The 56,120-nt window shown below is 70.1% G+C and carries 50 protein-coding genes and 1 pseudogene (2 of these 51 only partly in view); 30 read left to right on the forward strand and 21 right to left on the reverse strand.

The window, feature by feature from the left end:
- The 7 genes from C5C17_RS06795 to C5C17_RS06825 all read left to right on the forward strand — a co-directional run.
- A protein-coding gene (locus tag C5C17_RS06795) for an ABC transporter permease (RefSeq protein ID WP_104252624.1) crosses the window boundary here: on the forward strand, window positions 1-450 show its 3' end. The gene continues 825 nt to the left of window position 1, outside the view; 450 of the gene's 1,275 nt are visible here — the last part of the coding sequence; the start codon falls outside the window, past its left edge; its stop codon occupies window positions 448-450.
- Complete coding sequence (locus C5C17_RS06800; protein ID WP_104252625.1) at window positions 447-1,133, forward strand: ABC transporter ATP-binding protein; 687 nt, start codon at window positions 447-449, stop codon at window positions 1,131-1,133. The genes C5C17_RS06795 and C5C17_RS06800 overlap by 4 nt, the downstream gene beginning before the upstream one ends.
- A gap of 136 nt (window positions 1,134-1,269) precedes the next feature.
- On the forward strand, window positions 1,270-2,514 hold the full coding sequence (locus tag C5C17_RS06805) for an NAD(P)/FAD-dependent oxidoreductase (protein WP_104252626.1): 1,245 nt from the start codon (window positions 1,270-1,272) through the stop codon (window positions 2,512-2,514).
- Between the two features lie 74 nt (window positions 2,515-2,588).
- A complete protein-coding gene (locus C5C17_RS06810) occupies window positions 2,589-2,984 on the forward strand; it encodes a DUF2809 domain-containing protein (protein ID WP_258066041.1) in 396 nt (131 codons plus the stop codon).
- A 195-nt stretch (window positions 2,985-3,179) separates the two neighbouring features.
- Window positions 3,180-4,868: an ABC-F family ATP-binding cassette domain-containing protein gene (locus tag C5C17_RS06815; RefSeq protein WP_104252628.1), complete on the forward strand. Its 1,689-nt coding sequence runs from the start codon at window positions 3,180-3,182 to the stop codon at window positions 4,866-4,868.
- Entirely contained in the window at window positions 4,865-5,785 is a 921-nt protein-coding gene (locus C5C17_RS06820; RefSeq protein ID WP_104252629.1) for a hypothetical protein, read from the forward strand. The genes C5C17_RS06815 and C5C17_RS06820 overlap by 4 nt, the downstream gene beginning before the upstream one ends.
- Window positions 5,786-5,880: 95 nt before the next feature.
- Complete coding sequence (locus C5C17_RS06825) at window positions 5,881-6,288, forward strand: DUF5684 domain-containing protein (RefSeq protein ID WP_104252630.1); 408 nt, start codon at window positions 5,881-5,883, stop codon at window positions 6,286-6,288.
- 224 nt (window positions 6,289-6,512) lie between these two features.
- Here the strand turns inward: C5C17_RS06825 and C5C17_RS06830 are convergent, their stop codons facing one another.
- On the reverse strand, window positions 6,513-7,412 hold the full coding sequence (locus C5C17_RS06830; protein WP_104252631.1) for an alpha/beta fold hydrolase: 900 nt from the start codon (window positions 7,410-7,412) through the stop codon (window positions 6,513-6,515).
- Window positions 7,413-7,544: 132 nt separating this feature from the next.
- On the opposite strand from C5C17_RS06830, the gene C5C17_RS06835 reads away from it, so the two are divergent.
- Window positions 7,545-9,695 (forward strand): cell wall-binding repeat-containing protein, encoded by a 2,151-nt coding sequence (locus tag C5C17_RS06835; protein ID WP_104252632.1) that lies wholly within the window; start codon window positions 7,545-7,547, stop codon window positions 9,693-9,695.
- 32 nt (window positions 9,696-9,727) lie between these two features.
- Here the strand turns inward: C5C17_RS06835 and C5C17_RS06840 are convergent, their stop codons facing one another.
- The gene (locus C5C17_RS06840) at window positions 9,728-10,510 is read right to left on the reverse strand and encodes a response regulator (RefSeq protein WP_104252633.1); all 783 of its coding nucleotides are present in this window, start codon (window positions 10,508-10,510) and stop codon (window positions 9,728-9,730) included.
- Window positions 10,511-10,550: 40 nt separating this feature from the next.
- Window positions 10,551-11,837, reverse strand: coding sequence for an ATP-binding protein (locus C5C17_RS06845; protein WP_104252945.1), 1,287 nt, complete (start codon window positions 11,835-11,837; stop codon window positions 10,551-10,553).
- Between the two features lie 189 nt (window positions 11,838-12,026).
- Between C5C17_RS06845 and C5C17_RS06850 the strand changes: the two genes are divergently transcribed.
- Genes C5C17_RS06850 through C5C17_RS06860 form a run of 3 tightly spaced genes read left to right on the forward strand, consistent with a single transcriptional unit; the run spans window position 12,027 to window position 15,239 of the window.
- Window positions 12,027-13,070, forward strand: a complete 1,044-nt coding sequence (locus tag C5C17_RS06850; protein WP_104252634.1) for a tripartite tricarboxylate transporter substrate binding protein — start codon at window positions 12,027-12,029, stop codon at window positions 13,068-13,070.
- Window positions 13,067-13,696, forward strand: coding sequence for a tripartite tricarboxylate transporter TctB family protein (locus C5C17_RS06855; RefSeq protein WP_104252635.1), 630 nt, complete (start codon window positions 13,067-13,069; stop codon window positions 13,694-13,696). The genes C5C17_RS06850 and C5C17_RS06855 overlap by 4 nt, the downstream gene beginning before the upstream one ends.
- Window position 13,697: 1 nt before the next feature.
- The gene (locus C5C17_RS06860) at window positions 13,698-15,239 is read left to right on the forward strand and encodes a tripartite tricarboxylate transporter permease (RefSeq protein WP_104252636.1); all 1,542 of its coding nucleotides are present in this window, start codon (window positions 13,698-13,700) and stop codon (window positions 15,237-15,239) included.
- 19 nt (window positions 15,240-15,258) lie between these two features.
- Here the strand turns inward: C5C17_RS06860 and C5C17_RS06865 are convergent, their stop codons facing one another.
- The gene (locus tag C5C17_RS06865) at window positions 15,259-16,191 is read right to left on the reverse strand and encodes a LysR family transcriptional regulator (RefSeq protein WP_104252637.1); all 933 of its coding nucleotides are present in this window, start codon (window positions 16,189-16,191) and stop codon (window positions 15,259-15,261) included.
- Between the two features lie 71 nt (window positions 16,192-16,262).
- On the opposite strand from C5C17_RS06865, the gene C5C17_RS06870 reads away from it, so the two are divergent.
- Together C5C17_RS06870 and C5C17_RS06875 are read left to right on the forward strand one after the other, a co-directional pair.
- Entirely contained in the window at window positions 16,263-18,002 is a 1,740-nt protein-coding gene (locus C5C17_RS06870) for an L-aspartate oxidase (RefSeq protein WP_104252638.1), read from the forward strand.
- A 211-nt stretch (window positions 18,003-18,213) separates the two neighbouring features.
- Entirely contained in the window at window positions 18,214-18,705 is a 492-nt protein-coding gene (locus C5C17_RS06875; protein WP_104252639.1) for an SRPBCC domain-containing protein, read from the forward strand.
- Window positions 18,706-18,794: 89 nt separating this feature from the next.
- On the opposite strand, the gene C5C17_RS06880 is transcribed toward C5C17_RS06875, so the two are convergent.
- Together C5C17_RS06880 and C5C17_RS06885 are read right to left on the reverse strand one after the other, a co-directional pair.
- Window positions 18,795-20,564: a BCCT family transporter gene (locus C5C17_RS06880; RefSeq protein WP_104252640.1), complete on the reverse strand. Its 1,770-nt coding sequence runs from the start codon at window positions 20,562-20,564 to the stop codon at window positions 18,795-18,797.
- Window positions 20,565-20,640: 76 nt separating this feature from the next.
- Window positions 20,641-21,585: a flavin reductase gene (locus C5C17_RS06885; RefSeq protein ID WP_104252641.1), complete on the reverse strand. Its 945-nt coding sequence runs from the start codon at window positions 21,583-21,585 to the stop codon at window positions 20,641-20,643.
- Between the two features lie 117 nt (window positions 21,586-21,702).
- Here C5C17_RS06885 and C5C17_RS06890 point away from each other — a divergent pair, with 117 nt between their 5' ends.
- From C5C17_RS06890 to C5C17_RS18565, 8 genes are all read left to right on the forward strand, one after another.
- On the forward strand, window positions 21,703-22,410 hold the full coding sequence (locus tag C5C17_RS06890) for a GntR family transcriptional regulator (RefSeq protein WP_104252642.1): 708 nt from the start codon (window positions 21,703-21,705) through the stop codon (window positions 22,408-22,410).
- 54 nt (window positions 22,411-22,464) lie between these two features.
- Window positions 22,465-23,121 carry an amino acid synthesis family protein gene (locus C5C17_RS06895; RefSeq protein WP_104252643.1) on the forward strand — a complete coding sequence of 219 codons (657 nt, stop codon included), beginning with the start codon at window positions 22,465-22,467 and terminating at the stop codon, window positions 23,119-23,121.
- Window positions 23,118-23,669 carry an amino acid synthesis family protein gene (locus C5C17_RS06900; protein WP_104252644.1) on the forward strand — a complete coding sequence of 184 codons (552 nt, stop codon included), beginning with the start codon at window positions 23,118-23,120 and terminating at the stop codon, window positions 23,667-23,669. Before C5C17_RS06895 ends, C5C17_RS06900 begins: the two co-directional genes overlap by 4 nt.
- 13 nt (window positions 23,670-23,682) lie before the next feature.
- Entirely contained in the window at window positions 23,683-24,459 is a 777-nt protein-coding gene (locus tag C5C17_RS06905; protein ID WP_258066043.1) for an alpha/beta fold hydrolase, read from the forward strand.
- Window positions 24,452-25,933, forward strand: coding sequence for an aldehyde dehydrogenase (locus tag C5C17_RS06910; protein WP_104252645.1), 1,482 nt, complete (start codon window positions 24,452-24,454; stop codon window positions 25,931-25,933). The genes C5C17_RS06905 and C5C17_RS06910 overlap by 8 nt, the downstream gene beginning before the upstream one ends.
- Window positions 25,934-25,938: 5 nt before the next feature.
- The gene (locus tag C5C17_RS06915; protein WP_104252646.1) at window positions 25,939-26,136 is read left to right on the forward strand and encodes a 4-oxalocrotonate tautomerase family protein; all 198 of its coding nucleotides are present in this window, start codon (window positions 25,939-25,941) and stop codon (window positions 26,134-26,136) included.
- Between the two features lie 35 nt (window positions 26,137-26,171).
- Window positions 26,172-27,215 carry an LLM class flavin-dependent oxidoreductase gene (locus C5C17_RS06920; RefSeq protein WP_104252647.1) on the forward strand — a complete coding sequence of 348 codons (1,044 nt, stop codon included), beginning with the start codon at window positions 26,172-26,174 and terminating at the stop codon, window positions 27,213-27,215.
- Window positions 27,216-27,402: 187 nt separating this feature from the next.
- Window positions 27,403-27,663 carry a hypothetical protein gene (locus C5C17_RS18565; RefSeq protein ID WP_151423234.1) on the forward strand — a complete coding sequence of 87 codons (261 nt, stop codon included), beginning with the start codon at window positions 27,403-27,405 and terminating at the stop codon, window positions 27,661-27,663.
- Here the strand turns inward: C5C17_RS18565 and C5C17_RS06925 are convergent.
- The 4 genes from C5C17_RS06925 to C5C17_RS06940 all read right to left on the reverse strand — a co-directional run bounded on the left by C5C17_RS06925 (window position 27,644) and on the right by C5C17_RS06940 (window position 32,071).
- Window positions 27,644-28,567, reverse strand: a complete 924-nt coding sequence (locus C5C17_RS06925) for a DUF1295 domain-containing protein (RefSeq protein ID WP_104252648.1) — start codon at window positions 28,565-28,567, stop codon at window positions 27,644-27,646. The two genes, C5C17_RS18565 and C5C17_RS06925, sit on opposite strands and share 20 nt — an antisense overlap.
- A 66-nt stretch (window positions 28,568-28,633) precedes the next feature.
- Complete coding sequence (locus C5C17_RS06930; protein WP_104252649.1) at window positions 28,634-30,496, reverse strand: long-chain fatty acid--CoA ligase; 1,863 nt, start codon at window positions 30,494-30,496, stop codon at window positions 28,634-28,636.
- A 137-nt stretch (window positions 30,497-30,633) separates the two neighbouring features.
- On the reverse strand, window positions 30,634-31,086 hold the full coding sequence (locus C5C17_RS06935; protein WP_104252650.1) for a DoxX family protein: 453 nt from the start codon (window positions 31,084-31,086) through the stop codon (window positions 30,634-30,636).
- Between the two features lie 352 nt (window positions 31,087-31,438).
- Window positions 31,439-32,071 carry a pentapeptide repeat-containing protein gene (locus C5C17_RS06940; RefSeq protein WP_104252651.1) on the reverse strand — a complete coding sequence of 211 codons (633 nt, stop codon included), beginning with the start codon at window positions 32,069-32,071 and terminating at the stop codon, window positions 31,439-31,441.
- 53 nt (window positions 32,072-32,124) lie between these two features.
- On the opposite strand from C5C17_RS06940, the gene C5C17_RS06945 reads away from it, so the two are divergent.
- Window positions 32,125-32,595 carry a hemerythrin domain-containing protein gene (locus C5C17_RS06945; RefSeq protein ID WP_104252652.1) on the forward strand — a complete coding sequence of 157 codons (471 nt, stop codon included), beginning with the start codon at window positions 32,125-32,127 and terminating at the stop codon, window positions 32,593-32,595.
- A gap of 46 nt (window positions 32,596-32,641) precedes the next feature.
- Here C5C17_RS06945 and C5C17_RS06950 read toward each other — a convergent pair whose 3' ends face one another.
- The 6 genes from C5C17_RS06950 to C5C17_RS06975 form a co-directional block, all read right to left on the reverse strand.
- Window positions 32,642-34,522: an ABC transporter ATP-binding protein gene (locus tag C5C17_RS06950; RefSeq protein WP_104252653.1), complete on the reverse strand. Its 1,881-nt coding sequence runs from the start codon at window positions 34,520-34,522 to the stop codon at window positions 32,642-32,644.
- Window positions 34,519-36,237, reverse strand: coding sequence for an ABC transporter ATP-binding protein (locus tag C5C17_RS06955; protein WP_104252654.1), 1,719 nt, complete (start codon window positions 36,235-36,237; stop codon window positions 34,519-34,521). Before C5C17_RS06955 ends, C5C17_RS06950 begins: the two co-directional genes overlap by 4 nt.
- A gap of 164 nt (window positions 36,238-36,401) precedes the next feature.
- Complete coding sequence (locus C5C17_RS06960; RefSeq protein ID WP_104252947.1) at window positions 36,402-37,769, reverse strand: glycosyltransferase family 2 protein; 1,368 nt, start codon at window positions 37,767-37,769, stop codon at window positions 36,402-36,404.
- Entirely contained in the window at window positions 37,766-38,743 is a 978-nt protein-coding gene (locus tag C5C17_RS06965) for a hypothetical protein (RefSeq protein ID WP_104252655.1), read from the reverse strand. Before C5C17_RS06965 ends, C5C17_RS06960 begins: the two co-directional genes overlap by 4 nt.
- Complete coding sequence (locus tag C5C17_RS06970) at window positions 38,740-39,657, reverse strand: WcbI family polysaccharide biosynthesis putative acetyltransferase (protein WP_104252656.1); 918 nt, start codon at window positions 39,655-39,657, stop codon at window positions 38,740-38,742. The genes C5C17_RS06965 and C5C17_RS06970 overlap by 4 nt, the downstream gene beginning before the upstream one ends.
- A 44-nt stretch (window positions 39,658-39,701) precedes the next feature.
- Window positions 39,702-40,718 carry an epimerase gene (locus tag C5C17_RS06975; protein WP_104252657.1) on the reverse strand — a complete coding sequence of 339 codons (1,017 nt, stop codon included), beginning with the start codon at window positions 40,716-40,718 and terminating at the stop codon, window positions 39,702-39,704.
- 26 nt (window positions 40,719-40,744) lie between these two features.
- Between C5C17_RS06975 and C5C17_RS06980 the strand changes: the two genes are divergently transcribed.
- The 3 genes from C5C17_RS06980 to C5C17_RS06990 are packed head-to-tail and all read left to right on the forward strand — an operon-like array spanning window position 40,745 to window position 43,779.
- On the forward strand, window positions 40,745-41,488 hold the full coding sequence (locus C5C17_RS06980) for a TetR/AcrR family transcriptional regulator (protein WP_104252658.1): 744 nt from the start codon (window positions 40,745-40,747) through the stop codon (window positions 41,486-41,488).
- Window positions 41,488-42,408, forward strand: coding sequence for a DUF4166 domain-containing protein (locus C5C17_RS06985; RefSeq protein WP_104252659.1), 921 nt, complete (start codon window positions 41,488-41,490; stop codon window positions 42,406-42,408). The genes C5C17_RS06980 and C5C17_RS06985 overlap by 1 nt, the downstream gene beginning before the upstream one ends.
- A gap of 48 nt (window positions 42,409-42,456) precedes the next feature.
- On the forward strand, window positions 42,457-43,779 hold the full coding sequence (locus tag C5C17_RS06990) for a glucose-6-phosphate dehydrogenase (protein WP_104252660.1): 1,323 nt from the start codon (window positions 42,457-42,459) through the stop codon (window positions 43,777-43,779).
- Window positions 43,780-43,929: 150 nt separating this feature from the next.
- On the opposite strand, the pseudogene aqpZ reads toward C5C17_RS06990, so the two are convergent.
- Window positions 43,930-44,676 (reverse strand): annotated as a pseudogene (aqpZ, locus tag C5C17_RS06995) (aquaporin Z).
- A gap of 404 nt (window positions 44,677-45,080) precedes the next feature.
- Between aqpZ and C5C17_RS07000 the strand changes: the two are divergent.
- Complete coding sequence (locus tag C5C17_RS07000) at window positions 45,081-46,661, forward strand: aldehyde dehydrogenase (NADP(+)) (RefSeq protein WP_104252661.1); 1,581 nt, start codon at window positions 45,081-45,083, stop codon at window positions 46,659-46,661.
- 194 nt (window positions 46,662-46,855) lie between these two features.
- Here C5C17_RS07000 and C5C17_RS07005 read toward each other — a convergent pair whose 3' ends face one another.
- Complete coding sequence (locus C5C17_RS07005; protein ID WP_104252662.1) at window positions 46,856-47,884, reverse strand: 2-hydroxyacid dehydrogenase; 1,029 nt, start codon at window positions 47,882-47,884, stop codon at window positions 46,856-46,858.
- A gap of 276 nt (window positions 47,885-48,160) precedes the next feature.
- Here C5C17_RS07005 and C5C17_RS07010 point away from each other — a divergent pair, with 276 nt between their 5' ends.
- From C5C17_RS07010 to C5C17_RS07025, 4 genes are all read left to right on the forward strand, one after another.
- Complete coding sequence (locus tag C5C17_RS07010) at window positions 48,161-49,777, forward strand: ABC transporter substrate-binding protein (protein ID WP_104252663.1); 1,617 nt, start codon at window positions 48,161-48,163, stop codon at window positions 49,775-49,777.
- A 34-nt stretch (window positions 49,778-49,811) separates the two neighbouring features.
- Entirely contained in the window at window positions 49,812-50,858 is a 1,047-nt protein-coding gene (locus C5C17_RS07015; RefSeq protein ID WP_104252664.1) for an ABC transporter permease, read from the forward strand.
- Window positions 50,851-51,891: an ABC transporter permease gene (locus C5C17_RS07020; protein WP_104252665.1), complete on the forward strand. Its 1,041-nt coding sequence runs from the start codon at window positions 50,851-50,853 to the stop codon at window positions 51,889-51,891. Before C5C17_RS07015 ends, C5C17_RS07020 begins: the two co-directional genes overlap by 8 nt.
- A 70-nt stretch (window positions 51,892-51,961) precedes the next feature.
- Entirely contained in the window at window positions 51,962-52,690 is a 729-nt protein-coding gene (locus C5C17_RS07025; protein WP_104252666.1) for a sulfite exporter TauE/SafE family protein, read from the forward strand.
- A gap of 235 nt (window positions 52,691-52,925) precedes the next feature.
- Here C5C17_RS07025 and C5C17_RS07030 read toward each other — a convergent pair whose 3' ends face one another.
- From C5C17_RS07030 to C5C17_RS07040, 3 genes are all read right to left on the reverse strand, one after another.
- On the reverse strand, window positions 52,926-53,900 hold the full coding sequence (locus C5C17_RS07030) for a 2-hydroxyacid dehydrogenase (RefSeq protein WP_104252667.1): 975 nt from the start codon (window positions 53,898-53,900) through the stop codon (window positions 52,926-52,928).
- Between the two features lie 35 nt (window positions 53,901-53,935).
- Window positions 53,936-55,288, reverse strand: a complete 1,353-nt coding sequence (locus tag C5C17_RS07035) for an enolase C-terminal domain-like protein (protein WP_104252668.1) — start codon at window positions 55,286-55,288, stop codon at window positions 53,936-53,938.
- A gap of 178 nt (window positions 55,289-55,466) precedes the next feature.
- On the reverse strand, window positions 55,467-56,120 hold the 3' portion of the coding sequence (locus C5C17_RS07040; protein WP_104252669.1) for a 5-dehydro-4-deoxyglucarate dehydratase. The gene runs 306 nt beyond the window's last position; 654 of the gene's 960 nt are visible here — the last part of the coding sequence; its start codon lies beyond the right edge, outside the window; the stop codon is at window positions 55,467-55,469.

Consider the following 56,120-nt stretch of genomic DNA (forward strand, 5'->3'; position numbering starts at 1 on the left):
GATGCGGAGGCCGGCGTCGTCTCGGAGACCCTGGTCGGATCGCTCACCGCTCTCTCCGCGTTCCGCTCCGAAGTGGGGTCTCTGCTGCTCATGGTGGCCATGCTCTTCGGCATCTCCGGCCTCGTGATCGGCGCGTTCTTCACCGTCTGGACGATGCAGCGCCAGGGTGACGTCGCGGTCCTCAAGGCGCTCGGCGCGAGCACACGGTCCCTGGCTCGGGATGCGCTCGGGCAGGCGCTCCTCGTGCTGCTCGTCGGCATCGGCACCGGCATCGGGCTCGTCGCGATCCTCGGCGCCCTCGCGGGCCAGACGCTCCCGTTCCTGATCAGCCCCCTCACGACCCTCGTTCCCGGCGCGATCATGATCGCGCTCGGCCTCGCGGGCGCAGCGTTCGCGCTGCGATCCGTCACCTCAGCAGACCCGCTCACCGCCCTCGGAGGCAACCGATGATCGCCCTGGACAACGTCACACTCACCTTCCCGGACGGCGCAGGCCGCCTCACCGCGCTCGACCGCGTCAGCCTCACTGCCGCCCCAGGCACCGTCACTGGCATCACGGGGCCCAGCGGCTCGGGAAAGTCGAGCCTGCTCGCTGTCGCGGCCACGCTCATCCGCCCGGACTCAGGTGGCGTGCGCATCGGCGACGTCGACGCGAGCACGCTGAGCCGCTCCGAGTCGGCCGCCCTGCGTCGGTCTTCCATCGGCATCGTCTTCCAGCAGCCGAACCTCCTTCCCTCGCTGACGGCACGCGAGCAGCTCCTCGTCATGAACGAGCTCGGTGAGCCGGGCAGTCGCGGGCGCCGGCGGGATGTATCCGACCGCGCCGACGAGCTGCTCGACGCGGTCGGCCTCGCCGAGCACCGGGCGAAGCGCCCGCACCAGCTCTCCGGCGGCCAGCGGCAGCGCGTCAACATCGCGCGAGCCCTCCTGAACGGTCCGAGCGCCCTGCTCGTCGACGAGCCGACCAGCGCCCTCGACCAGGAGCGGGGAGCGGCCATCATCGAGCTCGTCCTGCGCCTCAGCAGGGAACTCGACACCGCCACCCTGCTCGTCACGCACGACCTCACGCACCTCCCCAGCCTGCATTCGTCGGTGCAGCTCGTCGACGGGCGCCTCGCGCAGCTCCAAAGCTGACGGACGCGACTTCTCCAGACAGGCTCGGCCCAGCCAGGCGGGCTCGGTTCCGCCAAGCGGGCACAGACGCGGCTGAGCTGCGCGAGAATCGGGAGGCGACCGAACTGCGGCCGCTGAGAAGGGCGGCCGGAAACGCATGCGCATCATCGTCGTCGGAGCGGGCCTCGCCGGCCTCACCTCCGCCTGGGACCTGCACAAGCTCGGCCACGAGGTCACGGTGCTCGAGGCGCGGGACCGCGTCGGCGGCCGCACCTGGTCGCAGCGGCTCGGCAACGGGCAGCTCACCGAGCGCGGCGGCGAGTACGTGTTCCCCACCGAGTTCGCGATCCGCCGCCTCGCCGCAGAGGTCGAGGTGCCCATCCTCAGCCACAACGTCCGCTACGCCAGGCGCACCCTCGACGGCAGGCACGTGTCGTTCGCCGAGCTCGAGGCCACGACAGCGCACGTCACCGAGACACTGCGACGGATGCTCGCCGACGGGGCCACGCGAGTCTCCGTCGACGAGGCGCACAGGGAGGCGCTCGGCGCCGACTACCACCGCGATCCGGTGTACCGGCGCGTGGTCACATCACTCGCGAACGACCCGACCCTCGTCAGCGCCGAATCGGCCTTCCTCCACGACCCAGACGCCGGCCAGCCGTTCATCGACGACGGCGGGCGGTTCGTCGCCGGCAACCAATCGCTGTCGATCGAACTCGCGCACCGGCTCGGGGCGGCCGTGCGGCTCGAGCATCCCATCACGGCCGTCGACCAGTCCGCAGCCGGGGTCGAGGTGACGCTGGCCGACGGCTCCGCACTGCACGGCGACGCGGCCGTCATCGCCGTGCCGCTCCCGATCCTGCGCGGACTGCGGCTCGGGTTCGAGCTGCCGGATGCGCAACGAGCGGCACTCGGCCACCGCCTCATGGGCACCGCCGCCAAGCTCGGCGTGCCCCTGACAGCCGTCGACGACGACGTTGCGCTGCAGAGCGCGAACCTGACCTGGTGGTCGTGGCGGTCGCTGTCTGCGGATGGGGAGCACCGCATCCCAGCCCTCTCGTGCTTCGCGGGCAGCAGCGCAACGCTCGACGCGTTGCGCACGGCTGACGGGCCGGACACTTGGGTCGGCCAGCTGCGCGCCCTGCGCCCCGAGCTGGTCATCGACGGCGACGTGCTGCTCACCGACTGGACCGCCGACCCGTGGACGCTCGGCTCGTACTCGGCGGCGTCACTCGACTGGACCCCCGCCGACCTCCGCGCGTTCGACGCGCCAGCCGGACGCGTCGCGTTCGCCGGCGAGCACACGGGCCTCGAGCAGACCCTCAACGGTGCCGTCGTCTCCGGGCTGCGCGCGGCTCGAGCGCTTGGGCCCGTAGGCGCACCTGCGCGCGGTGCGCGATGATGCCCCGCGCCCAACTGCCAGACAGCGCCGGACGGGAGAGGCCGGCCGGCCGTCGTCGTCGCGGTACCGCAGCTGTGCTCCTCGCCGCGACGGGCGCCCTCGGCCTCGCGACCCACTTCCTGCTTCCGGACGGCGCCATCTCGGATATCGCGGGCGACGCCCTTTACACCGGCGCGGTCTACCTCGGCGTGATGCTGCTCGCGCCCCGGGCTCGACCATGGTTGCTGGCGACGATCGCGGTCGGATGGTCCTTCGCGGTCGAGCTCCTCCAGCTCACAGAGCTGCCGCACCGCGCCGCCGAGGTGTTCACGCCAGCCCGCCTGGTGCTCGGGGCGGGGTTCAACCCGCGCGACCTTCTCGTCTACGCGCTCACCGGCGTGCTCGCCTGCGCGGCTGACCTCGCTGTCCAGCGCATCCCTTCCCGACGCGCTGAGGACTCTCGACGAGCCGCGACCCCGCTGATACGGTGAACGCGTGTTCCTTTTGCTTTTCTCCTAACGGCTGAGCAGGCCCTCCGCGCTCGTTGAGCTCGGTCTCCTCGAGACCCTCCGAGCAGTCGGCGGCCGAAAGCTCTGACCCTCCCGGGTCGCCGTTCCGCGCACCCTGCCGCAGGCCAGTTTTCGCCTGGCCTGGCAGCGCTGTGTGCGCCTGCTCGAAGGAACCCCATGCACGCCACCCCCATCGCTCTTCCAGCGCGCCATCGCGCGCAACTCACCCTCTCGGACGTCTCGCTGATGCGGGGCGCGACACCCGTCCTCACCTCCGTCGACCTCACGGTCACGCCGACATCGCGGACCGGGATCGTCGGCGAGAACGGGCGAGGCAAGTCGTCGCTCCTCCACGTACTCGCCGCCACTCTCGCCCCAGACAGCGGCACGGTGCACCGGGTCGGGACGCTCGGCATCGCCGAACAGGAGATGAGCGCCGACGACGGCCGCACTGTGGGGCGGGCCATCGCAGACGCCATCGCCGAGCCGGTCGCGGCGCTCGCCGCACTCGACCTGGCCGGAGCCGCCCTCGCCGAAGGCGGACCCGGTGCGGACGACCGCTACGCGGCCGCCCTCGAAGCAGCTGAGGCGCTCGACGCGTGGGACGCCGAACGCAGGGTGCTGATCGCCCTGGAAGCCCTCGACGCCGAGACCGATCAGACGCGACTGCTCGCGGAGCTCTCGGTCGGCCAGCGGTACCGAGTTCGCCTTGCCTGCCTGCTGGGCGCCGACCACGACTTCCTGCTCCTCGACGAGCCCACCAACCACCTCGATCGCTCCGGCCTCGACTTCCTCACCGCGCAGCTCCGCTCCCGAAAGGGCGGGGTGGTCTTCGTCAGCCACGACCGTGCCCTGCTCGCAGACATCGCCGAGACGATCGTCGATTTGGACCCGACACCGGATGGGCTTCCCCGCGTGTACGGGAACGGGTTGGACGGCTACCGCGAGGGGTGGCTCGGCGAACGCGAACGCTGGGAGCACGCGTACGAACGGCAGAAGCTCGAGCACGCGAGGCTGCAGGACAGCTTGAGCGCAGCACAGAACCGGCTCGTCACAAGCTGGCGACCGGAGAAAGGGGCGAACAAGCACGGGCGGGCGACCCGAGCCGCCGGCCTGACGCAGAGCGTGCATCGCAGGCAGGAGGCGCTCGAGGCGCACGCCGTGACGGTGCCCGTGCCGCCGCAGCGCTTCCGGTTCCCGGACCTCCAAGCGAGGGCGGGCGCCGAGCTGCTGACGGCGGTGGGCGTCTCCGTCGCCGGCCGTCTCGCCGAGCCCGTCTCGCTGGCGCTCTCACGGGAGGGGCGGCTGGCGATCACGGGGCCAAACGGCGCGGGCAAGTCGACACTGCTGAGCCTGCTGGCCGGCAGCCTGCCCCCGGACTCCGGGGTCGTGCGGGTCCAGCCCGGCACCAGGGTCGGGGTTCTGCCACAGGAATCGTCGCTGCCCGCCGACCGCCGCGCGGCCGAGCTGTTCGAGGCGCATCTCGGAAGACTCGAGGCATCTGGCGTGCTTGCTGCGAGCGACTGCGTCGGCCTCTCGCGCCTCGGGCTCCTGCGCCCGAGAGAGGCCGGGAAGCGAGTCGGGGACCTGTCGATGGGTCAGCGGCGGCGCCTGGATCTCGCATTGGTCCTCGCTTCGCGGCCACACGTGCTGTTGCTTGACGAGCCGACCAACCACCTCTCGATCGCGCTCGTCGACGAGCTCACGGAGGCACTCGGCGCGACGCAGGCCGCCGTCGTGCTGTCGACGCACGACCGTCAGCTGCTGCGCGACGTCGAGCACTGGCCCCAGCTGCGGCTGCAGGGACGGGTCACCGGTCGAGAGTCCGCGCCCGTGTCGGTGGCTGGTGCGAGGATGACGGGATGAGAAGTCCCGCTATCGGAAGCATCATCGGCGCCGTCGCCGGGGCCTTCGGGCTGGCGCCCTGGTTCGCCACGGGTGCGAACCTGCCCGGGCAGAACCTGTGGTCGGCCGAGACGCTGCCAGGCGACATGCCGATCGCGTTCCTGCCCATCCACCAGTACTTCGTCCTCGACCTCGTCGCCCTGCTGGTGCTCGGCGGGACCCTGGCAGGCTTCGCCGTCCGCCTCCTCCGGGAGCGCGCCACCGAGGTGCGCCGGGCCGCCGCCATCGGGCTGGCCGGCGTCCAGCTCCTCGCCGTCTTCGAGAGCTTCGTCGCGCTCGCGGGAGGCCTCGCCATGAGCGGGAGCCTGCGGGCGCTCCTCTTCTTCGCCGGGATGCTCGTCGGCACGCTCGCCGTCGTCGGCGCATCTCAAGCGGTGTACTGGCTGACGAGCTCGCGCTCAGCGCCGATCTCGGCCCTCGGCCTGTGCCTCGGCGTCATCCCCATCGGCACGTGGCTCGGCCTCTGGTACATGCTCTCTGTCGGCCCGGCCGGGGGTGGGCTGGCCTCGCACGAGCTCGTCCGGTGGACGCCCGGTCTCGCGGTCGGCGTCGTCCTCGGGATGCTCGGCGTCTCGTCGCTCGCACGCATCGCCGTCTGGGCGGGATCGCTCGCCGCGGTCTGGCTGCTGCCCGTCGTCCTCGGTTCGGTCCAGTACGCGCTCGGCACTCGGAACGCCTTCGGGGACGTGTACCTCATGGCCGATCTGGCGAGGACGCTGCTCGTTCCGCTCGCGGGGGAGCTCGCACCCCCTGCGCTCGCCGCCGCCGCCATCGCCGGTCTCCTCGCGTTCGCCGTGCACGTCGGCCGCGCCCACGGACGACTCTCGCCTCCACCCCGACAGCAGAGCGAGGGGCTCACAGCGCCCGGCGTTCATTGAAAGCTCACAGGAACCGGCCGACTCGCGGTAGCGTGTGTGCGCTCCCCGAACCCTCCACGGGACCCGACAGCTCCACGCACCCCAAGGACAACACAATGCTCACGCTCGAAAACTCCACCCAGATGGACTCCTGGCAGTGGGAGGCGCTCTCACCCGGCGGCACCGCAGGCGGCTTCATCGGCTGGATCCTGCTCATCGCAGCCCTCTGGCCCGTCTTCCGGAAAGCTGGCTACCCGGGCTGGGGCGCCATCATCCCGATCTACAACATCTACATCCTCGTCAAGATCGCCGGCTACCACGGCGCTACCGTGCTGCTGTACCTCATCCCGCTCGTCAACATCGTGTTCTCGATCTTCGTCGCGATGCGCATCGGCAAGGCCTTCGGGCGAGGCGGCGTCTTCAGCTTCTTCCTGCTGTGGCTGTTCTCCCTCATCGGCTACTTCATCGTCGGCTACGGCTCATCGCAGTACCGCGGCCCCGGCGGGCGCGCCATCACGGCGTAGCCACCGCCTGCCGTCGGCCACTGACCTGCACGTGCTGGTGCAGGTTGCGGTGCCGGCGCGGGTGGCGCTGGTGCTGGTGCCGGCGCCGTGCAGCTGCTCGCGCGTCTTCCGCCGCGGCGGTCGCTCACCGAAGTCCGGTCGAGCGGCCTCCGCTGCGTCCTGTCGATGGGACGGTGGCTGAGATCGCTCCCGCCGCGTTGTGAGAGCATCCCCTCGGCGTCCCCTCAGCGGAGGAAGGCCACCAGGGCGTCGGCGGTCTCGTCCGGCGCATCCAGCGTCACCACGTGCCCCGCGCCGGGAACCACCACCTCAGTGAGCTGCTCTGCGGCGGCCCACGCTGGCATAGCGCGCGCGATGTTGCCGGTCGTGTCGCGTTCACCCCGCACCAGCAGGGTCGGCACCGGGGTGCGGTAGTTGTCATCGGGGTGCACGAACTCGGTCGTCGCGCGCCAGACGTCGATGAACTCGCGCTTCGAGATGGCGCCGAACGTTCGAGCCAGCGCCGCTCGTGCGCGCTCCGACGTCGCCGAGGCGTCCGCCATGAGCTTCGGGAGCCGGGCGGACGGGATGAGCTGCAGCATCGGCTCCGCGAGCCGGAGCGCGACGCGTTCGCCGACGGTCAGCGGGCTCGCGTTCCAAGTCGCATCGAGCACCGCGATGCTCCCATAGCGCTCGGGTGCACGGCGGACGAGCTCCTGGGCGAGGTTGCCCCCAAGCGAGTGCCCGACGAGCGACACCTCCCCGAGGTCGAGATGGTCGATGAGGCGTTCGATGTCACTCGCGAGCAGCTCGGGGGCGAGCGGGATCGCAGAGGGCCGCGACAGCCCATGCGCCCGCAGATCGACGAGCACGACCCGAAGGCCGGCACCACCGAGGGCGGCCGCCTGCTCCTCGAACATCGTGTGGTCAGCGCCAGCCCCGTGCAGGAGCACAACCGCTCTCGTGCCGGCTGCGCCCGCTGCGCCCGCTGTGCCGGCTGCGCCCGCTGCGCCCGCTGTGCCGGCTGCGCCCGCTGTGCCGGCTGTGCCCGCTTCGTGCGCCGCGTCCGCCGTCGAACCGCGGCCGGCGTCGGAGAAGCGGAGCGTGCATCCGCCGACATCGAGGTGTCCATCGAGCTTGCCCATAGACGCAAGGCTATTGCGCCGCTCCGGGTCCCGCGTCACGTGATTTCGCACGCAACACGTCGGTTTCTCCAGAAATCACCCTACGATTCACCCTGGGGGACCACCGCTCGATCACACAACCCGGATGTGACCATGAAAAAGGCGTTCTCCCTCTTCACCGCCCTTCTGCTCTCGGCCTCGGCCCTCACGTTCCTCGGAATCGCGCCCGCTCAGGCCGCATCCTTCGGGGTCGTGAACCAGGACGTCATGTCGCCCGCGAACTACGTCGCCAAGGGCAGCTACGCGACCACCACACCGCAGGGGGCGCCGGTCTCGTCGCTCTCCGCCCAGACCGCGGCCATGGTCGACACCCTGCCCGACCGCTACCTCAGCGACCACTGGAAGGGACGGCTGAAGACCTCGACCAACCGCGAGAACTTCACCATCCCCATCTACACGGTCGACAGCTCGAGAGCCGACGCCAACTGGGTGACCGTCAAGATGCGGGACTACGCGCTCTACCCGGACATCCACCCCGTCATGGAGGGGAAGGCGACGGCCTCGGCCACCGGTGGTACGTACGGCTTCCAGATCACCCCGTTCGCGACGACGGCGAAGAACTACGGCAAGGTCGTCATCCCGGCGCACGCCGAACCCGGCGGACCGCTGCCCGGAGGGGACAAGTCGATGACGGTCGTCGACATCGCGACGGGCATCGTTCGCGGCTACTACGTCGCCGACAAGCAGGCCGACGGCTCCTGGCTCATGGGCGGCGGCTACCTCACGACGCTGAACTCGCCGAAGTCGACCAACTGGTTCGACCAGAACGAGTGGCTCAAGACGGAGCGCGGCACGAGCTCCGTGGGTGGCGTCATGAACGAGTTCCTCATGGCGGGTGCCGAGGAGATCGCGGCCGGTTCGATCAACCACATCACCAGCTGGACCTTCCCGTCGAGTCGTGCGGGGGTCGCGATGTGGCCCGCGTACCAGACAGACGGGAAGTTGAGCGAAGCGCACGCGCCGAAGATGGGTCAGCGGTTCTGGATCCCGAACGACGCCGCCACCAACGCGAAGATCGCGGCCCTCGGCCTCTCCAGCTTCGAGAAGGTCGTCGTCAAGAACCTGCAGGAGTACGGGGGCATCGTCACCGACCAGAACTACTGGACGATGGCGCTCAACCTGCAGCATCCCGTGACCTTCACCGCCCAGGGCAAGCCCAACCCGTACCTGCCTGGCGGCATCGTGCACAACAAGCACGGCAACGTCGACCTGATCAACAAGATCCCGTGGACCCTCACCAAGTGGGGAGAGATCACCTCGAGCACGAAGCTGCCGCAGTTCGGCGCCCCCACCGCCACCCCGAAACCCACCGCCACCCCGAACCCGACAGCCACGCCGACGCCGACCGTGCAGCCCGGGGTCGCCGAGCGCATCGGCTCGACCGACACGTACGCGAACGCCGTCACGGCATCCGGGAAGTTCAACACGGTCGGCGGCAAGCTCGTCATCGCCAGCGGAGATGGGGGAGTGGATGCGCTGCTCGCGGCCCCGGTCGCCGCGAAGATCGGCGGCAGCATGCTGCTGACGAAACCCAACGCGCTGCCGACGAACGTCTCCGCGGAGCTGACGAGACTGAAACCGTCAGCGATCTTCGTGATCGGCCAGATCTCGGAGGCGCAGAAGACCGCGCTCGGGAAGCTCACGCCCAGGCTCGAGGTCGTCGCGGCCGCCGACAAGTCCGAGACCGCCCTGGCGGTGGCGAAGCGGTTCTTCCCGAACGATCCCAGCGTGTACATCGCCAACAGCGGCATGGCGACGGACATCGCCAACGCCGCCGGGCGGGCCGCACTCGCCAAGGCGCCGCTGCTCCTGACAGGCCCGACGCAGACCAGCGCCAACTTCAAGGCCTACTTCGCGACCGGGAAGGTCACCTCGGCCCGCGTCATCGGCACAGGCACATCGATCTCGGCGGCGGTCTTCAACGAGGTGAAGGCCAAGGTCGCGGCGACGACTCGGGTCAACTCCTCGGACGCCTTCAGCGTCAACGCGGCGCTGCTGAGGGACTTCGACGCCGGAAGCATCCGCCCCAAGGGCTTCACGCTCGCGAACTCCGGGAGCGCCGCCGACATCGCCGTGGCCCTCCTCGTCACAGCGCGCACCGGGTATCCACTGGTGCTCGCCAAGCAATCGTGCGTCCCTGCGGGGGCGAGTGAGGTCACATCGAAGTACCCGGGTGCCAACTACAGCATCGTCGGGACGACCACCGACCTCGTCTCTGACATCCACACGAAGCGCTGCACGTAGGAGACGCGCAGCACGCTCCCCGTGGCCGCCGGTCAGCGCTCGGGGGAGGGAGACAACCGGTAGAGCACCTGCGGCCGCCCGCGCTTGCCGTACCGGTGCGCGAGATCGATCACGCCCGTGTCAACGAGGTGGTCGAGGTAGCGTCTCGCCGTCGCACGGGAGATGTCGCACGCCTCTGCCACGTCGAGCGCCGTCGCGGGGATCACCGGGTCGAGCACCGCGACGACCCGCTCGAGCGTGACCTGGGCCAGCCCCTTCGGGAGGCTGGCCGGCGGCGGGGCCCCGGTCCGGCCCGCGCTCGAGTGGCTTCGAGGCGAGGCGTGCTGGCGGATGCTCCCGGTCGCCAGCAGCCGGTCGATCTCGCCCTGGCCGAGTGGTCGTTCTCGGTCGCTCTCGGAGCTCGCTCGGCGCTCGGCACTGTACAGGTCGAGTCGCTCCTGGAGGGCCGCCTGGGTGAACGGCTTGATGAGGTAGCCGACGACGTGCGCCGCGAGGGCCTGTCTCACCGTGGTCTGGTCGCGGGACGAGCTGATCACCAGCACGTCCGGCACCCTCGCTCCGAGGGTCCTGAGCCGGTGCAGCACCTCGACGCCACTGATGTCGGGGAGTCGCATGTCCAGCAGCATGAGGTCGACCCCGTTCATGCTCTGCGCGAGTGCAGACTCACCCGTGCTGGCGGTGCCGGCAAGCGAGAACCCGGGGGTCTCGGCGACGAACCCGCTGTGCAGCGCCCGAGCCCCGCGATCGTCGTCGACGACGAGTACCCGGATCGGGCTCGCAGCCGGACGCAGGCTCTGCTCGGTGCTGTGACTCATCGCGCTCCTCGTCTCATGGCAGCTTCCGCTTCGACCGCGGTCACGCCGGCCGCTCGATCTCGAAGCTGAAGCGCGTTCCGCCGAGTCGCGACGGCCCGACTTCGATGGTGCCACCGCGCGAGGTGACCGTGCGGCGCACGAGTTCGAGGCCGATGCCCCGTCCGAGACCCGTGGGGTCCGCCTTGGACGAGAACCCGGGAGCGAAGATGCGACCGCTCGCTTCGGGGTCCAGACCTGGACCGTCGTCGTCGACGAGCCCGAAGATGCGGTTGCCGCTCTCGCGAAGCGTGCAGCGCACCCGGGATGCGCCTGCCTCGCCGGCGTTGCGGCAGAGGTTCGCGATGACGGTCACGACCCCGTCGTCGATGTCCTCGTCGAGCTCAAGATCGAAGCTCGCGTGCGCCCCCAGCTCGTGCAGCTCAGCCCGCACCGCCTGTGTCGTGGCGTCGAGGAGGGGCTGGTGGATGCTCGCGTCGGTGCTGTCGGGGGCACCGGCCCCTGCCGTCCGAACCGGCACGACCTCGTCGATGTACTCGAGCGCGTCCTGGGTGTCGCCTCTCGAGACCAGGCCGTGGACCACGTGCATGCGGGTGCTGAACTCGTGAGACTGCTCCCGGAGGGCGGTTGTGGTCCGTTGCATCTGCGCGTGCTCGGCGGCGAGCGCGTCGAGTCTGCGGAAGCGGTGCTCGACCGCGAAGGCGAGGGCCGAGCTGGCGAGCGTGCCGAGGACGAGCGCGCTGATCGTCCAGGGGAGGAGCTCTCCGAGGGCCTCGGCGCTCTCCGCGGAGATGCTCGACTCGAGGACGCCGACGGCGACCATGCCGACGATGGTGCCGTCGTCCCCGAACACCGGGACCTTCGCGCGCAACGATGGGCCGGACGCACCTTCCTGCGTCCCGAGATACGGCTCCCCGGCGAGCACGGACGCGTTGGCCGTGGAGACCTGCACGCCGCGTTCGGCGGGGTCCGGATGCGTGATGCGCACGCCCTCGTCATCGGTGACGACGACGTAGTAGACGCCCGTCGCGTTCTCCACGAGGTGGGCGAGCGGCTGCAGGTCATCGGTGGCCCCGGCGAGGTCATCCGCGTTCGCGAGCGCCGACGTGGTGCCCGCGTTCGCCACGGCTTCGAGCGCGTCCCGCACCTCATCCAGCTCCGCGAGGCTCGACGCGACCTCCTGCACGCGCTCGGCGGTCGTCTCGCGCAGCTCTCGCTCCTGCGCGGAGAAGGCGATCACGGCCGTGAGCGAGACGGAGGCGAGCGTGATGAGACTCGGCACCACGAGCATCCCGAGGCGCACGGCCCGCTGGCTGAGCTTGAACGGCATCGTCATCCTCACCTCCCGCGCCCCAGGACTGGCTCCGAGCTGCGCCTCGAACACCCCCAGGCGATGCCTCTTCGCACCGCGGCTCACGAGCACTTATGAGCACAACTCCTCGTGGAGCTCCCCGCGTTGGAGCGCGATGCAATCCTAAGGCGATATTGCGGAGACAACGATGTCCGCGCGAATGGAGCAATGATGATCCGAGAAACGAAAGAGCCGGCGGCACCGGACGAACCGGGTAGGCAGGCCAAGTCCGGCGGCAGGCGCGTCGTCGGCCGCGTCATCGGCGGGGTCGTAGCCGCCGCGTCGATCGCCGTCGCGAGCTTCGGCTCGATCACCTCCGCCGCGGCGGGTCAGGACATCAACGCGTCGATGACGATCATCGCCCCGGCGGCTGCCGGTGGTGGATGGGACACCGTCGCCCGCGAACTGCAGCAGGCGCAGAAGGCCAACGGGCTCGTCAACAACGTGCAGGTGGTCAACATGCCAGGGGCCGGCGGGACGATCGCGCTCGGCAATGTTTCTGTCCTGGATGGCGAACCCAACAACCTCCTCGTCGGAGGGACCGGCCTGCTGGCCGCCACCATCCAGTACGACTCCGCGGCGAAGCTCGAAGATGTCACGCCGCTCGCGGTGCTGGTCGAGGAGTACGACGTCATCGTCGTCCCAGCCGACTCCCCGTACGAGACCCTCGAGGACCTCGCCACGGCATGGAAGGCCGACCCGAAGTCCATTCCATGGACGGGCGGCGGCTCGTTCGACCAGCTCGTGGTGACCGACCTCGCGCTGAGCGCAGGCATCGAGCCCGTCGACAGCACCTACATCTCGTCTGACGGCGGCGGCGAGGCCATCCAGGCGCTCCTCAACGGAACGGCGCAGGCCGCGGCAGGAGGCTACGCGGACAACATCGACCAGATCGAGGCCGGCAGGCTGCGCGCCCTCGCGGTCGTGGCGAAGGAGCCCATCGAAGGCGTCGACATTCCGACAGCCGCCGAGCAGGGCTACGACATCTCGCTCACGAACTGGCGCTCGATCCACGCTCCCTCCGGCTTGACCGAGGAGCAGACGGGCGCCCTCGCCGAACTCGTGGTCGAGACGACCCAGACACCCGAGTGGCAGGACGCCATCGACAGGTACCACTGGAACGAGCGCCTCATCATCGGCGACGAGCTCGACACCTTCCTCGCTGAAGAGGAACTGCGCATCAAGGAGCTCTACGAGGAGATGGGACAATGACGCACCACGCGAACCCGACGGCCGCGTCAGCGGTCATCGGCGGAGACCTGACCTTCGCCGCCGGCCCGAGCAAGACGGCCACCCTCCTCAAGGGACTGACGATGCCGCTGGTCATCGCAGCCTTCGCCACCTACCTCGTCTTCGGTATCTTCACGATGAAGGTGCCAGAGGGCGCCGACTTCCCTGGACCGCAGTTCTTCCCCGGCCTCATCGCTGCCGGCCTGTACCTCTTCGCGGTGCTGCTCGCCGTCGGTGCTGTCCGGGAGATGCGCGCGACCGCGGCCTCCGCGTCGACCATGACCGAGGAGGAGCTTCTCGCCCGTGCACTGGCCGACGACGAGGCGCTCGCCGCGGCGGGTGCAGCAGACGCACCGCGCAAGGTGCGCGTCGACGTGAAGTCCTTCGCCTGGGTCGTCGGCTCGTTCCTGGTGTTCTCGCTGACGCTCGACCTGCTCGGCTGGGTCATCGCAGCCGCCCTCCTCTTCTGGTGCGTGGCCCGCGGCTTCGGTTCCACGAAGCCGGTGGCGAGCCTCGTCGTGGGCTTCACGCTGAGCTCGCTCGCCTACATCGCCTTCGACATGGCACTCGGCATGTCGCTCCCGTCCGGCATCCTCGGAGGTATCTGACATGGAAACGCTCGAACTCCTCATGGAGGGGTTCGCCGGTGCCCTCACCTGGCAGAACCTCATGTGGGTCTTCGTCGGGTGCCTCCTCGGCACCGCCGTCGGCGTGCTGCCGGGCCTCGGCTCCTCGATGGCGGTCGCCCTCCTGCTGCCCGTCACGTTCTCCCTCGAGCCGACGGCCGCGTTCATCATGTTCGCCGGCGTCTACTTCGGCGGCCTCTTCGGCGACTCGACCATGGGCATCCTGATGAACACGCCAGGCCAGGCGTCAGCCATCGCCTCCACGTTCGAGGGGCACAAGATGGCCCTGAACGGCCGAGCCGCTCAGGCGCTCGCGACGGCTGCCATCGGCGCATTCATCGGTGGCTTCGTCGCCTCGATCGTGGTGGTCTTCCTGGCCCCTGCGCTTGCCGACTTCTCCAGCAGCTTCGGGCCGGCGGAGTTCTTCGCCCTCGCAGTGTTCGCGTTCGCGGCGACCTCCACCGTGGTCACCGACAACGTCGTCAAGGGGCTCACGGCCCTGTTCATCGGCCTCGGCGTCGCCGTCATCGGCATCGACGGCGTCTCCGGCGCCCCGCGCTTCACGATGGACTCCCCGCAGCTGTTCGACGGCATCTCGCTGGTGACGGTGACGGTCGCGGTCCTCGCGCTCGGTGAGGTCATCTACGTCGCCTGCCTCGAGCGGCACGTCAGCGACAAGGGCCTTATCCGCCCGAAGGGTCGCCCGTGGTTGAGCCGCAAGGAGTTCAAGGAGGCCACGCCGGCCTGGCTGCGTGGCACCGTCATCGGTCTGCCGTTCGGTGTGGTGCCGGCCGGTGGCTCCGAGATCCCCACGTTCCTCGCCTTCGGCGTGGAGAAGCGACTGGATGCGCGCCGCAAGGACCCGCAGTTCGGCAAGGGCGCGATCAGGGGCCTCGCAGCCCCGGAGGCGGCTGGCAACGCGACGACGGGCATGGCGATGGGTGCGCTCCTGGCGCTCGGCCTCCCCATCTCGGCGACGGCGGCGATCATGCTCGCCGCGTTCCGTCAGTACGGCCTGCAGCCGGGCCCGTTGCTCTTCGATCGCGCCCCCGAGCTGGTCTGGGCGCTGCTCGCGAGCTTCTTCATCGCCATGGTGGTGCTGCTCGTCCTGAACCTGCCGTTCGCGATGCTGTGGGCGAAGCTGCTCCTGATCCCTCGCCCCTACCTGTACGCGGGCATCACGATCTTCTGCGCGCTCGGCATCTACGCCACGTCGGGTTCGACGTTCGACCTGCTCATGCTGCTCGGGGTCGGCCTGCTCGGCTTCCTGATGCGGGCTCTCGACTTCCCGATCGCACCCCTCATCATCGGCATGGTCCTCGGCCCGCTGGCCGAGACGAGCCTGCGGGATGCGGCGATGAGTGCCAACGGCGACTTCTCCGTGCTCGTGCAGGGGCCGATCGCGATCGCGCTCTACACGCTCCTGGCGCTGGTGCTCGCCTTCACCGTGCGCGGCCGCCTCGTGGCTCGCAAGCGTGCGAAGCAGGAGCAGAAGGAAGAGGAGCTCAGCTCCTCAGCACGATAGCCCTCAGGTGCGCGAGGGTTCAGACGCTGCTGGTTCCCGGCGTCTGGCCGACCATGGCGGCGGCGATCGTTTCGATCGTCGCCGCCATGGCGCGTGCGGCGCGTGAGAGGGGCACGTCGCTCCGGTGCGCGAGGCTCACGGTGCGCTGCAGGTTCGAGTCGGTGAGGCGGGCCGAGCGGAAGCCCTGCCGCCCACGCAGCACCATTGCCGGCACGACCGCCACGCCGAGGCCCAGCTCCACGAACCGGAGCACCGCATCCATCTCGGGGCCCTCCACGATCACGTTCGGATGCAGGCCCGCCTCGACGTAGGCGGCCTCCGTGGCCGCGCGGAGGTCGTAGCCGCGATGGAAGACCACCTGCGGCTTGGCGGCGAGCTCCGTGAGCGTGAGCGTGGGGGAGTCGAGCGCGGCCGTGCCCTGCGCCGCGGAGACGACGAGCAGCTCCTCGTTGAGCAGAGGAACCCTCGAGAGGGTCGCGCGCGGCGTCTGCCGGGACTCGGGGGTCGTGATGAGCGCCAGGTCGAGTGCGCCTTCCGCGAGCTGCTCGATGAGACCCTGCGAGCCGCTCTCCGAGACGTGCAGCTCGATGCCGGGATGCGACGCGTGGAACGACTGCAGCGCATCCGCGACAAGGCTGACGCAGAGCGACGGGGTCGCCCCGAGGCGCACCGTGCCGCGCTGCAGGTCGGCGAGCTCCGCCATCTCGCGGCGCACCGAGTCGGCGTCGGCGAGCATGCGCCGCGCGAGCGGGAGGAGGGACTCGCCAGCGTCGGTGAGCGCCACCCGGCCCGGCGTGCGGTTGAAGAGCGGCGCCCCGAGGTCCTGCTCGAGGGTCGAGATCTGTCGGCTCAGGGAGGGCTGCGCGAGGTGCAGCACCTCGGCCGCCCGCGTGAAATGCCCCTGCGAGGCGACCTCGACGAAGCTCCGCAACTGGTCCAAGTTCATGGCCATAGCCTACGTGCATCGCCACGAGCAGGACTATGCATTGGAGTAATGACGCTGGGCTCTCTACCGTTGCTGACATGACACCGACCAAGTCCATCGAACGCCAGATCTCCACCACCGTGCTGGTCATCGGAACCGGCGGTTCCGGCCTGCGCGCCGCCATCGAAGTCGCCGAGCAGGGCGTCGACGTGCTGGCCGTCGGCAAACGCCCCAAGCATGACGCGCACACGTCCCTCGCCGCGGGCGGCATCAACGCAGCGCTCGGAACCATGGACGAGGAGGACAGCTGGCAGCAGCACGCCGCCGACACCATCAAGGAAAGCTACTGGCTCGCCAACCCGCACACCGTCGAGATCGTGACCCGCGGCGCCGAGCAGGGCATCCGCGACCTCGAGCGCTACGGCATGGGCTTCCAGCGCGAGGGCGACGGACGCATCTCGCAGCGCTTCTTCGGCGCCCACAAGTTCCGCCGCACCGCCTTCGCCGGCGACTACACCGGACTCGAGATCCAGCGCTCCCTCGTCGCCCGCAGCGAGCAGCTCGACATCCCGATCCTCGACACCGTCTACATCACGCGCATCCTCGTGAGCGACAACGTCGTCTTCGGCGCCTACGGCTTCGACATCAACGACGGAACCCGGTACCTCATCCACGCCGACTCCGTGATCCTCGCCGCGGGCGGCCACAACCGCATCTGGCGACGCACCTCCTCCCGCCGCGACGAGAACACGGGCGACTCGTTCCGCCTCGCCGTCGAGGCCGGCGGGCGACTCCGCGACCCGGAGCTCGTGCAGTTCCACCCGTCCGGCATCATCGAACCCGAGAACGCGGCCGGAACCCTCGTCTCCGAGGCCGCCCGCGGCGAGGGCGGCATCCTCACCAACGGCCTCGGGGAGCGCTTCATGGAGCGCTACGACCCCGAGCGCATGGAGCTCTCGACCCGCGACCGCGTGGCGCTCGCCGCGTACACGGAGATCAAGGAGGGGCGCGGCACCGCGAACGGAGGCGTCTGGCTCGACGTGTCGCATCTGCCCCGCGAGACCATCATGAACCGCCTCCCGCGCATCTACCAGCAGATGCTGGAGCTGCAGATGCTCGACATCACGGAGAAGCCGATCGAGATCGCCCCGACCGCGCACTACTCGATGGGTGGCGTGTGGGTTCGCCCCGACGATCACAGCACCGACGTCGACGGCCTCTACGCCATCGGCGAGGCCTCCAGCGGACTGCACGGCGCGAACCGCCTCGGCGGCAACTCGCTCATCGAGCTGCTCGTGTTCGGCCGCATCGTCGGCCAGGCAGCCGTCGCCCACTCCGGGGGACTGGATGCGCAGCGCCGCTCGGCAGCCGCCGTCGCGCAGGCACGCGGCGAGATCAACGACCTCCTGTCGGCCGATGGACGCGAGAACGTGCGCGCCCTGCAGCGCGCCATCCGCGACACGATGACGGAGTACGCGGGCGTCGTGCGCGACGAGGACGGGCTGAAGGCGGGCATCGCGGCTCTGGACCTCATCGAGTCGCGCATGGAGGATGTCGGCATCCACCCCGACATCGCCGGTTTCCAGGACCTCGCGCACGCCTTCGACCTCAAGTCGTCGGCGCTCGCCGCACGCGCCACGCTGGAGGCGGCCCTCGAGCGCCGCGAGACGCGTGGCTGCCACAACCGCAGCGACTTCCCCGAGCTCGACCCGGCAATGCAGGTGAACCTCGTGTGGTCGCCGAGCGGCGGCATCACGCGCGAGGAGATCCCGCCAGTGCCCGCCGAGATCGCCGAGCTCATCGGCGAGGTCTCCGTCGAGGGCAAGCTCGTCGAATAGCGAGCTCTCGGGTCTGGTGCCCGCGCCCCGGTGGCGGTGTTGTGGTCGTCAAACGGCAGCTGACGCGACCACAAGTCCGCTCCCGCGGGTGGTTCCACGAACCGCACCTCGTTCTTCGGGACCTGAACGGCGATTCAGCCCGGTCCTCGTCGACTACCCGCTCGCGGTCTGCCAGGATCGGGCTGTTCGTCATCGCAGAACTGGAGCACCATTGTCCGCTAAATCCTTCACCCCTGAACTCGACCTCACGCTGAGTCGCGTCATCCACGCACCGAGGTACGTCGTCTGGCGAGCCTGGACCTCACCAGAGCTGCTTGCGACCTGGTGGACCCCGGCCCCTACGCAGTCGCGCATCGAGCAGCTCGACGTCCGACCGGGCGGAGCGTTCGTGACGCGGATGAGCGACGACGGCGAGACCTTCGTGCCCCATACCGACGGCATCTTCCTGTCCGTCGAAGAGGGCTCCCGGCTGGTCTTCACGAACGCGGTGACGTCGGCGCTGCGCCCGGCGGCACCGGCCCCCATCTCGATCGTCGCCGAGATCTCGTTCGCGGAGCACGCGGACGGCACGGAGTACACAGCCGTCGTACGCCACGCCGACTCAGCAGCCCGCGCCCTGCACCTCGAACTCGGCTTCCACGAAGGCTGGGGAGCTGTCACGGAAGCGCTGGCCGTGCTGTCCGAACGTCTCGCGGGAGAGTGACCAAGCGTCCCGTGGGGCGGAAATGCCGACCCACGGGACGCTTGAGTTCTGAGCCTGAGTTCTCTGCGTCAGCCGTCAGCGCGCAGCTCTCAGCGCCCTGCGGGGGCCCCGGTCTGCTGCTGCTTTCCCTCTGGCCGTTCCGCGGGTCCATGCACCGGTAGGCGCAGGACCCCGGTCCGCAGATCCTCGCGACGCACGTCCTTCGTGTAGTCGAAGTGCGGGTCCTCGCGCAGCTGCAGGATGAGGGAGACTCCGAGCAGCGCGACGATGATCGTGAACGGCAGCGCCGACAGCATCGCTGCCTGCTGCAAGGCCGCGAGCCCGCCCGTGAGGAGCAGCAGCGACGCGCAGAGGCCCGTGAGGAGGCCCCACACGGTGAGCACCGGCTTGGCCGGTTCGAGCGCACCTCGAGACGAGAGCATGCTCAAAACGAACGTGTTCGCGTCGGCGCCTGAGATGAAGAACAGGACGACGAGGATGATCGCGATCACCGAGGTGATCTCCACGAGCGGCAGGTTCGAGAGCATCTCGAAGAAGGCCGAGTTCACGTCGGCAGTGGCTGCGGTCCCGATGCTGCCGTCGCCGTCGAGGTCGAACTTGATCGCGGAACCGCCGAAGATCGTGAACCAGCCGAAGAACACGAGGCTCGGCACGACCATGACGCCGAGCACGAACTGGCGGATGGTGCGCCCGCGCGAGATCTTCGCGAGGAAGACGCCGACGAACGCACCCCAGCTCAGCCACCAGGCCATCATGAAGTAGGTCCACCACTGCATCCACTGCCCGTCGTCCGCGGTGAGCGGCGTGGTGAGGCTCATCTCGAAGAAGTTGCTCACGTAGGCCCCGGTGGAGCGCACGAAGAGGTTCGTGATGAAGTTCGTGGGCCCGACGAAGAACACGAAGATGCCGAGCGCGACCGAGGCCAGCATCGTCGCCTGGGAGATGTACTTGATGCCGCGGTTCACGCCGGAGAGGGCCGAGAGCGTGAAGATGATGGTGATCACGGCGATGACGAGGATCTGGACGAACGTGTCCGTCGGCAGGCCCATCACCCGGTTGAGGCCCTCCGTGATCTGGGAGGCGCCGAGCCCCAGCGAGGTCGTCGTGCCGAAGAGCGTCGCGATGATGGCGAACACGTCGATGACGTTGCCGAGCACCCCGTCGACGCGGTCGCCGAAGATCGGCCGCAGCATGGGGGAGACGAGCCCCGTGTTGCCCTTGCGGTGCGTCGAGTAGGCGATCGCCACGCCGAACACTCCGAACACGGCCCACGCGTGGGGGCCCCAGTCGAAGTAGGAGAACTGCATTGCGACGACGGCGGCCTCGACCGTGCCGGACTCGGCGAGCCCGTGCGGGGGCGTCACGAAGTGCGAGATGGGTTCTGCGACGCCGTAGCTGATGAGGCCCACGCCCATCACGGCGGAGAGGATCATCGCGAGCCACGCCCACGTGCTGAACTCGGGGCGGTCCGTGTCCGCGCCGAGGCGGATGCGCCCGAAGCGGCTGCAGGCCAGGTACACGAGGAGCCCGATGCAGCCCATGGTGACGAGGAGGTACGACCAGCCGACCGTGGCTGAGGCCCAGTTGATGGCGGCGGTCATGGAGCCGTTGAGGGTGTCAGGGGAGATCGCCGCCCAGGAGACGAACGCCAGGATGAGGGCGATCGACGACCAGAAGACGACGCCTGGCCGGTGGCGGAGCGCGTCCGCGGCCGCTTGCGCGCGGCTCGGCGCGCCGAGTGGTTCGAGGCCGTGGCCCGCGAACTGCGGGTCATCCTGGTCGCTGGGATCCGCGTAATCCGAGAAGCCGGGTCCGCGCCCCGACCACCGTTCCTTGCTGGAGGTGCGTCGAGAGTTCATGTGTTGCTCCACTTCGTGATGTGGCATGGCCCAGGTGGGCAGGTGGCCGCGCGCAGCTGCGCGCGGCCGTGGGGGATCAGAGCTGCGAGAGCCCGCGTCCGTCGAAGAACTTGCCGGCCTTGTAGAGGATGGGCGCGTCGTCGGTGGTCGTCGCGTGGTGCACGCGGCCGATGAAGATGGTGTGCGTGAGCGCCTGGAAGCGCTCCTTGATCTCGACCTCGATCGAGGCTGAGGATCCGTCGATGAGCGGGCTTCCCTCGGGCGCTTCGTGCCAGGTGATGTCGGCGAACTTGTCTGCGCTCTTCGAGGCGAAGGTCGCGAGCACGTCCTGCTGCTCGCTCGACAGGATGTTGATGCCGAGGTTCGTGGAGCGGAAGAGCGACGGGTAGGTGGAGGAGGACTTCTGCACGCACACGAGCACGAGGGGCGGGTCGAGCGAGACCGAGGAGTAGGCGCTCACGGCGAGCCCGCGCGGCTTTCCGTCTTCATCCTTGGTCGTCACGACGGTGACGCCGGAGATGAACTGCTTGTTGAACGCCTTGAGCATCTCGCGCGGGGGAGCCGTGGACTCGTCCGCGTAGTCGGCGTCGCTGTCCTCGAACGCGGAATGCAGTGAGGGGAGGCCGAGGTGCGTGAGGAGCTCGGCGGAGTCCCAGGTGACGCGCTCGTGGGAGACGAGGCCGTCTCTAAGCGTGGCGTAGTTGGATCCGTTCGTGATGACGCGCTTGCCGGTCGGGGGGACAGTGCCGAGCGGCTGCGTGAACGTTCCGTCTGAGGTCCAGAAGACCGCCAACGCGTCGTCTTCCACGAGGACGCGATCGATGCGCGTGACCAGGTCGGGGAACGCGGCGCGCACCTCGGTGACCTCCTGCTTGAACTCGTCGAGTGTCGAGACTCGACCTGACCTTGTGCTCTCGCGCTGGTAGTCCGGGGTCACGAGGGCTTCGAACGCACCGAAGTCACCCCGATCCCACGCGTCGGACCATGCAGCTGCGACAGCATCTTTGATGTTTGCTTGCATGCAACGGAGCGTAACCCCGTGGTCATGCATGCGTCAACGGTTGGTTGTAAACGTTGTGTTTCCTGGGAAATGCTCCGTTCGTTGACAATTCTGTGGCATGCCAGATAGCGTTCTTGTATGCAACAGATCACGCCCCTGGGGCTCAGCGATGAGGCCTACGCCGACCTCCCGCTTCTCGAGCGCCTCCGCCGCCTGGTCACGAGCGGCACCTACCCTCCGGGCGATCCCATGCCCGAGCTGGTGCTCGCTCAGGAATTCGGGGTGAGCCGAACACCCATCCGGGAGGCGCTCAAGCAGCTCGAGAACGAGGGGCTCGTCGAGATCCGTCCGCGCGTCGGAACGTTCGTGCGCACCCCCACCCGGCGTGAGATCGTCGAGCTCTTCCAGCTCAAGGAGTCCCTGGAGGGCCTCGCCGCCAACCTGCTCGCCCGCCGCGGGCCGACCTCCGAGCTGGCGACCCTCTCGCGCAACCTCGACGAGAGCGACGCCGCGGTCCACGACGGCGACACCGCCGAGTACGCACGGCTCGTCCACGAGTTCCACTGGACGATCGTGCTCGGAGCCGACAACGCCAAGCTCGCCGAGCACTACGAGCGGCTCATGAACCAGCTCGCGTACCACCGCATCGTGCTCCGCACCATCGAGCGGCCGGGCCGACTGCTCGCCTCCAACCACGAGCACCGCGCCGTCGTGCGCTCCATCGTCGAGAAGGACGCCATCGGGGCCGAGTTCGCGATGCGCACCCACGTCGAGGCCTCGAGCCGAGCAGCGCTCGCCCCGGCCGACCACGGCAACCCAGCCGACAGCGAGCCCGCCCACGCCTGAACCGCGCCGAGCACCCCACGCTCAGATGATCAGCACCGACCACCAGGAGTCACCATGACCACCACCGCCACAGCGGCAGCGCCGCGCGGGGACGCATTCGCGGACCGAGCGCTCGCGCTCGGCGTCCGCAGAATCTTCACCGCCTACGAGGACGTCATCTCCGACGGCGGCGTCGACGCGCCCACCGCCATCCGCCAGGCCAGCGCGGTCGCCGTCGTCCGCAACCCGTGGATCGGCGAGGGGCCGCTCGCCGACCTCACCGAGGCCACCGCCGAGGTCGCTCCCATCGTCGCGAAGCTCCTCAGCGACCGTCTGCTCGCCGCCCTCGGCGGTGCCGACCGTGTCGAAGCGTTCGGGAAGGCGGCGGTGGTCGGCCTGGACGGCGAGATCGAGCACGCCGGTGCCCTCATCCACACGCCTTACTTCGGCAACCTGCTTCGCGAGTTCCTCGAGGGCACCTCGATCATCTGCTTCTCCGACACGCGAGCCGACGCGGGCGGCGACCTCCGGGTGCCCCTGTGGCACAAGACGGCCGCCGCCACGCGCAGCCACTACCAGTCACTCGACGTGCACCTCGCGGATGCGCCGCACCGCGACGAGATCGCGGTCATCGCGGTCGCATCCTCCGGCCCCCGACCCCACCCCCGGATCGGCGACCGGACCACGGACGTGCCGGTCACATCCGACATCCTGAAAGGAATCGAAGCATGAAGGTTCGCAAGATCATCACCATCGTCGACGAGACGCTCATCGAGGGCGGACGAGAGGTCTCCCCGTCGGCGCGCACCGCCGTCGTCGCGGCCATCATCGACAACCCGTGGGCCGGACAGGGGTTCGTCGACGACCTCAGCGCCGGCATCGACGCGGTCGCCTCCGACCTCGGTGCCCTCCTCGCGCCCCGCGTCATCGAAGCGCTCGGCGCTCCGCTCGAGGCCTACGGCAAGGCCGCCATCATCGGCCTGAACGGGGAGATCGAGCACGGCTCCGCGATCATCCACACGCTCAAGTTCGGCGACCACTTCCGCAAGGCGGCGAACGCGAGCACGCTGCTCCCCGCCGTCGAGAAGCGCGGACCCGCCGGTGTGGCGTTCGACATCCCCCTCAAGCACTTCACCGACGCCACCATCCGCTCCCACCACCAGTCGTTCGAGGTGCGGATCGCGGACGCGCCGCATCCCGACGAGATCCTCATCGCCCTCGCCGGTGCGGCGCAGGGGCGCCCGCAGCAGCGGCTCGCGGCGCTCTCCACCGAGCTGTAGGCGAGAACCCGCCGTGAGCTCGACCGAGGCGCAGACCCCCATCGTGCTGCTGCACGGAGTGGGGCTCGATCGAACGATGTGGGCTCCCGTCGCGGAGCTCCTCGGCCACCGGGCCGTCGCACTCGATCTCCCTGGCCACGGAGCCCAGTCGCCGCTGCGCGCCCCCACGTCGCTCGCCGACTTCGCGGCCGACGTGGAGCGGCGTCTCCCAGACGGGCCGATCCACCTCGTCGGCTTCTCGCTCGGCGCCCTCGTCGCGCAGCACATCGCGAGCCGCGCACCGGAGCGCGTCGCGACGCTCACCTGCGTCAGCTCGGTCTGCAGGCGCACACCGGATGAGCGTGCCGCGGTGCTCGCGCGTCTCGCATCGGCGCGCACCGACTTCGGCGCGACCGTCGAGCGCTCGCTCGAGCGCTGGTACTCGGGCAGCGGCGTTTGCGCCGCGACGGTCGCCGAGACGAGGCGAGTGCTCGAAGCCAACGACGTCGAGTCGTTCGGGCACGCCTACGAGATCTTCGCGACCGGCGACCAGCAGGTGTCGGCGGCACTCGGCGCGATCACGGCGCCGACCCTCGCCATCACGGGCGACCTCGACCCAGGATCGACCCCGGACATGACCCGCAGGCTGGCCGAGGCCATCCCCGCGGCGCGGACCCGCATCGTCGCCGGGGTCCGGCACATGCTCCCGGTCGAAGCACCCTCGACGCTCGTCGACGAGCTCGAAGCGCTCATCGGCGGCGCCGCACCTCACCCCACCCCCAGGCATCACGAAGGAGCACACCATGACTGACCGCTACGGCCACTTCATCGACGGGTCCTGGCGCGACCCCGCCGGTGGCGCCTACTTCGAGAGCATCAACCCGGCCACGCTGGAGGTGCTCTACGAGGCGGCCCGCGGCGATGGGGCCGACGTCGAGCTGGCCGTCGCAGCGGCAAGGCGCGCGTTCGAAGCGCCCAGCTGGAGCGGCCTCACCGCGACGCAGCGGGGGAAGCTGCTCCGCCGCCTCGGCGACCTCGTCGCGGAGAACGCCGACGAGCTCGCCCGCCTCGAGAGCCTCGACAACGGCAAGCTCCTCCGCGAGATGCGCGGCCAGCTCGCCTCCCTGCCCGAGTACCTCTACTACTACGGCGGGCTCGCCGACAAGATCCAGGGCTCGCAGATCCCGACAAGCAACCTGCAGATCCTCAACTACACGCAGCACGAACCGCTCGGCGTGGTCGGCGCGATCACGCCGTGGAACTCTCCACTCACCCTCACGACGTCCAAGCTCGCCCCAGCGCTCGCCGCCGGGAACACCGTCGTCATCAAGCCGAGCGAGTACACGTCGCGCACCGTGCTCCGCTTCGCGCAGCTCGCGAGCGAGGCGGGCTTCCCAGACGGCGTCGTCAACGTCGTCACGGGATACGGGGCCGAGGCGGGCGCCGCGCTCGTCGAGAACCCAACGATCGCGAAGATCTCGTTCACCGGGTCGACGCGCACGGGCTCCGCGATCGCAGCCAGCGCCGCGGCACGCTTCATCGGATGCACGCTCGAGCTCGGCGGCAAGAGCCCGAATATCGTGTTCGGCGACGCGAACATCGAGAACGCGGCGATGGGCGTCATCGCCGGCATCTACGCGGCCGCGGGGCAGACCTGCATCGCCGGCAGCCGCGTCTTCGCGCACAGGTCCGTCTACGACGAGCTGCTCGAGCGCGTCTCGACGCGCGCGAAGTCGATCGTCATCGGAGACCCCCTCGACGACGCGACCGAGCTGGGACCCCTCGCGTTCGGCGACCAGCTCGACAAGGTCCGCTCCTACGTCGGCATCGGCGTCGACGAGGGCGCAACCCTCTACGCGGGCGGAGGCCGGCCAGACGTCACGCTTCCCGGGTACTACTTCGAGCCGACCGTGCTCACCGACGTCACGAACAGCATGCGCGTCGTCCGCGAGGAGATCTTCGGACCGGTCGCCGCGATCATGCCCTTCGACACCGAGGACGAGGTCGTCAGCCTCGCCAACGACACCGAGTTCGGTCTCGCCGCCGGCGTCTGGACGCAGAACCTCGCGAGAGCCCACCGCATGTCGCGGCGGCTCGAGGCCGGCACGATCTGGGTCAACACCTACCGCGCCATGTCACCCATGTCGCCGAGGCAGGGGTTCAAGAGCTCCGGCGTCGGCATCGAGCACGGCATCGAGTCGATGCACGAGTACACCCGCCTCAAGAGCGTGTGGATCAACACCGACGAGTCGCCCGTCGCAGACCCCTTCGTGATGCGGGGGTAGGGGCCATGCCACTCATCGACATCTCCATCGCCAAGGGGCGCACACCCGAGCAGCTCCGCGCCCTCATCGACGGCGTCCACCGCGTCGCCGAAGAGACCGTCGGGGCAGCGCCCGAGAACATCACCGTCGTCGTCCGCGAGATCGAGCACGAGCACTGGTCGCGCGGCAACACGACGATCGCAGAACGAGCCCGCCGCAGCTGACCGCGGAGCACATCCACTCTCGAAAGGACACGACAATGCGTTTCTCTCTGTTCATCCACATGGAGCGCTGGGACGACTCCGTCAGCACCGAGCAGCTGTTCGCGGAGCTCGTCGAGCTGACGCTGCTCGCCGAGAAGGCCGGCTTCAGCACGGTCTGGATCGGCGAGCACCACTCCATGGAGTACACGATCTCGCCGAGCCCCATGCCGCAGCTCGCGTACCTCGCCGCGGTCACCACGAAGATCCGTCTCGGCGCCGGCACCATCATCGCCCCCTTCTGGAACCCGCTCCGGGTGGCCGGCGAGACGGCGCTGCTCGACGTCATCAGCGGCGGCCGCGCCGAGGTGGGTCTCGCCAGAGGCGCCTACCAGTTCGAGTTCGACCGTCTCGCCGGCGGCATGCCGGGCAAGGAAGGCGGGCAGCACCTGCGCGAGCTCATCCCCGCCGTGCGCGAGCTGTGGCAGGGCGACTACGCGCACGACGGCGAGATCTGGCAGTTCCCCGTCTCGACGAGCGTGCCCAAGCCGGTGCAGCAGCCGACGCCGCCGATGTGGGTGGCCGCGCGCGACCCCGACACGCACGACTTCGCCGTCGCCAACGGCTGCAACGTCATGGTGACGCCGCTCATGAAGGGCGACGAGGAAGTCGCGGACCTCGTGAGCAAGTTCGAGACGGCTGTGGCGAACCATCCCGAGGTTGCGCGCCCCGAGATCATGGTGCTGCGCCACACCTACGTGCACGACGAGGCCGACCCTGAGGGGTGGCGTCCAGCCGCGGAAGGCGTCAACAAGTTCTACCGGACGTTCGACGCCTGGTTCGGCAACAAGACCGACCCCGTCGACGGGTTCCTCGAGCCGAGCCCTGAGGCGAAGTTCGCCGAACGACCCGAGTTCACGCCCGAGTCGCTGCACCGGACGGCGATGATCGGCACCCCAGAAGAGGTCATCACCCGACTCCGCGAGTACGAGGCGCTCGGCGTCGACGAGTTCAGCTTCTGGAGCGACAACTCCCTCTCCCACGAGCAGAAGAAGCGCTCGCTCGAGCTGTTCATCGAGCAGGTCGTTCCCGAGTTCTCGTAGGACCCCACGAGGCGGCGGACAGGCGGGCGGGTGCTTACAGGCATCCGCCCGCAGCTGCACCTCCGTCCTCCGACGTGGCGAGGAGCATCTCCGGCACCAGGAGGAGGGATGTCGGTCGCTCGGGGGAAGCCCCGCCCGGGTCGGCTCCGTAGCGTTGACCGCAACGGGAACGACGATGGGAGATGACATGGACAGCACGCAGCAGGACGGCACTCGAGGTGGCGGCGCCAACGGCTCGACCCAGATGGGGACCGGCATCGCCGTCGGGCTCGCCGTCGGAGTCGCGCTCGCCCTCATCCTCGACAGCTGGGCGATCGGTCTGGGGGTCGGCTTGGTTCTCGGCATCGTGACAGGCGCGGTCCTCGACCGACTCGCCAAGCGTGGCCGGCGTCAAGGGGACCCAGGTCTCGAGGATCCCCGTCCGGGCGCTACGCCTTCGGACTCGTGAGCCGCGGCAGCAGCACCGGCGTCTCGCGCTTGTACGTCTCGTAGTCGGCGTCGCCGCCCCACTTCCTGTCAGCCTTCGCTTCCAGGAGCGGCACGCCACTCACGCGGAGGAGCAGGAGCGCGACGAAGACCGGCGAGATGAGCGCGACCCACTGCCAGCCCACGAGGACGGGCGCGGCGACGATGGCGACGCCCACCCACAGGAGGATCTCGCCGAAGTAGTTGGGGTGGCGGGAACGCGACCACAGGCCCGTGCGGATGAAGCGACCCTTGTTCGCGGGGTCAGCCGTGAAGGCGTTCTTCTGCAGGTCGGCAACGACCTCGATGATGAACCCGGCCGCCCACACGACCATGCCGACGATCCCCAGCCAGCCGAACGGCTCGCGGTCGTCGGTGCCTCCCGCGATCGCGATCCACGCGGCGGCCGCGGTGAGGCTCACCCACAGCCCCTGCATGATCCAGACGCGCAGGAAGCGCAGCTTGTCGCCCTTGATGTCGTCGAAGCGGTCGTCGGAGCCGGAGCGGTGGATGCGCGCGAACAGGAACGACCCGAGGCGAAGCGCCCACAGGACGACCATGGCCCCGAGGACCCAGGCGCGTGCATCTGGTTCGGGCGCCGCGACGAGGAGACCAACCGTCACGATGATGAACGTCGCGCTTCCCGTGAGGTCGAAGAAGCGCTCCGTCTTCGCAGCTGCAGACGGCAGGTAGACGAGGACTTGGATGAGGAAGGCCGCCGCGACCGCCCACGCGTAGAGGGGGACGCCGGCGAGCTGCGTCCCGCCCTGGCTCCCGGCGAGGGCGACGAGGGCCCCGATGGCGACCGCGATGAGAATCGTGACGATCGTCGCCGTGTGCTTCTTTCCTGCGGTGGTGCCGCTGCTCGCGGTGGTTTCGCTGCTCATGCTGGTGCCTCTCGAGGCGTCGGGCGCGGTGGCCGGTGAACGGGAAAAGGAGGGAGTGGCCGTGCGTCAGGCGTACAGGGCCGCGACGGCGTCGGTGCTGCGCTGCAGGACGGCGGCGCGCTTGAGCTTCAGTGTCGGCGTGATGAAGGTGGGGTCTTCGAGGTCCGTCGCGATGAGCGTGAAGCGTCGGACCTGCTCGCTCCGGGCGACGAGCGCGTTTGCCCGGTCGACGGCCGCCTGCACGTGGTCCCGCGCTCGTGCATCGACGACGGTGAGCAACTCGTGGTGCGCGGGGTCCGGGTGGGTGGCGGCGGCGATCTCGGCCGAGAATTCAGCAAGCGCCTCAGGGTCGAGGATGATGAGCGCCGACAGGTAGTTGCGGCCCTCGCCGATCATGACGGCGTGCGAGACGAGCGGGTCGGCTTCGACCGACGACTCCCACCTCATGGGCACGATGGTCTTGCCGTTCGAGGTGACGATGACGTCCTTGAGGCGCCCCTCGAGGACAACCCGGCCCTGCTCGTCGAGCCGGCCGAGGTCGCCCGTCCGGAAGAACCCGTCGATGAAGGCGTCGCGGTTGTGCTCCGGGTTGCGGTAGCCGCTGAACACGCCGATGCCGCGGGCGAGGATCTCGCCATCGTCGCTGATGCGGACCGTGGAGCCGGGGAGCGGACGGCCGACGGTGCCGGAGCGGATGTCGCTCGGCAGGTTCCCGGTGAGCGGCGCCGTCGTCTCGGTGAGGCCGTAGCCCTCGATGACGGGCACGCCGATGCCGCCGAAGAACAGGGACAGGTCGGCGTCGAGGGTCGCACCGCCGGAGAGCACGTGGGTGACTCGGCCGCCCATGACCTGCCGGAGGCGGCTGAAGAAGATCCGATCGAAGGCGGCGTGGCGCAGGCGCAGGCCGAGCGGGGCCCGCGTCCCTGGGGCGGTCGTCTCCTGGAACTCGCCCCACCCGATGGCGGTGCGCTGCGCTGAGGCCCACACTCTGGCGAGGCCGCTGCCGGCGGCCTTGGCCCCTGCTGCGGCCTGGATCTTCTGCAGCACGCGGGGCACGACGACGAGGAACGTCGGCGTCAGCTGGCCAAGTGTCCCGACGACAGCGGCCGGGTCGGCGAGGTGCGCGATGCGCATGCCGCTGGCGAGGCAGATGAGCTGCAGGCCTCGCGCGAGCACATGGGCGAGGGGCAGGAAGATGATCGTGTTGCCAGCCGGGTGCACGACCTCGCCGTAGGCGGCCGCGATGTTCAGCACCTGACCGAGGAAGTTCTCATGCGTCAGCACCGCGCCCTTGGGCTCGCCGGTCGTGCCGGACGTGTAGACGATGGTGGCGGGGGAGTCGGGCGTCGCGAGCAGTCGCCGCTCTTCGAGTGCTTCGTCGGCGACGCCTGCCCCCAGCGCGGCGAGCCGCTCGAGGTCGCGGCCCTCGCCCTGGCCGGGCGCGGCATCCAGCGACCACACGCCCAGTGCATCCGAGCCGCGTTCGGAGAGCGGCGCGTCGAGAAGCTGCACATGCTGGGTGCTGCCGCCGAAGGCGAGCACGACGCGGGCGTCGTGGATGATCGCGGCGACCTGCGTGGGTGCCGACGTCTCGTAGATCGGCACGACGACGGCGCCCGCGAACCAGACCGCGAGATCTGCGACGGCCCACTCGTACCGGGTCGGGGCCATGATGGCGATGGAGTCGCCGGGGCGCACCCCGAGCGCGACGAGGCCCTTCGCGACGGCGCGCACCGTGTCGGTGTACTCGCGCGTCGAGACCTGGCGCCAGGCGCCGGACGGAGCGGCGGGGTCGATCGGGACGTCGAACGCCGCATGGTCGGGAGCCGCTTCGAGGCGGCGGACGAGCAGGTCGGTGACGTTCCGGTAGGTGCCCGCTGCCCCGATGGTCTCGGGGCCCACGAGGAGAGGGGTGGTCGATTCCAGCACTGCAGCCGCCTTTCGCGCGCCGGGTCACTTCACCCGTACGCGAGGGATTCGGAGCAGGGGGGCCGGTGGATTGGACCGTATCGCAAACACAGGGCGGATGAGCACGACCCGCCGGAAATACCTAGGCAGGCTAGGTATCAGGCGACCTGGGCTGCTGTCTGGCGCTCGGAGCGGGGCTCGCGGCTGCTGCGCGGGCGGCGGACGAGCGCATCCGCCGCCCATCGGCCGCCACCGGTCAGGACGAGGGCGATGCCGATCAGTGCGAGCACGAGCACGAACTCGTATCCGCCGTCCTGGGCGAAGAAGCCGGCGGTGAAGTGCACGGTGAACATGGCCCCGAGGGAGACGATCGCGAGCAGGGCGGCCGCGACCCGCGTGAGGAGACCGACGATGAGCAGGGCTCCCGCGACGATCTCGACGAAGGGGAGCGCTGCTCCTGCGACGTCGGCGAGGGGCACGCCGAGGCCCGCGAGCATCTCCTGCACGCCGCCGATCCCGGTCGTCGTGAGCTTCTGGATGCCGTGCAGCAGCATGGTGGCGCCGAGGGCGAGACGGAGGATGAGCAGTGCGGCGTTCGCTGAAGATGACATGCGGACGACGGTAGGAAGGGCGGGCCGCCGGAACCTGGGAAGCCTGGCCAGTGGTGCTCCCCGGGGCCAGCTGCGGGCTCCGCGCGATGAGTTCGGCCTGAGAGCCGGGGTTCACTCGATTCCACGGGGAATTGCCGGTCTTCGTGCGCACGATGCGCCCAGCCCGGTGAGCGGCGCGTCAGGAGCGCGGAGACCGTATGACTTTCCTATGACTCGCGGTGGCGCCTCGTGCGCCGGGCGTGGTTCACCGCGGCGCACGACTGGCTCGGCAACTCGGCAACTCGGCAGCTCGGCAGCTCGGCAGCTCGGCAGAGATCGTTGCGGCGTTGCGGCACTGCGGCGACTAGGAGGCTCAGCCGAGCGACTCGATTTTGGTGCCCGTCTCGCTCGCCTTGCCGAACGTCGGAACCACGCCCGCGAACGTGCATCCGCGGAACGTGGTGGCGGCATTGAACTTCGCGCCGGTGAAGCTGCAGTCGATGAACCGGGTGTTGGTGAACTCGGCGCCTGACAGCTCCGCGCCGTCGAAGCTGCAGTTCGAGAAGACAGTTCCTGGCACCGTGCGGAGGCGTCGCAGCTTCGCGTCGGCGAAGGAGCAGTCGGAGACTTCGGGGCCGATGGACGCCTGCGGGATGTTCGCCCCCGTGAAGGTGCAGGCGCGGAGGGCGCCTTCGAGTCGTGCGTGCGCCGTGACCTTCGCGCGCTCGAAGCGGACGTGCGTGAGCGTGCTGTCCCTGATGGTGAGTCCACCCGTGAGGCCGCTCGCGTCGACCTCGGTGAGCTCGAGGTGGGTGATGCTGACGCCGAGGCTGCCGGCCTGCAGCCCTCGGAGGTCGGTCGCCGCGGATGCCGGGTCGTGCCAGCTCGGCATGATGCGGTGGGGCCCCGGAACCACCTCGGAGAGCCGCGAGAGCTGGGTTCGCAGCGAGGAGAGTTCCTGGGAGTTCCAGCGATCGCTGAGGGTCTTGGTGTCGGCGGCGCGCATGCCCTCGAGCGTACTTCGCCTGCGATGGCTATCTTGGTGACCGAGGCGATGAGATGAGTGCACAGGAGAAGGAGCGGCTCGTTGCGTGGAGCAGCGAGCTGAGGGCGGTCCACGCGCGTCTGCGCAAGGCTCTCGCCGTCACGCACGAGGCGGTGAAGCGCGGCGACCCGGCCGGGCCAGCCGCCCGCGACCTGCTGCTCTACTGCCACGGGTTCTGCACCGCGCTCGATGGTCATCACCGCGGCGAGGACCGCGAGCTGTTCCCCGCGATCGCCGCGGCGCATCCCGAGCTGCGCGACACACTCGCCCGACTGCAGCAGGACCACTCGATGATCGCGCACCTCCTCTCCAGCCTCCAGGCGTCCGTGGATGCGGGGGAGCCTGCAAGCCAGCTCGACCGGCACCTGGAGGGCATCGCGGCGATCATGGAGTCGCATTTCCGCTACGAGGAGCGTCAGCTGCTCGACGTGCTGGAGACACTGGCCCTCGACGCGGACCCGGCGGTCGTGCTCGGGCCGCTCTGATCGAGCACGGCGGGCGATCAGGCCCCTGCGATTGCCGGGACCGCGCTCAGTGGCGCCCCTCGCTGGGATCCACTGCTGGTGCGCGGTGCAAGGTCCAGGCAGCCCATAGCTCGCGGTACGGTCCCTCGATCTCGAGCAGCTCGTCGTGCGTTCCATCTTCGACGACGCGGCCGTGCTCCATGACGAGCACCCGCTCGGCGCTGCTCGCCTGCGACAGGTGGTGCGCGATCGTGACGACGGTGCGCCCGGCGAGCGCCCGCCGCGCGGCGGCCTCGAGTGTGCGAGCGTCGGCGGTGTCGGCGTCCGCTGTCGCCTCGTCGAGGATCACGATCGGCGCCCGCGTCACGAGCGCACGCGCGAGGGCGAGGCGGTGCGCATCCGTCGCGCTCACCTCTGCGTTGCCCTCGCCGACCATCGTGTCGAGGCCATCCGTGAAGGTGTGCCGCCAGCGGGGGCCCGCGACCGACTCGAGCGCATCCCGCAGCTCGTCGTCGCTCGCCGACTCCCTCGCGATGAGCAGGTTGTGCCGGAGGGTGCCCGAGAAGACGTGCACGTCCTGGCTCACCATGACGATGCGGCTCGCGCGTTCGAGTTCGCTCATCTCGGCGGGGTCGAGGCCGCCGACGTCGACGTGCCCAGTGCGAACCTCGAGGAGGCCCAGGAGCACCCGGGCGAGGGTGCTCTTGCCGGCGCCGGACGAACCGACCACGGCGACCCGCTGACCGGCGGGGATGTGCAGCTCGCCGATCCACAGCACGGGAGGGCGACCTGGGTAGGCGGCCTCCACGGACTCGAGGGTGATCTCCGGCGCCGGCGGGTCGCCAGCGGCGGCGCCTGCGATCGCCGCGCCCGCGTTCGCGAGGCTCTCGCCGAGGGCCACGCGCACACGCGGCTGCTCGTCCGGTGGCACCGGCGCGAGCTGGATGACACCCGCGACGCGAGCGAGGGAGGCGCTGGCCGACTGCAGGTCGTCGACGAGCATGAGCAGCGAGATGAAGGGGCCGAAGAGGGCCTGGAAGAGCAGGGCCGCCGTCGTGACCTCGCCGATCGTGGCGGCACCGGTGAACGCGAGCCACGCCCCGACGAGGAGCACGGACGTCAGGCCCACCGCCTCCGCCATGTTCATGCGGAACCCGAACCGGCTCTGCACGATGCGGGTGCGCAGCGCCCACCTGAGCACGTTCCAGGAACGGGTGCGGATGCGCTCCGTGATAGCCCCGCCCCAGCCGTAGGCGTGCACGGTCGGGAGTGCCTGGATGGCGGAGACCATCTCGCGGGACCGCGACGCGATGGCGACGCGTTCCGCGGCGTAGAGGCGGGGAGCCTTCCGCAGGTAGCGCCAGAGCGCGAACGCGTGCACCGGAACGACCGTGAGCATGGCGAGCAGGAAGAACGGGTTCAGTACGGCGAGTCCGACGCCCGTCGCGAGGACCGCCAGGCTGGCGGACACGACCGCGGGCACGGCGCCCGTCGTGACCTCGCCGACCGTGTCGACGTCGTCGGTTGCCCTCGAGACGAGCTCGCCGTCGGCGACCTCGTCGACGAGCACGGCGGGGAGTGCGAGCGACGCCGCCACGAAGTCCTCACGGAGCCGTGCGAGCGCCGTCTCGAGGACTGCCGCGAGCGCCATCGAACCCAGCGCTCCGAGCGCCGCGCTGCCAGCGACGCCGGCGAGCAGCATGAGGGCGACCTCGACGAGGCTCCGGTCGACGCCCGTGGCCGCGTCGACGAGACGCCCGAGCCCCGCCGGGACCAGCAGGGCGGCCGCCGCGGCCGCGGCGAGCAGCACGATCGCGAGCACGAGCATCCAGGGGCGCAGCGTCAGGAGGTGCCAGGCAAGGCGCGCGGACCGCTTTCCCGTTGCGATGGGGAGCCCGGGTGTGACGGGCTGGGTCTCGGCCTGCAGGCCAGAAGTGGTGCCGCTCATGCGATGGCCTCCGCGTACTCGGGGTGCGTCGCGAGCAGCTCGTCGTGGGTGCCTTCCGCGGCGAGCATCCCGTCGCGGAGCACGAGCACCCGGTCGGCCCGCACCAGCAGCTGCGGGTTGGAGCAGACGACCACGGTCGCTCTGCCTGCCGTCGCTGTGCGCATGCGCTCGCCGATGTGCTGCTCGGTGACGGCGTCGATCGCGCCGGTGGGCTCGTGGAGCACCAGCACGGGTGCCGGGGCGGCGAGGGCCCTGGCGAGAGCCAGGCGCTGCCGCTGCCCGCCGGAGAGCGTGCGGCCGGCGCCGCCGAGCGGGGTGCGGATGCCCTGGGGGAGCTGTTCGAGCACGTCGTCGAAGGCAGCCGCCGCGAGGGCGTCGCCTGGGGAGCTGGCTGCGCGCCCGATGCCGACGACGTTGGACGCGACCGTGCCAGGCACGGTGTGCGCCGCATGCGGGGCGGCCGTCACGAGCTCGTGCAGGCGGTCGGCGTCGACCTCGTCGAGCGGGAGGCCGTCGACCTTGACGGTGCCGCGTGGCGGGTGGATGCGCCCGCCCAGCAGCTCGACCAGCTCGGCCGCGTCGTGGGCTTCCGCGACGACGCCGACGATCTCGCCCCGCTCGACCGCGAAGTCGAGCCCGCGGAGGTGGGTCCCGGTGAGCCCGGCAACCGCGAGCGCGGGCGGGACGGTCGCTGCGGGTCCTGCCTGCTCGCCGGCTCGGGTGTCGCGCGCGTGCGGCGCCTCCAGCAGCGACAGCACGCGCTTCGCGGAGGCGCCCGCCCGCGCCCAGACGGCGCCGACGTTCACGGCGAGCGCTTCCATCGGGCCCATGACGACCTGCACGACGCCGACCACGGTGATCAGCTGACCGACGGTGATGGCGCCCTGGAAGGCGAGGAACGCGGCGATGACGCCGATCGCGACGACGAAGATGCCGGTCGCCGTGCTCGAGACGGCGACGAACCATGCCTCGGCTCTGCGCGTCGCGATCGCGGCGACTCGGGCGCGCTCGCTGGCGTCCGCGTACGTGCGGGAGGCGCGGCCCGTGGCCCCGAGGGCGGTGAGCGTGCGGAAGCCGGCGATGGCGTTCGCCGCCAGCGACGCGGAGTCTGCGGTGAGCCGCTGCTGGTGCTCTGCCCTCGAGCGGAGGTGCCTGCCGAAGCGGTCGAGGAGCAGCAGGAACACGGGCCCGCCGAGGATCACGGCGAGCCCGAGCGGCCAGGCGATGCTGATCAGCACTGCACCGGCGGCCACGACCGCCGCCAGCTCGGCGACCGGGTGCACGAAGAGGAGCCCGCCGAACGCGACGCGCTGCACATCCGAGCCGCCGATGCCGAGCAGCTCGCCGGTGGGCCGCTGCCGGTCGCCGAAGCCGCGCGGGTCGAGGGAGCGCTCGCTCACGCGCATGCGCAGCTCGTGGTGGGCGCGCTGGATGCCGTTGACGAGGAAGTACACGCCGGCCCGGTACGACCAGGCGAGGAGCACGAACACGCCGACGAGCACCGCGGCCCAGACCGCGAGCTGCGGGAGGTCGCGGTCGACGATGCCGCGGTCGATGACGAGCCCGACCACGACCGGCACCGCCACCTCGCACAGCTGGTGCGAGACGAACAGGGTGGTCGCGGGCGCCAGCCAGCACTTCACGCTCAGCGCGGTCTGCACGATGAGGCGGCGCGGCCCCGTCGTCTGAGCGGCTGCTGGCATTGCTGCTGGCATACGGCGGCCTCCTGGCGGCTTCGGTCGGGGCGCTCCGGATGCGCGAAGCCGCAACGAGCGACGCCCGTGGTGAGGGCGACCTCCCCATTTTTCCCTACAATCGCGAATTCCGCCCCCTCCACATGGGGTGCGGTCGTATGAGGCGGTCGAGACGTCGCCCCCGCTCAGTCGAGCGAAAGCCACCCGCCGAGGTGGGCTGCCACGCTGACGTCGCCGGGGAGCGGTCGAATCGCGTCGTCCGTCACCTGCTCGGTGCGCCAGCCCGCTGACTCGCCCCAGCGTTCCTCTCGGCGCAGCGCGCGTTCGGACCGCACGAGGACGTGCTCGCCGATGCGCACGGCGCCCAGCTCGGAGCTGCCGACGCTGGCCGCAGCGTCCTGGAGGGCCGTCGATGCGAGCGGGGCTGTCCCTGCGCCTGGCACAGCCTCAGCACGGCCATCGAAGTGCACGGCGGTGTCGAGGTCGATGCGGACGCGGCCCCGCGGCGTCGGCCCCGCGGCAGACAGCACTCTCGGGTCCGCCGCGAACAGGGGATGCGTCCCGGCCGGGACGACGACGCTCGCGTGCGGCAGCTGCTCGAGGAGGGTGTCGACGCACACGAAGGCCGCGCCGTCGCTCGGCGCCGCACCCAGCACGACGACGACGTCGTGGGCCGCGCCGTGCAGGGCACGCGGGCGCGAGCCGGCCACGCCGATCTTCTGCGCCAGCAGCATCGTCTCTCGGTTCTTCTGCTCCTGCCGTCGAGCGTCTGCCGAGCTCCTGCCCGCCCAGTCCGGACCGTCGTGCCAGGCCACGGCGAGGGGCTCGTATGCCAGCACGGCACCGGCCAGCCAGGCGCGACTCGCCCAATCCCAGTCCTCACCGCCGTAGCCCAGGAAGTCCTCGTCGAAGCCGCCGGTCTCGTCGAAGAACCACCTGGTGCACGAGAAGACGGCCCCGATGACGAACCGATAGGAGCGGTCGTCAGCGTCGAGCAGGTTCCTCGACGCGCGGTAGGCGGAAGCCAGCCAGCTGGGCTCGGGGAGCTCCCGCGCCGGTCCCGCGGTCTCGACGGGCGCATCCGTATCCACGCCGGTGAAGTCGGCGTGCCTGCGGTGACCCGCGACGACCGCTTCCGGCAGCAGCGAGGGAAGCGCCGCCATGCGTGCCACGTAGTCGGGTGCCGGGGACGTGTCGGCGTCCAGGAAGCACAGGATGTCGCCCGTCGCGGCCCTCGCACCCAGGTTGCGGGCGGACCCGGCCCGGAACCCGAGGTTCTCCTGGGCCAGCACGCGGACGCCGGCCGGGACCGTCGGGGGCACGAGGGAGCCGTCATCGACGACGATGACCTCCATGAGCGGTGCCGGATGCGTCTGCCTGGCGAGCGCCGCGATCGTGCGGTCGAGCTCGGCCTGCTGCTCGAAATGCGCGACGATGACCGACACCGACCGCGGCGTCGCGGTTGTGGTCTCGCTCTGAGCGTCGACCAGATCCCACCGGTTGCCCGGAACCGTGCGTCCGAACGGCGGGAGCCTCGGGGCACTGAGGGTCACAGCGCCGCCCACCAGCTGAGGTAGGCGCGGGCGATCTCGTCGATGCTCGGGGAGGTCGACGTCCCGTCGTCGAGCCACGTCGACTCGGGCCGCAGGAGCGCGAGCTGCAGCGCCGCCGCGAGCTCACCGGACCGAACGAGATGCATGGTCTCTGGCCGGATGGCGTCCATCTCACGGAAGTAGTCGGAGTCCACGGTCAACGGCCTGCGGCCCGCGGAGAGCCAGTCGGTGAGGGAACCGGAGGCTGAGACGTGCTGGTGGGCGATGATAGGGACGGCCACGCTGCGGCTGCGCTCGAGGCGCTCCTCGGGTGAGAGGAAGCCGGTGCTCGAGAACTCCACGCCAAGCCCGCGCGCGTACCGCTCCAGATCCGCGAGCTCCTGCTCGTGCCCCGCGGACGCGCATCCCAGCGCGACGACGCGCGGCCGCCGCTCGCTCGGAATGGACGCGACCGCGTTGACGACCTCGAGGTGCCCCTTGCCCGGGTAGTAGAAGCCGAGCACGGCGACCTCGTCGGTGGGGAGCCACCCGTCGGGCCGCGGCTGGGGAGGCTGCGCGGGGAGCGGGACGACGTGCACCTGCACGCGGCTGCCGAGGGCGACCTCGAGCAGGCGCTGCTCGTGCGTGCTGTTGACGACGGTGCCGGCTGCTGCCGCGACGACTCGGCGATAGCACTCGGTGCGGCGGGCGAAGCCCTTCGCTCCGTCAGAAGCCTGCGGGACGTCATGGAGCGTGACGCTGACGGGTCCCCGCGCGGCGAGACGCTCGAACCGCTCGGCCGCCCGCTCGGGCGTGCTGCCCCAGAGGCGGTCGGTGAAGTGGACGTGCGCGAGCTGCGACGAGACGAGTCCGTGCGCGCTGCGGTAGGTCACGGCTGAGTCGAGCTTCGCGACGGCCGTCGCGACGGCGCGAGCGTACTGGTCCACACCGTGGGTCTCGTCGTCGCGGTGCAGCAGGAGCGGAGGGGCGTTCACGCGGCCCTCAACGTCTCGATCGTCGCACCGTGTCTCGCGAATCCGGCGGCGACGGCGTCGGGATGCTCGGCGTACCACTCGAGGTGCGCGGCCCGGATGCGTTCGGTGTCGATCGGCTCGCCGTCGCGTGTCCACGTCTCGGTCGGCTCCGCGTCGAGGCCCCAGGCGTCGATGACCGCCTCCTCGCGCGGCGCGTGCATCGAGTTGAGGATCTCGCGATCGAGCGTCAGCTCCCGCTCCGGGAGGCCGAGGCGGTCGCGGACGCGCTCCGCGGTCGCGAGCCAGATGGGGTTTCCCGGGTGGTTGATCGTCCGAGCCTGCGCGAACGACGGGCGGGCGAAGAGCTCGGAGACGCGCACGGTGCCGTGTCGGTCCTCGCGTTCCCGCAGCTGCGCGATCGACTCGGCGCCGACCGTCGTGATCGCGGTGCGCGACGGCGACTGGGGCAGCGCATCCAGACCGGCGGCCTCTGCGAGCGTGCGGAGGTCGTGGTAAGGGACCAGGGGAGGGACGAGCGAGGTGTCGGACGGTGGCCGGACGATCGCCTGGAACGGGTACAGCCCCGCGAACCTGATCACGGGGAACAGGGCGGTGCGTGCGCCAGCCCGCAGTCGGGTGGTGAGCTGCTTCGTGCCGACGGGCAGCCCACGGTAGTCGTCGCGCACGGGCTGCGTGACCAGGAAGCTGGCGCGGACAAGCCACGCCTCCAGGTGCGGCAGGTCGGCCGGCTCGAGCTCGTGCACGGGCGGTGTGCGGATGAAGCGCACGTCGTCGCCGAGGGCGAGGCGCAGCGACTCCGCCTGGCAGTTGCCGATCGTGAGGCCGATGGGTCGGTCGTCGCCCGCAGGGTCCGGGGTGCCTCCCGACGTGAAGAAGTCTGCGTAGTGCGTGAGGCGTGCGGGGGCGTGCGTCATCGAGGGGAGAGGTCTCCGAACCTGCCGAGGTGGGTGGGGGCGAGTCATCTTAGCTCCCGCGCGACCTGGCGCAGTGCGGGGTTGAGTTCCGGGTGCGCGAAGTGGTAACCGGCCTGCGTGAGCCGCTGCGGTGTGACCCACCTGCTCTTCAAGATGAGCTCGGGCTCGGTGCGCAGCACGGCCATCGCGGGCTCGAGCATCCACCGCCAGGACGGCAGCCCGAACGGGGCACGCACGACGCCGCGGATGCTCGCCATGAGCGTTCGATTGTCGCTCGGGTTGGGGCTGCTCACGTTGATGGCACCGTCGAGGTCGTCCCGCTCGATCAGGAACCTGACGGCGCCGATCACGTCGTCGACGTGCACCCAGCTGAACTTCTGGCGGCCCCGCGTCCGGTACTGCGGGGCGCGCCCGTCGCCGCTCGGTGCGGGACCGATGCCGCGGTAGCGCCGGTGGTTCGGGGCCCAGCCGTCGATGTTCGGGCCGCCGAGGCCCAGGCGCGCCAACGTGAAGAGGGTGCTCGCGGCTGGGCCGTCGCCGAGCACGATGGCCATGCGCAGCGCGACGCGACGCGTCTTCGGGAGGGTGCCCTCGAAGAACGCACGTTCCCAGTTGCGGGCCACGTCGACGGAGAAGCCCTGCCCGAGCTCGCCATCGGACTCCGTGTTCGGCCGGTCGGTCGTGTGGCGGTAGATGGTTGCGGTTGAGGCGTTGAACCACACTCGCGGCGGGTTCGGCACGGCTGCGACCGCGCGCCGCAGCTCGGCTGTCGTCTCCACGCGGGAGCGCAGGATCTCGTTCCGGTTCGCGTCGTCGTACCGGCAGTTGACGGATTTGCCGGCGAGGTTGATGAGCACTTCGGCACCGTCCATGGCGTCCTGGATGGCGTCTGCATCACCCCATCGGACGGCCTCGCGCCTGCCGATGCGGACGACCTCCCAGCCTTCGCCCTCGAAATCGGATGCAAGCGCTCGGCCGACGAATCCGCTCGCCCCGGCGATGACGACGCGGCGCGAGTGCGGTCGCTCTTGCCCGCGGCCGGCGTGGTTGTGCTGTTCCATGAGGCCGAGTGTAGTACTTTCTGAACATGTTCAGTTTTAAGTCCGGTGGCCACAGCGAAGACTCGGACGGCCCCGTCGCCGAGGCACCCCGAGGAGAGCGAGGACCATTGCTGCCATCCACCAAGCGGGAGCGGACCCGAGCGCTCATCCGTGACGTCGCTCTCCGCTCCTTCCGCGAGCGCGGCTACGACGCGACGACCATTCGTCGCATCGCCGAAGAGGCCGGCGTGTCGGTCGGCACCACCAACTACCACTTCGCGACCAAGAACCACCTCGTGCAGGAGCTGTACCTCGACGTGCAGGAATCGCACGCAGACACTGCGATCGGGCAGCTGGAGGGCGTTCGCGAGCTCACCGAACGGCTCGCGATCGTCTACCGCACCGGCCTGGAGCAGCTCGAGCCCTACCATCCGCACGCACCGGAGTTCCTCGCCGCCGCGGTCTCGCCCCGCTCGCCCATCAACCCGCTCTCCGAGGAGTCCGCGCCCGCGCTCGCGGTGATCCGTGGACTCTTCGAGCGCGCCGTCGACGGCGCCAAGTCGCCGCTCGCCGACGAGTTCAAAGCGGGCCTCCCGCAGGTGCTGGTGCTGAGCCACCTGCTGCTGGCGCTCCTCTGGGTCTACGACTCGTCACCGGGGCGCGAGCGCACGCACCGCATCCTCGACCGTGCCCTCAACCTGCTGCGCATGACGCTGCCGCTCACGCGAATCCCCGTCGTTCGGGCCCCGCTGCGGGAGCTGCTCGCGCTCGCGGGGGAGGTGCGCGCCTGATGCGGCCCTCCCTGTCCGGACGCAGCGCACCCCTGTCCGGGCGCAGCGCACCCCTGTCCGGGCGCAGCGCGGCCGACGAGAACGACGCCAAGCCGCAGCAGTCGGTCTACGAGCAGATCCTCGGGCCGCAGATCGAACTCCTCCATCCGCAGCTGCGCCGCTACTTCGGCCCCATCCCCGCGGGGCACGAGGGACGGGGCAGTGGGGTCTACTCGTGGGCGGGAGGCCGTCGCTCGATGCTGCGGCCTGTCCTCGCCTGGCTCGCCTTTCGGCATGTCCTGTTCCCCGAGCGCGGCCGCAACGTGCCCTTCGCCATCCGCAACCGGCCGGAGGGTGACGGCGCGCTCTCCGCCAGGCGCGAGTTCACGTTCCCGCGCGTCACCCGCGTCATGGAGGACACCATGAGGGTCGTCCCCGGAGCGGGCGGCAAGCCGCGGCTCGTCGACCGGCTCGGGCGCCGAAGGGGGCTCGAGGTCGAGCTCGAAGTCCGCGTGCACGAGGGCGCCCTGCGGATGCGCTCGACGCGCCTGTGGCTGCGGATGCGGGTCCCGGTCGCCCCCAGATCGCTGTGGCCGGCGCGTGCGAAGATCGCGCCGCTCGAGGACGTCGCTGGCGCAGACGTGCCTGCCCGGGACGTGCCCGCTGTGGTCGCGCGCGCCGCAGCTGTGCCCGCCGGGAGCGTGAACTCCAGGAGCATCGTGCGGCGCGGCGCGGTGCTTCGCGTGCCGCTACCGGGCGTCGTCACGATGACGCTCGACGAACGGGCGCATCCCGACGGCAGCGGGCGCCAGTGCGTCGACGTGCGCCTGCGGTCGCCGATCATCGGCGACGTGTTCCGCTACGTGGGCGAGTTCGAGTACTCCGTCGTGCCCGCGAGCGAGCCTGACACGACCGGCGGATTCTCGGGCGCGAACGCGTAGTCTCGCGCCGGAACAGCCCAACCGCGGAAGCAAGCACCCGGAGGTCACATGCAGACGAGCACCGAGATTCCAGAGGTCGCCATCGGCGGCCAGGTCAAGCGGACGATCGCCATCCTCGGCGCGGGCGGCGACCTGACGGAGCGCCTCCTCCTCCCGGGGATCGCCAAGGTCGCCGACGCGAGCCCCGACGTCGAGCTGCACATCATCGGCGCCGCCCGCACGCCGCAGACGCGCGACGAGTGGCGGGACGTCGTCAGGCAGAGCCTCGACGATGCGGGGGTCTCGCAGCGCACGATCGACTCGCTCGTGTCGCGCTCGGAGTTCGTGGCGACAGACGCCTCCTCGGCCGAGGAGCTGCGTGAGCTGCTCGAAGCGTGCCCGAGCCCGCCGCTGCTCTACGTCGCGCTGCCGCCCGTCATGGGCGAGAAGGTCGCGGCGGCGCTCGCCGAACTCGACCTCCCCGACGACCTCAGGATCGCGATCGAGAAGCCGTTCGGTGAGAGCGAGGAAAGCGCGCGGGCGCTCAACGAGGCGCTCGCCGCCGTCGTGCCGGAGGATCGCCTCTGGCGCATCGACCACTTCCTCGGCACCCCCGCCGCAGTCGAGCTCATCCGGTCACGGGAACCGATCGAGGCGAGTGGTGTGCCGGTTGGCGACGTCGGGTCGACGACGAAAGGCACGGGGGACACGCGGGACGCGGAGTCGCGAGGCCGCGTCGAGATCATCTTCGAGGAGGGCCTCGGTATCGAGGGTCGGGGCGCCTTCTACGACGACACGGGGGCGCTGCGGGATATGCTGCAGAGCCACCTCATGCTCATGCTCGCGTTGACGGCCATGGAGCAGCCGGGAGAGGAGCCCGGTGCGCTCGACGACGCCCTCGCGGACGTCCTGCGAGCCACCCGCGTCTGGGACGAGCATCCCGTGTCGGCCCGCCGCGCCCGCTACGCGGCGGGGGAGGTCGACGGGAACCGTCTCCCGGCCTACGCCGATGAAGAAGACGTGGATGCCGACCGGGCGACCGAGACGCTCGCCGAGGTCACGCTGCGGGTCGACACCCCCAGGTGGCGCGGCGTGCCGTTCGTGCTGCGCTCGGCGAAGGCCATCGGCGAGGCGCGGCAGGAGATCGTGCTGACGCCCGGCGACGGGGCGGCGCCCACGCGCATCCCGCTCCGCGCCCCGGCAGACGACAGCAGCGCCGACCCGTACGCGCGGGTCATCGCTGGCCTCCTCACCGGGAACACGCTGCTCTCGGTGCGTGGCGACGTCGCAGAGGAGCTGTGGCGCATCGTGGCGCCCGTGCTCGAGGCGTGGGAGAGCGAGCCTGGAGAGCTGCCCGAGTACGCGGCGGGCACCGTCGGCACCGATGCCTGACGCTGACGCTGACGCTGACGCTGACGCTGACGTCGACGCCTGACGCCTGACGCTGACGTCGACGCCTGAAAGGGCGAGTGGACGAGAGCGGGGCGGCACCAGCATGAACTGGTGCCGCCCCGCGGTCGTCTCTCCCGAGGCGAAGGTCCGCTACGTGCGGAGCCCCTCGAAGAGGGGCTTGTACGCGAAGCCAGCGATGAGGGCGCCCACGACGGGGGCGAGGATGAACACCCACAGCTGCGACAGCGGCACCGACCCGCCGAAGATGGCTGTGGCGATGGAGCGGGCCGGGTTGAGTGAGGCGTTGGACACCGGGATCGTCATGAGGTGGAAGAGCGTCAGCGCGAGGCCGATCGCGAGAGGAGCGAAGCCGCTCGGCGCGCGGCGGTCGGTGACACCGAGGATGACGGAGATGAACAGCGCCGTCGCGACGACCTCGGTCACGATGACGGCGACGAGACCGAACCCGCCTGGCGATGCCTCGCCGTAGCCGTTCGACGCGAAGCCGCCCTCCTGGGCTGCGGCGAGGAAGCCGTCCGGGCCGTTGGCGGCGATGAGGAAGACGACGGTCGTGGCGAGGATGCCGCCGAGGATCTGCGCGACGATTTACAGGGGCACGTCCTTCCACGCGAAGCGGCCGGCTGCAGCGGCCCCGACGGTGACGGCCGGATTGAAGTGGCCGCCGGAGATGTGGCCGACCGCGTAGGCGCCCGCGATGACGGTGATCCCGACGGTGAGCGACACGCCGACCCAGCCGATCCCGGTCTCGGCGACGCCGTTCGCGGCGGCGAAGATCGCGGCGCTGATGATGCCGAACACGAGCAGGAAGGTGCCGAAGAACTCGGCGGTGAGGCGGCTGGCCGTCGACGGGTCGCGGTCGATGGCGACGTCGGCGATTGCAACATCGGTGGTCCTGGATGCTCCTAGGAGGGTGGGCGGCTGGAACCTGGATTCTCACCGCGCGTTGGTCTCGGGAACGAGGATGCTCGTCCCACGACCCAGGGCTCGCCTGGGGGATCGTTCCCCCTGAATCGACTCTGAAGTGTACGGCAAAACCCACCGGTTGGTCGCTCAAGGGTGGTGGGCGGTGCCTGTGCCGCTTCGCCCGCGCGCCAGAGGCGCAGCGAGCATGCGCCCGTCTCTTCGCACGGCGCGGAGTCCGTGAGCATGTCGAAACTGCATCGGGTCATGCCGAATCTGAAGCGCCAGTGTCGGCGGACGGCCATAGCCTCGAAGAAGGACTCAGTACCGCACGAGGCTCGTCGCCGCACGAGGCTCCAACGCACGACGAAAGGCACGCAATGACGCTGGCACCACATTCGCTCATCGCCGGAAGCAGCGAGCTCGGGGGAGGCGATGAGCTTGTCGCCCGTCGCGCCGCAGACGGGGCGGTGCTCGAACCGGCCTTCCGCAGCAACACCGCGGAGGAGCTTGAGCTGGCCGTGCAGGCCGCGCACGACGCGTTCGACGTCTACCGTGCGACGTCACCGGCCGAGCGGGCGGCGTTCCTGGAACGCATCGCGACAGAGATCGAGGCGGACAAGGACGAGATCATCGCCCGCGCGCACGAGGAGACGGGTCTGCCCGTCGCGCGGCTCACTGGTGAGGTCGGTCGCACCACGGGCCAGCTCCGGCTCTTCGCGAAGGTCGTCGCCGAAGGAGGCTGGCAGGGCGCCCGCATCGACGAGGCACTGCCAGATCGGACCCCGCTGCCCCGCGCCGACATCCGCCAGCGCAAGATTCCCCTCGGCCCCGTCGCGGTCTTCGGGGCGAGCAACTTCCCGCTGGCCTTCTCGACGGCAGGCGGGGACACCGCGTCGGCGCTCGCCTCCGGCAGCCCCGTCATCGTGAAGGCCCACAGCGGCCACCTCGGCACCGCATCGCTCGTCGGCCACGCCATCGCGCGCGCCGTCGAGGCGTCCGGGCTGCCGAGCGGCGTGTTCTCGCAGCTGTTCGGCTCGGGCCGAGTGATCGGACAGGGGCTCGTCGCCGATCCGCGCATCAAGGCCGTGGGGTTCACCGGCTCGCGCTCCGGTGGGCTCGCGCTCGTTCGCATCGCGCAGCAGCGGGCCGAGCCCATTCCCGTATACGCGGAGATGAGCAGCGTCAACCCGGTCTTCGTGCTTCCGGCCGCCCTCGCGGCCGACCCAGAGAAGGTCGCGGCCGACTACGTCGGCTCCCTCACGCTCGGCTCCGGACAGTTCTGCACGAACCCCGGCATCGTGCTCGTGCCGGGCGGCGACGCGGGTGACGCGTTCCTGCGCGAGGTCGGCAAGCGCATCGCCCAGGCGAATGGACAGACGATGCTCACGCACGGCATCGGCGACGCCTACCGGGAGGGCGTCGCGGAACGCGAGGCGTCCGGGGCGACCGTCGTGGCGAGGGGCCAGGGCGACGCGAACGCGAACGCGCCGGCCCCCATCGTCTTCAGCGAGGCCGTCGAGGCGTTCGGCGAGGCGCTCGAGGGCGAGATCTTCGGCGCCGCCGGGCTCGTGCTGCGCTACGACGACGCCGACCAGCTCAGCGAGTTCGCCGAGCAGCTCGAAGGCCAGCTCACCGCGACGGTCCTCGCGACCGACGACGACACCGACGACGCCCGCGCGCTCCTGCCCGTGCTCGAGCGCAAGGTCGGCCGCATCCTCTTCAACGGCTGGCCGACGGGCGTCGAGGTCGGCTACTCGATGGTGCACGGCGGGCCGTACCCGGCGACGTCGGATGCGCGCTCCACGTCGGTCGGGGCGCTCGCCATCGAACGATTCCTGCGCCCCGTCGCCTACCAGGACGTGCCGGACGCACTGCTGCCCGAGGCGCTGCGCGACGCGAACGAATGGGGCGTGCCGCGCCTCGTCGAAGGACGCATCCAGCTGCCGAGCGGATACTGACCCCCGGTGCCCAGCGAAGCGCTGACCCGCTTCGTTGGGCGCCGACCGCAGGGCCCAGGGCCCTGGCGCCGGTCGCGGTGCGTTGAACATCGAAGGAGCTCACCCGCTCGGGTGAGCTCCTTCGCGTGATGTCGGTGCGGCACTCGCTCGGCGAGAGCTGCTGGTGCGCTCCCGAGACGGAGCTTGTTGCGCTTCTAGAGCTCGACCGGCGTCACGAGCGTTCCGTGTGCGAGCCACGACCTGAGATTGTCGACGACCAGCTGCCGCATGTCGTCGCGAGTCTCCCGCGTACCGCTGCCCAGGTGGGGGAGCAGCACCACGTTCTCGAGTCCGATGAGCGCATCTGGGACGTTCGGCTCGTCGGCGAACACATCGAGACCTGCGCCCCGGATCGTGCCTGCCTGCAGCGCCGACACAAGCGCGTCCTCGTCGACGACGGAACCGCGGGAGATGTTCACGAGCACGCCGCTGGTCCCGAGCGCCTCGAGGACCTCGGCGGAGATGAGCTTCTGCGAGTCCGCGCCGCCGGCGGCTGCCACGACCAGCGCGTCGTTGCTCCGAGCGAGCTCGACGAGGGAGTCGACGTACCGGAACGGGGAACCGGGCACTTCGCGTCGGTTGTGGTAGCTGATGGGGCAGCCGAAGCCCGACAGGCGCTTGGCGATGGCGCTTCCGATGCGCCCGAGCCCGACGATGCCGACGCGCGTCCCGGTGAACCTCGTGGTGAGCGGGAAGTTGCCGGACGCCTTCCACGAGCCCGCGCGCACGTAGCGGTCGGAGGTGCTGATGCCGCGGTACACGTCGAGGAGCAGGGACATGGCGGTGTCGGCAACGCAGTCGTTGAGCACGTCCGGAGTGTTGCTGAGGGCGATGCCCAGCTCGCGAGCGGCGCTCGTGTCGGTGGTGTCGTAGCCGACGCCGAAGTTCACGATCGCCTCGAGCGAGGGGAGCCGCTCCATGAGGGCGCGAGAGACGCCGAAGCGGCCACCCGTGACGACGACGCGCACATCGGCGAGTTGCGCCTCCTGCTCGCCGGTGAGCTCGCTCGCGACCGCGGAGATGACCGGCGCATCGAACTCGGCGATGAGCTCCTGCTCGAGCTGCGGCATAAGAGGGCCGACACGCAGCACGGTGGGAGTGGCGGTGGTCGCCGGCGGAGCGGCGGTGCCCGCGGCAGTGCTGGTGGGGGCGGCGTCTGGCGTCGTTGCGAGAGGGGATTCCATGCCTGGATCGTAGGTCGCACGACCGATGCTGGTCCAAGATGCACTTTGCATTGATTGATCCACTCGGTGCATTGATGCGGGTCTTGCCAGTAATCACTAGGGCGCGCGGGTCGCTAGGGTTGACTCCGGCCCCGCGCCTCCCGCCGTCCCCCGCGGCTCCCTCGCTCAGTCGTGTTGACGCAGTCGAATCGACGCGCCCAAGCTGAAGGCGTCTCAACGAGGAGAACCACTGACTCGGGGCTCGGCCCTCGAGTTCACAACACCGGAGGAACAACGATGTCTTCTTCACACGAACCATCCCCGACGCTCGGGCGCACCGCATCCAACAGGCCGTCCCCAGCGCGCCGACCCCTCGCATCCGCCGCCAAGGCGGTGGCCGTCGGTGCCGCCGCGCTGCTCCTCAGCAGCTGCGCCGTCGCGAACTCCGACGGGGCTTCCGGAGGCGGCGGCGGAGCGGCCAGCGCACTCCGTGTTGTCCTGCAGCAGGAGCCGCCGACACTCGAGCCGTGCGAGGCGAACCTCACGTCGACCGGTGTCGTCGTGCGCTCCAACATCACCGAGCCGCTCATCGAGCGCAACCCAACGACGGGCGACCTCGACCCGCTGCTCGCCACCGAGTGGGAGCAGACGAGCGACAACGAGTGGTCCTTCACCCTCCGCGACGACGTGACCTTCCAGGACGGCACCCCCTTCGACGCGGAAGCGGCCGCCTTCTCGATCGACCGGGCCGTGAACAGCGACCTCGGCTGCAACGTCGAGGGCTACGTGTTCGGCGAGTCCGACCTCGAGGTCACGGCGGTCGACGCGACGACCCTCACCGTCACGACGCCGGAACCGGACCCCATCCTCCCCCTCAAGCTCTCGTTCATCGAGATCGTCCCCACCTCGACCAGCACCACCGACAAGGTGCGCGAGCCCATCGGCACCGGCCCGTACCAGATCGACCAGTGGGAGGTCGGCACGAAGCTCACCCTCGGCGCTTACGACGGCTACTGGGGAGACGCTCCCGCCTACCCGTCGGTCGAGTACCAGTGGCGTGGTGAGGGCACCGTCCGCGCAGCCATGATCACCGGTGGCGAAGCCGACATCGCCATGGGCCTCAGCCCGGACGACGGCATCGGGGAGAACGGTGTCAGCTACCCGAACAACGAGACGATCGCGCTCCGCTTCTCCGGCGACATCGCCCCGCTCGATGACATCCGCGTCCGTCAGGCGATCAACTTCGCCATCGACAAGGACGGCATCATCGCCTCCCTCTACCCGAACGGCGACGTCGTCGCATCCCAGCTGATCCCCGAGGGCGTCGTCGGCCACAACGACTCGCTCGAGCCGTGGGAGTTCGACCTCGACCAGGCGAAGGCGCTCGTCGCCGAAGCCAAGGCCGACGGGGTCCCCGTCGACACGAAGATCACCCTCGTGACCCGCACGGCGCAATTCCCCAAGGTCAACGAGCTGTCGCAGGTGCTGCAGGAGCAGCTCAGCCAGGCCGGCCTCAACGTGGAACTCCGCATGGTCGACACGACGCAGCACCTCCAGTACCAGCTGCGCCCGTTCGTCACGAACGAGGGCCCCATCGCCCTGCTCGTGCAGCACGGCAACCAGGCCGGTGACGCCCAGTTCACGGTCGACCAGTACATGAGCTCCACGGGCGCGCAGTCGACGTTCGGCACCCCCGAGTTCGACCAGAAGCTCGACGACGCGGCCAAGACCTCCGGCGACGAGCGACAGACGGCCTACGAGCAGATCTTCGCCGACCAGAACGAGGAGATCGTGCAGTTCGCGCACATCGCGCACCAGACGGGCCTCCTCGGCATCGCGTCTGGCATCACCTACGAGCCGAACTCGGCGAGCGGCGACGAGCTGCGCATCGCCGAGGTGAAGCCAGCGGCCTGACGGCCGCCCGCCACCCTGGAGAAAGCAGCCGCTCATGTGGACTTATCTCAGAACCAGAATCGTCTCCAGTCTGCTGCCACTCGTGGCCGTCGTCCTCGGCGTGTTCGTACTGGCCCGCCTCACCGGAAACCCGGCGAGCCTGTACCTCCCGCTCAACGCGACGGAGCAGATGAAAGAGGACTTCGCGGTCCGCAACGGGCTCGACCAGCCACTGTGGATGCAGATCGTCAACTACTTCTCCGGGGTGGCGCGCTTCGACTTCGGCGAGTCGCTCCGCACGGGAGAGCCCGCAGCGGCCATGGTGCTGCGGGCCTTCCCGGCCACGCTGCAGCTCGCCGGCGTCACGATGCTCCTCACGGTCGTCCTCGCGATCATCATCGGCAGCTGGGCGGCACTCAAGCCGAACGGCGTCGCCGACCGCATCGCGAGCTTCTTCTCGATGGCCGCCGCCAGCGTGCCGGACTTCTGGCTCGCCATCATGGGCATCTGGATCTTCGCGATCACGCTCGGCTGGCTGCCCACCTCGGGCGTCGACAGCGGCGGGCTCTCCTGGATCCTGCCGATCGCGACGCTCATGCTGAGGCCCGTCGGCGTGCTCACGCAGATCGTCCGAGGCTCCATGGTGAGCGTGCTCGGGCAGCCCTTCATCAAGGTGGCCCGCAGCAAGGGCGCGGGTCAGCTGCGCGTCGTGTTCAAGCACGCGCTGCGCAACGCCGCGGCTCCCGCACTGACCGTCGCCGGTGACCTCACGGTCGGCCTCATCAACGGTGCGGTGGTCGTCGAGACGATCTTCGGCTGGCCTGGCATCGGCAAGCTCATGATCGACTCCATCCTGCAGCGCGACTTCGCCGTGCTCCAGGCCGCGGTGCTGATCACGGCACTGTCCATCTTCATCCTCAACATCCTCATCGACCTCGGCTACGCGCTCCTCGACCCGCGGGTGCGACCGGTGGCGAAGCAGTCGCGCATCCGCCCCACGGACAAGGATGCGAAGCGCGACGCCGCCGGAGCGGCCGCACGAAAGTCCGCCGCCAAGGGCATCGAGAGCAGCGACGCAGAGAAGGGCAAGGCGCATGTCTGACCCGCAGAACCCACAGACCCCCGGTGGCCCGAGCACGGGCGCCGCCCCACAGCAGCCGCCCGCGACGACGAACGTGCTCCTGCAGAAGGAGAAGCGCGAGCGCAACGTCGCCGAGCGGCCCACGCTCTTCACGCTGCTCCTCAAGGACAAGGTCGCGACGGTCGCGGCCGCCGTGCTCGCCTTCATCGCCCTCGTGGCCGTCTTCGGGCCGCTGCTCGTGGGAGAGCTCGCCTCCAAGCAGGACCTCACGGCCATCAACGTGGCCCCGTTCAGCCTCGACAACGGCTGGGCGTTCATCCTCGGCAGCGACTCGCTCGGGCGCAGCATGCTCGCGCGCCTCGTCATCGCGACGGGCACAACCCTCGGCGTCGCCGTCCCCGCCGTCCTCGTGGCCCTCATCGTGGGATCCATCTGGGGCGTCTGGGCCGGCTACTTCCGCGGCTGGCGGGAGTCGGTGTCGATGCGCATCGCCGACATCATCATGAGCTTCCCGTCGCTGCTGCTCGCGGTCGTCATCCTCTACGTCTTCAACCCGAGCCTCGCGAACATCGTCGCCGTGCTGGCGCTGACCCGCATCCCGATCTACCTGCGCACGGCGCGGGCCGAGGCCGCCGAGCTGCGGTCGCGGATGTTTGTGGACGCGGCCACCAACTTCGGCACGAAGCCACGCAGCATCATCTTCCGCCACATCGTGCCGAACGTCGTGCCCACACTGGTCACGCTCGCGACGCTCGAGTTCTGCTACGTCATGCTCGCCGAGTCCTCGCTGAGCTTTCTCGGCATCGGCGTGCAGTCGCCCGACGTCAGCTGGGGGCTCATGGTCGCCCAGGGGCGCCAGTACCTGCAGCAGGCCTGGTGGCTCTCGGTGCTCCCCGGCCTCGCGATCGTCATCACGGCTGTCGCCGCGAACGTGCTCGCCTCCTGGCTGCGCATCGCGACCGACCCGAACCAGAAGTGGCGGCTCATGCAGAAGTCGGCGAAGGTGAAGCTCCGCCCGTCGCTCCCGACGCGCGAGCCCGCCGGCGAGGTGTGACCCTCATCCTCCCGCAGCACCACGTTCCGGTGCCACGCACCGGGAACGCCCGATCGGCCGGAGTCGCATCATGACTCCGGCCGATTGGGCTGCCCTCGCGGTCATCTTCTTCGCGGCCTCCTGCCTGCAAGCGGGCATCGGCTTCGGAATGGGGATGCTCGCGGCTCCCTTCATCGCGCTCATCGACCCGGCCCTGCTGCCGGCGACGGTGATCATCATGTCGATCCTCCTCACCTCGATCGTCACGGTGGCGGAGAAGGACTCGCTGGATCTCAGAGGCGCCGGCTGGGCGCTCGTCGGACGCGTGCCAGGCAGCGTCGCGGGGGCGCTGCTCGTGACCGTCATGGCGCCCGCCGTGCTCTCGTGGGTCGTCGTCGCAACCGTCGTCACCGGTGTGGTCTTCTCGCTGCGCGGCTGGGCCCCGAAGGTCACGCGCTGGTCGCAGATCGTGGCCGGGGCCGCCTCCGGCATCATGGGCACGACCACGTCGATCGGCGGGGCGCCCATGGCGATCATCTGGCAGGGCTCCGACTCGGCTCGGCTGCGCGGCACTCTCTCGGCGTTCCTGCTCGTCGGGTCGATCATCTCGTTCGGGCTGCTGCTCGCGTTCGGGGCCGTCGCGCCGCAGACCTGGACGGTCGTGCTGTGGATGGTCCCGGTGGTCCTGCTCGGCTTCGTCGCGAGCCGCTTCATCACCCCGCACCTCGACAAGACCCGCACGAAACGGCTCGCGCTCGGCGCATCCCTGCTCGGCTGCGCGCTGCTCGTCGCGACGCAGCTCGTGCAGCTGCTGGGCTGAACAGCGCCTCACCGGCTGCCTTGGTCGCGGCGCACGCACACGAGAACTGCTGGCCCCTCGAAGAACGAACCTGTAATTGCTGGGCCGAAGACCCGCGCCCTGGCTGCAGTGGAGGGTCAGACATGCGAGCGATGCAGGTTCGTTGAGGAACGAACCTGCATCGCTCGCATGTCTGTGCGCCGGGCCGGGTAACCGGGCGGGGTAACCGGGCTGCGGGTGGCGAGCGGGGAGCCGGCTAGCGGATGACGCGCTCCAGCGGCCGGCCGTCCGCCCGCAGGTCGATGTTGCGCGCGATGTCGGCGGCGCGCAGCTCGAAGACCTGGCGTGCGTGGCCGGAGTGGTGGGGCGTGAGCACGGTGTTGGCGAGGGGTGAGAAGCGGTCGACGGATGCGGGAACGCGGCCCTGCGAGTCGGGGGCGCCCCACCACACGTCGATGCCTGCACCGCCGATGCGGTCGTCAGCAAGCGCGTGGAACAGCGCGTCCTCGTCGACGACTCCGCCGCGCGCCACGTTGATGAGCACCAGGTCCGGCTTCGCGACAGCGAGCTCCGCGGCGCCGATCGTGCCGCGCGTGCGATCAGACAGCGGGATGGAGACGACGAGCACGTCCGCCCCCGCCACGAAGTCCAGCATCCGGTCGGGGCCGAAGACCTCGGCGACGTCGAGCCCGGCTGGATTGGGCGCATCCGGTCGCTGCCGGAGCGCGGTGAGGCGCATGCCGAGGGCCTGCGCGAGGCGCCCGACCTCCGTGCCGATCTCACCGAGGCCGAGGAGCCCCATCGTCGTGCCGCGCAGCATTGGATGGAAGGGGACACTCGCGTCGTTGCCGATCGTGCGCCACTTGCCGGCGCGCATCTGCGCATCCGCCTCCAGCGCGCGCCTGCGCAGCATGAGCGCCGTCATGACGACGTGCTCGGCGATCGCCGCCCCGTGGTGACCCGTGTTGCAGATGGTCACGCCCGGCGGGAGCGCATCGACGCTCACGCGGTCGGCGCCGGCACCCGTGACGTGCAGGAGCGCATCCGGGCGAAGGGACGCCGCCTGCTCTGGAGTGAGCACGGAGGCGATGACGATGTCGGCCCCGCGGAGCGCGTCGTCCAGCTCCGCGGGGCCGAGCTCGGCGGCGAGGCTCCACTCGTGCGCGCGCTTGGTCTGCGTGAGGAGCTCCGCGAAGCGGGCGATGATCGGGTCGGTGACGAGGATGCGCATCCGGACCTCTCCGTGGGTTCTGGCGTGGTGGGGTGCTACCAGCGGGGGCTGGCGACGGAGTAGTCGGGGTGGAAGCGCTGCATGTAGCCCGTGTCGTCCCGCTGCGTGATGCCGCTCTCGAGGAACTGCTCGTGCAGCTTCGCGAGGCCGTCCACGTCGAGCTCGACGCCGAGGCCTGGCCCGGTCGGGACGAGCACCGAGCCGTCGACGAAGGAGAGGTCGTGGGTGACGACGTCCTCATCTGGCTGCTTCCAGGGCCAGTGCGTGTCGCACGCGTAGCTGAGCGACGGGGTCGCGGAGGCGAGGTGCACCATGGCCGCGAGGCTGATGCCGAGGTGCGAGTTGGAGTGCATCGAGAGGCCCCAGTCGAGCGACTCGGCGAGGCCGCCGAGGGTGCGGGACCTGGTGAGGCCGCCCCAGAAGTGGTGGTCGGAGAGCACGATGTCGATCGACCCCTGCTCGACGGCGGGCTTCACGCCGGCGAAGCTGACGACGCACATGTTCGTCGCGAGGGGGAGGGTCGTGCCGCGTCGCACCTCGGCCATGCCTGCGAGTCCGGGGGTGGGGTCCTCGAGGTACTCGAGGGACGATTCGAGGGCCTTCGCGACGCGCAGCGAGGTCTCGACGCTCCAGGCGGCGTTGGGGTCGAGGCGCAGCCCGAGGTCGGGGAAGGCGTCCGCGAGGGCGAGGATCGCGGCGATCTCCTGGTCGGGTTCGAACACGCCGCCCTTGAGCTTGAGCGCGGAGAAGCCGTAGCCGTCGACGAGCTGACGTGCCTGCTCGACGATGCCCTCCGGTGTCAGTGCCTCGCCGAACTCGTCGGCGCCGGATCCGGGGTGGCCGGCCCACTTGTAGAAGAGGTAGCCGCTGAACGCGACCTCGGGTCGGATGGCGCCTCCGAGGAGTGAGCTCACCGGCACGCCGAGGATCTTGCCCTGCACGTCGAGCGCGGCGACGTCGAAGGGGGAGAGGACCCGATCAGCGGTGCTCGAACCGGTCACCATGCCGCTCATCCCGTGGCCGCCCTGCGAGGTGTCGGCGGTGAGCGCCTGCGCGACCGCGAAGCGCAGGCGGTTGGTGTCGAACACGTTGATGCCGACCACGGCGTCTGCCGCGAGGGAGAGGCGGTGCAGGTGAGGGGCATCCCCGTAGGTCTCGCCGAGGCCGGTGAGGCCTGAGCGGGTCGTGACCTGCACGATCGCGCGAAGCGCGTACGGCTCGTGCACCCCGACGGTGTTCAGGAGGGGTGGGTCCTTGAAGGCGACCGGCGTGATCGTGACGGCGGCGATCTCATTCTGCGTGCTCCGGTCGAAGGGATCCACCGGCGTCGCGCGTGCAGCGGCGGCTGGTGCGAATCCGGATGCGGTGGACGTGCTCTGCGCGGTCATGTCGTCTCCCTGTGTTCGTCGTTGAACGAGGTGTGTTCGTCGTTGCGGGCGCTCTGCTCGGTGTCGAGCATGCCGTGGTCGTTGCTGGACGGAACGTTCGGCCTGCTCGGAGGCCGGTTGCTCAGCGGGGTGAGCGCGCCCGGTCGCGCTTCGTCAGCGCAACCGGGCGTGCTCAGGCTCAGGCGACGGGCGCCGCGACGCGGTCCTGCTCGGCGGGGGTGCCTGCGCGCTTCGCGAGGAGGGCCCTGGTGTCGTCGATGAGCTTCCTGAGCTCTTCGACGTGCTCGGGCTTGGCGTCGATGAGCGGCGCGCGCACGTGGCCGGCGTTGATGCCGGCGAGCTTGGTGGCTTCCTTGACGAGCGACACGGCGTACCCGGGCACGGAGTTCCGGAGGCGGACGAGGGGGTGGTAAAAGCTGCGGTTGAGTTCGGCCAGGCGCTCCTTGTCGCCGGATTCGACGGCGTCGAAGAAGGCAAGGGCGATGTCGGGGGCGAAGGCGAAGGAGGCCGACGAGTACAGGGGGACGCCGATCGCCTTGTAGGCCTCCTGTGCGATCTCGGCCGTGGGGAGGCCGTTGAAGAAGAGGAAGTCCTCGCCGCGCGACTGCGTCTCGTCGGTGACGGAGCGCACGATGCGGGACATGAGGTCGATGTCGCCGACGCCGTCCTTGAGGCCGATGACGTTCGGGATGCGGGAGACGGTGACGGCGGTGTGCTCGTCGAACCGGGCCGTGCTGCGGTGGTAGACGATGACGGGCAGCGTCGTGGCACCCGCGACCTGCTCGACGTACGCGACGAGGCCTTCGCTTGGGCCGGCGACGAGGTACGGCGG

The organism is Pseudoclavibacter sp. RFBA6 (assembly GCF_002931575.1).
Classification (GTDB): Bacteria; Actinomycetota; Actinomycetes; order Actinomycetales; family Microbacteriaceae; genus Pseudoclavibacter; species Pseudoclavibacter terrae.

Excerpts from the sequence above, each read along its gene's own strand:
- C5C17_RS06800 (WP_104252625.1), top strand. The coding sequence starts at position 447 with ATGATCGCCCTGGACAACGTCACACTCACCTTCCCGGACGGCGCAGGC.
- C5C17_RS06805 (WP_104252626.1), top strand. The coding sequence starts at position 1,270 with ATGCGCATCATCGTCGTCGGAGCGGGCCTCGCCGGCCTCACCTCCGCC.
- C5C17_RS06815 (WP_104252628.1), top strand. The coding sequence starts at position 3,180 with ATGCACGCCACCCCCATCGCTCTTCCAGCGCGCCATCGCGCGCAACTC.
- C5C17_RS06820 (WP_104252629.1), top strand. The coding sequence starts at position 4,865 with ATGAGAAGTCCCGCTATCGGAAGCATCATCGGCGCCGTCGCCGGGGCC.
- C5C17_RS06825 (WP_104252630.1), top strand. The coding sequence starts at position 5,881 with ATGCTCACGCTCGAAAACTCCACCCAGATGGACTCCTGGCAGTGGGAG.
- C5C17_RS06830 (WP_104252631.1), bottom strand. The coding sequence starts at position 7,412 with ATGGGCAAGCTCGATGGACACCTCGATGTCGGCGGATGCACGCTCCGC.
- C5C17_RS06835 (WP_104252632.1), top strand. The coding sequence starts at position 7,545 with ATGAAAAAGGCGTTCTCCCTCTTCACCGCCCTTCTGCTCTCGGCCTCG.
- C5C17_RS06840 (WP_104252633.1), bottom strand. The coding sequence starts at position 10,510 with ATGAGTCACAGCACCGAGCAGAGCCTGCGTCCGGCTGCGAGCCCGATC.
- C5C17_RS06845 (WP_104252945.1), bottom strand. The coding sequence starts at position 11,837 with ATGCCGTTCAAGCTCAGCCAGCGGGCCGTGCGCCTCGGGATGCTCGTG.
- C5C17_RS06850 (WP_104252634.1), top strand. The coding sequence starts at position 12,027 with ATGATGATCCGAGAAACGAAAGAGCCGGCGGCACCGGACGAACCGGGT.
- C5C17_RS06855 (WP_104252635.1), top strand. The coding sequence starts at position 13,067 with ATGACGCACCACGCGAACCCGACGGCCGCGTCAGCGGTCATCGGCGGA.
- C5C17_RS06860 (WP_104252636.1), top strand. The coding sequence starts at position 13,698 with ATGGAAACGCTCGAACTCCTCATGGAGGGGTTCGCCGGTGCCCTCACC.
- C5C17_RS06865 (WP_104252637.1), bottom strand. The coding sequence starts at position 16,191 with ATGGCCATGAACTTGGACCAGTTGCGGAGCTTCGTCGAGGTCGCCTCG.
- C5C17_RS06870 (WP_104252638.1), top strand. The coding sequence starts at position 16,263 with ATGACACCGACCAAGTCCATCGAACGCCAGATCTCCACCACCGTGCTG.
- C5C17_RS06880 (WP_104252640.1), bottom strand. The coding sequence starts at position 20,564 with ATGAACTCTCGACGCACCTCCAGCAAGGAACGGTGGTCGGGGCGCGGA.
- C5C17_RS06885 (WP_104252641.1), bottom strand. The coding sequence starts at position 21,585 with ATGCAAGCAAACATCAAAGATGCTGTCGCAGCTGCATGGTCCGACGCG.
- C5C17_RS06890 (WP_104252642.1), top strand. The coding sequence starts at position 21,703 with ATGCAACAGATCACGCCCCTGGGGCTCAGCGATGAGGCCTACGCCGAC.
- C5C17_RS06895 (WP_104252643.1), top strand. The coding sequence starts at position 22,465 with ATGACCACCACCGCCACAGCGGCAGCGCCGCGCGGGGACGCATTCGCG.
- C5C17_RS06900 (WP_104252644.1), top strand. The coding sequence starts at position 23,118 with ATGAAGGTTCGCAAGATCATCACCATCGTCGACGAGACGCTCATCGAG.
- C5C17_RS06910 (WP_104252645.1), top strand. The coding sequence starts at position 24,452 with ATGACTGACCGCTACGGCCACTTCATCGACGGGTCCTGGCGCGACCCC.
- C5C17_RS06915 (WP_104252646.1), top strand. The coding sequence starts at position 25,939 with ATGCCACTCATCGACATCTCCATCGCCAAGGGGCGCACACCCGAGCAG.
- C5C17_RS06920 (WP_104252647.1), top strand. The coding sequence starts at position 26,172 with ATGCGTTTCTCTCTGTTCATCCACATGGAGCGCTGGGACGACTCCGTC.
- C5C17_RS18565 (WP_151423234.1), top strand. The coding sequence starts at position 27,403 with ATGGACAGCACGCAGCAGGACGGCACTCGAGGTGGCGGCGCCAACGGC.
- C5C17_RS06925 (WP_104252648.1), bottom strand. The coding sequence starts at position 28,567 with ATGAGCAGCGAAACCACCGCGAGCAGCGGCACCACCGCAGGAAAGAAG.
- C5C17_RS06935 (WP_104252650.1), bottom strand. The coding sequence starts at position 31,086 with ATGTCATCTTCAGCGAACGCCGCACTGCTCATCCTCCGTCTCGCCCTC.
- C5C17_RS06940 (WP_104252651.1), bottom strand. The coding sequence starts at position 32,071 with ATGCGCGCCGCCGACACCAAGACCCTCAGCGATCGCTGGAACTCCCAG.
- C5C17_RS06945 (WP_104252652.1), top strand. The coding sequence starts at position 32,125 with ATGAGTGCACAGGAGAAGGAGCGGCTCGTTGCGTGGAGCAGCGAGCTG.
- C5C17_RS06950 (WP_104252653.1), bottom strand. The coding sequence starts at position 34,522 with ATGAGCGGCACCACTTCTGGCCTGCAGGCCGAGACCCAGCCCGTCACA.
- C5C17_RS06955 (WP_104252654.1), bottom strand. The coding sequence starts at position 36,237 with ATGCCAGCAGCAATGCCAGCAGCCGCTCAGACGACGGGGCCGCGCCGC.
- C5C17_RS06970 (WP_104252656.1), bottom strand. The coding sequence starts at position 39,657 with ATGACGCACGCCCCCGCACGCCTCACGCACTACGCAGACTTCTTCACG.
- C5C17_RS06975 (WP_104252657.1), bottom strand. The coding sequence starts at position 40,718 with ATGGAACAGCACAACCACGCCGGCCGCGGGCAAGAGCGACCGCACTCG.
- C5C17_RS06980 (WP_104252658.1), top strand. The coding sequence starts at position 40,745 with ATGTTCAGTTTTAAGTCCGGTGGCCACAGCGAAGACTCGGACGGCCCC.
- C5C17_RS06985 (WP_104252659.1), top strand. The coding sequence starts at position 41,488 with ATGCGGCCCTCCCTGTCCGGACGCAGCGCACCCCTGTCCGGGCGCAGC.
- C5C17_RS06990 (WP_104252660.1), top strand. The coding sequence starts at position 42,457 with ATGCAGACGAGCACCGAGATTCCAGAGGTCGCCATCGGCGGCCAGGTC.
- C5C17_RS07000 (WP_104252661.1), top strand. The coding sequence starts at position 45,081 with ATGACGCTGGCACCACATTCGCTCATCGCCGGAAGCAGCGAGCTCGGG.
- C5C17_RS07005 (WP_104252662.1), bottom strand. The coding sequence starts at position 47,884 with ATGGAATCCCCTCTCGCAACGACGCCAGACGCCGCCCCCACCAGCACT.
- C5C17_RS07010 (WP_104252663.1), top strand. The coding sequence starts at position 48,161 with ATGTCTTCTTCACACGAACCATCCCCGACGCTCGGGCGCACCGCATCC.
- C5C17_RS07015 (WP_104252664.1), top strand. The coding sequence starts at position 49,812 with ATGTGGACTTATCTCAGAACCAGAATCGTCTCCAGTCTGCTGCCACTC.
- C5C17_RS07020 (WP_104252665.1), top strand. The coding sequence starts at position 50,851 with ATGTCTGACCCGCAGAACCCACAGACCCCCGGTGGCCCGAGCACGGGC.
- C5C17_RS07025 (WP_104252666.1), top strand. The coding sequence starts at position 51,962 with ATGACTCCGGCCGATTGGGCTGCCCTCGCGGTCATCTTCTTCGCGGCC.
- C5C17_RS07030 (WP_104252667.1), bottom strand. The coding sequence starts at position 53,900 with ATGCGCATCCTCGTCACCGACCCGATCATCGCCCGCTTCGCGGAGCTC.
- C5C17_RS07035 (WP_104252668.1), bottom strand. The coding sequence starts at position 55,288 with ATGACCGCGCAGAGCACGTCCACCGCATCCGGATTCGCACCAGCCGCC.